42 protein-coding genes (2 of these 42 cut by a window edge) are annotated in these 57,671 nt (G+C 45.6%); 16 read left to right on the forward strand and 26 right to left on the reverse strand.

The window, feature by feature from the left end:
* Positions 1 to 1,495 carry the 3' end of a PQQ-dependent sugar dehydrogenase gene (locus tag OO016_RS09705; protein ID WP_266013071.1) on the forward strand. 2,765 nt of this gene lie to the left of the window's left edge, so only the last 1,495 of its 4,260 coding nucleotides appear in the window; its start codon lies off the left edge, out of view; it ends in the stop codon at positions 1,493 to 1,495.
* Positions 1,492 to 2,199, forward strand: coding sequence for a hypothetical protein (locus tag OO016_RS09710; protein WP_266013073.1), 708 nt, complete (start codon positions 1,492 to 1,494; stop codon positions 2,197 to 2,199). The genes OO016_RS09705 and OO016_RS09710 overlap by 4 nt, the downstream gene beginning before the upstream one ends.
* Before the next feature lie 58 nt (positions 2,200 to 2,257).
* Here OO016_RS09710 and OO016_RS09715 read toward each other — a convergent pair whose 3' ends face one another.
* The 9 genes from OO016_RS09715 to OO016_RS09755 form a co-directional block, all read right to left on the reverse strand.
* On the reverse strand, positions 2,258 to 3,370 hold the full coding sequence (locus tag OO016_RS09715) for an OmpA family protein (RefSeq protein WP_266013075.1): 1,113 nt from the start codon (positions 3,368 to 3,370) through the stop codon (positions 2,258 to 2,260).
* A 109-nt stretch (positions 3,371 to 3,479) separates the two neighbouring features.
* A complete protein-coding gene (locus OO016_RS09720) occupies positions 3,480 to 3,944 on the reverse strand; it encodes a hypothetical protein (protein ID WP_266013077.1) in 465 nt (154 codons plus the stop codon).
* A 3-nt stretch (positions 3,945 to 3,947) separates the two neighbouring features.
* Positions 3,948 to 5,090: an N-acetyl-alpha-D-glucosaminyl L-malate synthase BshA gene (gene bshA, locus OO016_RS09725; RefSeq protein WP_266013079.1), complete on the reverse strand. Its 1,143-nt coding sequence runs from the start codon at positions 5,088 to 5,090 to the stop codon at positions 3,948 to 3,950.
* 28 nt (positions 5,091 to 5,118) lie between these two features.
* Entirely contained in the window at positions 5,119 to 8,034 is a 2,916-nt protein-coding gene (locus OO016_RS09730; RefSeq protein WP_266013081.1) for a serine hydrolase domain-containing protein, read from the reverse strand.
* 95 nt (positions 8,035 to 8,129) lie between these two features.
* Positions 8,130 to 8,612: an ABC transporter ATPase gene (locus tag OO016_RS09735; protein WP_266013083.1), complete on the reverse strand. Its 483-nt coding sequence runs from the start codon at positions 8,610 to 8,612 to the stop codon at positions 8,130 to 8,132.
* Positions 8,613 to 8,639: 27 nt separating this feature from the next.
* Positions 8,640 to 9,431 carry a (Fe-S)-binding protein gene (locus OO016_RS09740; RefSeq protein WP_266013085.1) on the reverse strand — a complete coding sequence of 264 codons (792 nt, stop codon included), beginning with the start codon at positions 9,429 to 9,431 and terminating at the stop codon, positions 8,640 to 8,642.
* 11 nt (positions 9,432 to 9,442) lie between these two features.
* Positions 9,443 to 10,768: a 4Fe-4S dicluster domain-containing protein gene (locus OO016_RS09745; protein WP_266013087.1), complete on the reverse strand. Its 1,326-nt coding sequence runs from the start codon at positions 10,766 to 10,768 to the stop codon at positions 9,443 to 9,445.
* Positions 10,769 to 11,737: an MlaD family protein gene (locus OO016_RS09750; protein ID WP_266013089.1), complete on the reverse strand. Its 969-nt coding sequence runs from the start codon at positions 11,735 to 11,737 to the stop codon at positions 10,769 to 10,771.
* Between the two features lie 56 nt (positions 11,738 to 11,793).
* The gene (locus OO016_RS09755) at positions 11,794 to 13,155 is read right to left on the reverse strand and encodes an N-acetylmuramoyl-L-alanine amidase family protein (RefSeq protein WP_439649328.1); all 1,362 of its coding nucleotides are present in this window, start codon (positions 13,153 to 13,155) and stop codon (positions 11,794 to 11,796) included.
* A gap of 175 nt (positions 13,156 to 13,330) precedes the next feature.
* Between OO016_RS09755 and OO016_RS09760 the strand changes: the two genes are divergently transcribed.
* Together OO016_RS09760 and OO016_RS09765 are read left to right on the forward strand one after the other, a co-directional pair.
* Positions 13,331 to 16,000 (forward strand): putative LPS assembly protein LptD, encoded by a 2,670-nt coding sequence (locus OO016_RS09760; RefSeq protein ID WP_266013872.1) that lies wholly within the window; start codon positions 13,331 to 13,333, stop codon positions 15,998 to 16,000.
* Between the two features lie 26 nt (positions 16,001 to 16,026).
* Positions 16,027 to 16,407, forward strand: coding sequence for a Rid family detoxifying hydrolase (locus OO016_RS09765; RefSeq protein ID WP_266013092.1), 381 nt, complete (start codon positions 16,027 to 16,029; stop codon positions 16,405 to 16,407).
* Here OO016_RS09765 and OO016_RS09770 read toward each other — a convergent pair.
* The 4 genes from OO016_RS09770 to OO016_RS09785 form a co-directional block, all read right to left on the reverse strand.
* Complete coding sequence (locus OO016_RS09770; protein ID WP_266013094.1) at positions 16,400 to 17,254, reverse strand: N-acetylglucosamine kinase; 855 nt, start codon at positions 17,252 to 17,254, stop codon at positions 16,400 to 16,402. The genes OO016_RS09765 and OO016_RS09770 overlap by 8 nt on opposite strands.
* Positions 17,255 to 17,336: 82 nt before the next feature.
* Positions 17,337 to 18,338 carry a type I glyceraldehyde-3-phosphate dehydrogenase gene (gene gap, locus OO016_RS09775; protein WP_266013096.1) on the reverse strand — a complete coding sequence of 334 codons (1,002 nt, stop codon included), beginning with the start codon at positions 18,336 to 18,338 and terminating at the stop codon, positions 17,337 to 17,339.
* 23 nt (positions 18,339 to 18,361) lie between these two features.
* Positions 18,362 to 19,351 carry a 6-phosphofructokinase gene (gene pfkA, locus OO016_RS09780; RefSeq protein ID WP_266013098.1) on the reverse strand — a complete coding sequence of 330 codons (990 nt, stop codon included), beginning with the start codon at positions 19,349 to 19,351 and terminating at the stop codon, positions 18,362 to 18,364.
* A gap of 200 nt (positions 19,352 to 19,551) precedes the next feature.
* Positions 19,552 to 20,754, reverse strand: a complete 1,203-nt coding sequence (locus OO016_RS09785) for a 6-phosphofructokinase (protein WP_266013100.1) — start codon at positions 20,752 to 20,754, stop codon at positions 19,552 to 19,554.
* Between the two features lie 167 nt (positions 20,755 to 20,921).
* Between OO016_RS09785 and OO016_RS09790 the strand changes: the two genes are divergently transcribed.
* Complete coding sequence (locus tag OO016_RS09790) at positions 20,922 to 21,974, forward strand: class I fructose-bisphosphate aldolase (RefSeq protein WP_266013102.1); 1,053 nt, start codon at positions 20,922 to 20,924, stop codon at positions 21,972 to 21,974.
* Positions 21,975 to 22,018: 44 nt separating this feature from the next.
* On the opposite strand, the gene OO016_RS09795 is transcribed toward OO016_RS09790, so the two are convergent.
* A complete protein-coding gene (locus tag OO016_RS09795; protein WP_266013104.1) occupies positions 22,019 to 26,398 on the reverse strand; it encodes a translocation/assembly module TamB domain-containing protein in 4,380 nt (1,459 codons plus the stop codon).
* A gap of 138 nt (positions 26,399 to 26,536) precedes the next feature.
* Here OO016_RS09795 and tsaD point away from each other — a divergent pair, with 138 nt between their 5' ends.
* Genes tsaD through OO016_RS09825 form a run of 6 tightly spaced genes read left to right on the forward strand, consistent with a single transcriptional unit; the run spans position 26,537 to position 31,649 of the window.
* Positions 26,537 to 27,568, forward strand: a complete 1,032-nt coding sequence (gene tsaD / locus OO016_RS09800) for a tRNA (adenosine(37)-N6)-threonylcarbamoyltransferase complex transferase subunit TsaD (RefSeq protein ID WP_266013106.1) — start codon at positions 26,537 to 26,539, stop codon at positions 27,566 to 27,568.
* A gap of 58 nt (positions 27,569 to 27,626) precedes the next feature.
* Positions 27,627 to 27,974, forward strand: a complete 348-nt coding sequence (locus OO016_RS09805; RefSeq protein ID WP_266013108.1) for a TfoX/Sxy family protein — start codon at positions 27,627 to 27,629, stop codon at positions 27,972 to 27,974.
* 2 nt (positions 27,975 to 27,976) lie between these two features.
* Positions 27,977 to 28,684 (forward strand): 16S rRNA (uracil(1498)-N(3))-methyltransferase, encoded by a 708-nt coding sequence (locus tag OO016_RS09810; RefSeq protein WP_266013110.1) that lies wholly within the window; start codon positions 27,977 to 27,979, stop codon positions 28,682 to 28,684.
* A gap of 10 nt (positions 28,685 to 28,694) precedes the next feature.
* Positions 28,695 to 29,372, forward strand: a complete 678-nt coding sequence (locus OO016_RS09815; protein ID WP_266013112.1) for a DUF4159 domain-containing protein — start codon at positions 28,695 to 28,697, stop codon at positions 29,370 to 29,372.
* A gap of 2 nt (positions 29,373 to 29,374) precedes the next feature.
* Positions 29,375 to 30,475 carry an AI-2E family transporter gene (locus OO016_RS09820; protein ID WP_266013114.1) on the forward strand — a complete coding sequence of 367 codons (1,101 nt, stop codon included), beginning with the start codon at positions 29,375 to 29,377 and terminating at the stop codon, positions 30,473 to 30,475.
* Positions 30,476 to 30,533: 58 nt separating this feature from the next.
* Complete coding sequence (locus OO016_RS09825; protein ID WP_266013116.1) at positions 30,534 to 31,649, forward strand: THUMP-like domain-containing protein; 1,116 nt, start codon at positions 30,534 to 30,536, stop codon at positions 31,647 to 31,649.
* Between the two features lie 22 nt (positions 31,650 to 31,671).
* Here the strand turns inward: OO016_RS09825 and OO016_RS09830 are convergent, their stop codons facing one another.
* A complete protein-coding gene (locus tag OO016_RS09830) occupies positions 31,672 to 32,400 on the reverse strand; it encodes a M15 family metallopeptidase (protein ID WP_266013118.1) in 729 nt (242 codons plus the stop codon).
* Positions 32,401 to 32,516: 116 nt separating this feature from the next.
* Here OO016_RS09830 and OO016_RS09835 point away from each other — a divergent pair, with 116 nt between their 5' ends.
* A complete protein-coding gene (locus OO016_RS09835) occupies positions 32,517 to 33,578 on the forward strand; it encodes a glycoside hydrolase family 130 protein (protein ID WP_266013120.1) in 1,062 nt (353 codons plus the stop codon).
* 32 nt (positions 33,579 to 33,610) lie between these two features.
* On the opposite strand, the gene OO016_RS09840 is transcribed toward OO016_RS09835, so the two are convergent.
* Both OO016_RS09840 and OO016_RS09845 read right to left on the reverse strand, forming a co-directional pair.
* A complete protein-coding gene (locus OO016_RS09840; RefSeq protein ID WP_266013121.1) occupies positions 33,611 to 34,315 on the reverse strand; it encodes a gluconate 2-dehydrogenase subunit 3 family protein in 705 nt (234 codons plus the stop codon).
* 2 nt (positions 34,316 to 34,317) lie between these two features.
* Positions 34,318 to 36,036: a GMC family oxidoreductase gene (locus tag OO016_RS09845; protein WP_266013123.1), complete on the reverse strand. Its 1,719-nt coding sequence runs from the start codon at positions 36,034 to 36,036 to the stop codon at positions 34,318 to 34,320.
* A 252-nt stretch (positions 36,037 to 36,288) separates the two neighbouring features.
* On the opposite strand from OO016_RS09845, the gene OO016_RS09850 reads away from it, so the two are divergent.
* The 3 genes from OO016_RS09850 (at position 36,289) to OO016_RS09860 (ending at position 44,599) form a co-directional block, all read left to right on the forward strand.
* Positions 36,289 to 39,471 (forward strand): SusC/RagA family TonB-linked outer membrane protein, encoded by a 3,183-nt coding sequence (locus OO016_RS09850; protein ID WP_266013124.1) that lies wholly within the window; start codon positions 36,289 to 36,291, stop codon positions 39,469 to 39,471.
* Positions 39,472 to 39,475: 4 nt separating this feature from the next.
* On the forward strand, positions 39,476 to 41,176 hold the full coding sequence (locus tag OO016_RS09855) for a RagB/SusD family nutrient uptake outer membrane protein (RefSeq protein WP_266013126.1): 1,701 nt from the start codon (positions 39,476 to 39,478) through the stop codon (positions 41,174 to 41,176).
* A 102-nt stretch (positions 41,177 to 41,278) separates the two neighbouring features.
* Positions 41,279 to 44,599 (forward strand): VCBS repeat-containing protein, encoded by a 3,321-nt coding sequence (locus tag OO016_RS09860; RefSeq protein ID WP_266013128.1) that lies wholly within the window; start codon positions 41,279 to 41,281, stop codon positions 44,597 to 44,599.
* A gap of 4 nt (positions 44,600 to 44,603) precedes the next feature.
* Here OO016_RS09860 and OO016_RS09865 read toward each other — a convergent pair whose 3' ends face one another.
* From OO016_RS09865 to OO016_RS09880, 4 genes are all read right to left on the reverse strand, one after another.
* Positions 44,604 to 45,335, reverse strand: a complete 732-nt coding sequence (locus OO016_RS09865; RefSeq protein WP_266013130.1) for a carboxylesterase family protein — start codon at positions 45,333 to 45,335, stop codon at positions 44,604 to 44,606.
* Positions 45,336 to 45,400: 65 nt separating this feature from the next.
* Positions 45,401 to 45,946: a hypothetical protein gene (locus tag OO016_RS09870; RefSeq protein WP_266013132.1), complete on the reverse strand. Its 546-nt coding sequence runs from the start codon at positions 45,944 to 45,946 to the stop codon at positions 45,401 to 45,403.
* 88 nt (positions 45,947 to 46,034) lie between these two features.
* Positions 46,035 to 48,200: a carbohydrate binding family 9 domain-containing protein gene (locus tag OO016_RS09875; protein WP_266013134.1), complete on the reverse strand. Its 2,166-nt coding sequence runs from the start codon at positions 48,198 to 48,200 to the stop codon at positions 46,035 to 46,037.
* A gap of 48 nt (positions 48,201 to 48,248) precedes the next feature.
* Positions 48,249 to 49,199, reverse strand: a complete 951-nt coding sequence (locus OO016_RS09880; RefSeq protein WP_266013136.1) for a calcium/sodium antiporter — start codon at positions 49,197 to 49,199, stop codon at positions 48,249 to 48,251.
* A gap of 164 nt (positions 49,200 to 49,363) precedes the next feature.
* Between OO016_RS09880 and OO016_RS09885 the strand changes: the two genes are divergently transcribed.
* Positions 49,364 to 52,021 (forward strand): cation-translocating P-type ATPase, encoded by a 2,658-nt coding sequence (locus OO016_RS09885; RefSeq protein WP_266013138.1) that lies wholly within the window; start codon positions 49,364 to 49,366, stop codon positions 52,019 to 52,021.
* A gap of 71 nt (positions 52,022 to 52,092) precedes the next feature.
* Here OO016_RS09885 and OO016_RS09890 read toward each other — a convergent pair whose 3' ends face one another.
* The 5 genes from OO016_RS09890 to OO016_RS09910 form a co-directional block, all read right to left on the reverse strand.
* Positions 52,093 to 52,893, reverse strand: coding sequence for a 3-keto-disaccharide hydrolase (locus OO016_RS09890; protein WP_266013140.1), 801 nt, complete (start codon positions 52,891 to 52,893; stop codon positions 52,093 to 52,095).
* Positions 52,894 to 52,909: 16 nt separating this feature from the next.
* On the reverse strand, positions 52,910 to 54,385 hold the full coding sequence (locus tag OO016_RS09895; RefSeq protein WP_266013142.1) for a glycoside 3-dehydrogenase: 1,476 nt from the start codon (positions 54,383 to 54,385) through the stop codon (positions 52,910 to 52,912).
* 165 nt (positions 54,386 to 54,550) lie between these two features.
* A complete protein-coding gene (xylA, locus tag OO016_RS09900; RefSeq protein WP_266013145.1) occupies positions 54,551 to 55,858 on the reverse strand; it encodes a xylose isomerase in 1,308 nt (435 codons plus the stop codon).
* A 9-nt stretch (positions 55,859 to 55,867) separates the two neighbouring features.
* Positions 55,868 to 57,382: a xylulokinase gene (locus OO016_RS09905; RefSeq protein WP_266013147.1), complete on the reverse strand. Its 1,515-nt coding sequence runs from the start codon at positions 57,380 to 57,382 to the stop codon at positions 55,868 to 55,870.
* A gap of 9 nt (positions 57,383 to 57,391) precedes the next feature.
* Positions 57,392 to 57,671, reverse strand: partial view of a glycoside hydrolase family 3 C-terminal domain-containing protein gene (locus tag OO016_RS09910; RefSeq protein ID WP_266013149.1) — the final stretch only. It continues 1,901 nt past the right edge of the window; only the last 280 of its 2,181 coding nucleotides appear in the window; the start codon falls outside the window, past its right edge; the stop codon is at positions 57,392 to 57,394.

Here is a 57,671-nt window from a genome sequence, read left to right on the forward strand (position 1 = left end):
GTTAGACGACGATAATGACGGGGTTACCAATAACCTTGACCTCTGCCCGAATACTCCGAATGGGGAAACCGTTGACGCCAGTGGTTGTTCTCAAAGCCAACTGGATGATGACAATGATGGGGTAACCAATGATCTCGATCTCTGTCCGAATACTCCAAATGGGGAAACAGTCAATATCGATGGCTGTGCCCAAAGTCAGTTGGACGATGATAACGACGGAGTCAGCAATGATCTGGATTTATGCCCGAATACGCCAAACGGAGAAGCTGTAGATGCCAATGGATGCTCACAAACTCAGTTGGACGATGATAATGATGGGGTGAATAATGCTGTTGATCAATGTCCCAATACGCCTGCCGGGGCAACAGTAGACCAGTTTGGCTGCGAAGCCGGGCAGACAGATGGCGATAATGATGGTGTTCCCAACACCCTGGATCTTTGTCCAAACACCCCCAATGGTGAAACTGTTGACGCCAATGGTTGTAGTCAGGGTCAACTGGATGATGATAATGATGGGGTAACCAATGACCTGGACCTTTGTCCAAATACCCCAAATGGAGCGTCTGTCAATGCTGATGGCTGTGCTCAAAGCCAACTTGATGACGACAATGACGGGGTAACCAATGACCTGGACCTGTGCCCCAATACACCAAACGGAGAAGAAGTAGATGCCAATGGTTGCAGTCAGAGTCAAATTGATGACGACAACGATGGGGTCCCGAACACATCAGACCAATGTCCGAATACTCCAGAGGGAATACCGGTAGACAATAAAGGTTGTGCCGCGCTTCCTGTTGATAATTTTATTATCCAAACACAAGGGACAAGTTGTGAAAACCTAAGTGATGGTATAATAACTGTGGAGGCCAACTTAAACTTAAACTACCAGTTAAGTATCCTCTTCAATGGAATAGAAGATAATTACACATTTAATTCAATATTTCAAATTTCAGATCTTGCTGCAGGCACATATGAACTTTGTATTTCACTACCCGGAACTGCATTTGAGCGTTGTTTTACTGCTGTTATCATGGGAGCCGAACCATTAAGCGTATTTACGAATGTGGATGCTAATGGTCAGATACTCCGGGTTAGTATGGATGGAAGTAATCAATATACGGTCAATTTAAATGGTAACATTTGGCAAACTGGAGAATCAGTTCTTTTATTAAACCTGGAAGAGGGGCTAAATAGTCTTAAAATAAGTACCAATTTACCTTGTCAGGGAATATTTGAAGAAACGTTTCTGTCAGGAGAGTTCCTAAGAGTATCTCCAAATCCCTTTGAAGGGAATTTGAATTTGTTACTGGGTAATCCTACTTCAAACCTCAGGATATCTATATATTCAAGCAGCGGACAACTCGTTAAACGGTTTATATATGCAGAGGCAAACCGTGAAATTGGGTTATTCCTTGGCTATCTGAATAATGGCATGTATTACCTGGTGGCCGAAAGCGAGAACTTTACAAAATCTGTGAAATTGATTAAACGATGAATAATCATTTAAAGATCTTATTGGTTGCTCTTGTTATGATAGTGATAACAAGTTGTGGAAGGGATAAAGATCTGGAAGAACTTGTGCTCCTAGAGCCTACATCAGTAGAACTAACATTCCCGAACAATAATTCTGTATGTGTTACCGGTGAAATCATCTCGGAAAGCATTAGCAGGGTTACCTTTACCTGGAATCCTGCCGAAGTTGGTGAAACCTACCAGCTAACACTGACCAACCTTATCACCGAGATATCACAGCAATTCGAAACAGGAACCAACGAGATTTCACTTGAAATTGCGAGAGGGGTACCATTCAGCTGGTTTGTGTCTACTTTTCTGGGAGGATCTCCAACCGAGGCAATTAGTGAAACATTTTACTTTTATAATGCCGGAGAAGGCCTGAGCGGATACATCCCTTTCCCTGCCCTATTGTTAAGTCCCGAACCAGGGAGTGTTTTACCTCCCAATCAAAACACTTTATCGCTGTCCTGGAGTTCATCCGATCTTGATGATGATATTGTTGATTATGATATCTATTTTGGAGTACAGGATCCTCCTGCCCTGTATCAGGAACAACTGAGCGAGACTGTTTTGAATAATGTTCCGGTAAATAACGGAACAACTTATTATTGCAGGATCATTACAAGGGATTCTCAGGCCAATGAGTCTGCTTCTGATATCTACCAGTTTGAAATCTCAAACTAATGCCGGATCAGGTATTCCGCGGCTAACTTCTGTAAAGAAGGTGCTCTTCCTTATCCAGCTATTCTTTGGTCTGTAAAACAACCTTCGCCCTTCGGTTATGACTATGTTCTTCGCGCGTACAAAGCACCCCATCCGCACATCGATTAAGCAACCTTTCCTCCCCGTAGCCTACAGCGGTTAGCTTCTGCGAATTGATTCCCTTTGAGATCAGATAGTTAACGGCTGATTTGGCTCGCTGGTCGGACAGCCATTGATTGTAAGTTTTAGGGCCTCTGGAATCGGTATGGGCTTCAACCACGAAAATATAATCGGAGTTTTTCTTAATGATATCCGCTACTTCGTCGAGTGTTTCCTTTGACCGGGCATTCAATTCATAAGAATCAAAGGCAAAAAATACAGGACCCAGGGAATCCAGTTCCTGTTGTAGGGCTGATTTTTTCTCTTCGGCGGATAGCGGTTTTTCCACCGGTTCTTCAACGGCAACCACTTTCTCTTCTGTAACCGGGGCTCCTTCAGACTCTTCTTGAATCTTTTCAATCGGAGCGGGTGCTTCTTCGAATACCAGTTCCTCTTTAGGGGATGTTCCAAAACGGAAAACCACCCCTGCAGCGTGCTGCAACTGTTTGGTGGACCCGGATTCCAACCCCCATTTTCCACTGGTATTGAAATTCAATCCCCATTTTTCACTGAACCAGGTATTGAAGCCAAAACCACCGTTAAAGGTGGACCTGCCAAGACCGCCTATAGATGAATAGCCAGCACCGACATGCACATAAGGGTCAAACCATCCGGTATCCCCGAATAAGCCATTCAGGTCATAGGTAATCATACCATCGATAGCATAGTACTCCCGTAATTCCGAATTTATTTCCCCATCTATCAGTTTGCCAGGTTTATAGCGGTTGTAGGAGCCTATGGCATGTATTCCAAGGCCATTACTGAACAGTCGCCCCAGCTGCAAGCGGGAAGGATAAGGGACAATATTCCAGCTCCTTTTGATCTTGATAAAATCTTCGAAAAACGGTGTCGCAGAATCGTCCACAACATTGAAACCCACCCCCAGGATCCAGGATCCATTGGTAGATTGATTTAAACTTTCATCTTGAATTTGAGATATCGCTGCAATCGGCAGGGAGAAGATAATAACCGCTAGTAGGTATCGGGCTTTCATCACAATGTATTTAGGGTAATACAAAGTTACGACCGGCACAAATCAGATAGTAAATTACCCTTTAAAAGGCCTCAATAATCGACAAGACACACCTTTGATATTCAAAGGGTTAGTCCTCCCTGACAAAAGAAATTTCCTTCCCGGTAAGTGGCAATTTATACAGGCTGAACGGCATGGTAAGTGCCCCGTTTTTCTTTTTTTGCCCGGACTTCGATTCTTTTAGGGATAATACTAATTGGTCAGCTGTATTTTCCCTGATCAACAGGCTTGAGGTAGCCCCATTCAGCATTTTTCCCGGACAATAGAGAACCAAGAGTTCCTTGCTGAAATCCACCTGGGGAACAGGAATACCGGGCTTGCGTGTTTTGTTGACCTGGGCAAAAAACTGTTTTAAGCTTTTCATATCCCGGATAATCCGGAATTCAGCATGCTCAGATCCTCCATAGTTATCAGAAACCAAAAGTATAAGTTCTATTGATTGCCCGGGCGCTACTGGATCATTCGCCCTGCCTTTTTCCTGGCTTTTACAGGACAGGCCCATAAAGAGCAAGATGACAAGTAAGCCACGGATCATTAATCAATAGGTAGATTTGTAGTTTTCTTTATAAGCCCTTTCATACAAAGCCTCATATAATGGCAGTACATTCTTTATATCAAACTTCCTTGCCACCTTATGGGCGTTTTCCTTGAAAGTATTCAGCGTCTCCTCATCTTTTAAAATGGAAAGCGCATTTTTTACCATATCGGCTACATCACGCTCATCGCTGAGGTATCCAGAAACCCCGTGAACATTTACCTCAGGAATACCCCCTGTGTTGCTGGAAATCACTGGTGTTCGATTAATCATTGCCTCCAGGGCAGCCAATCCAAAACTTTCTGATTTTGATGGCAAAAGGAAAAGATCAGAGAAACAGAGGATACGATCAATCTCATTGCTGTTTCCCAGGAAGACCACCTTATCGGTTATCCCAAGCTGCTCCACCAACAGTTCCGCCCCTTCCTTCTCCGGGCCCTCCCCTACCATGATCAGCTTCGCCGGGATCTCTTTCTGGATCCCGAAAAACGTCTGTATAACATCAGGGATATGCTTCACCTTCCTGAAATTGGAAATATGGGTGATGATCTTCTCATGGTCTTCAGCCATCAACGACCGCTGGCAGTCAGTAAAGCTAGTACTGTACTTGGACTCGTCAATGAAATTGGGAACCACCTCAATCTCCTTGGTGATCTCAAAGAAATCCAGGGTCTTTTGCTTCAGGTTCTCCGAAACACTAGTCACAATATCCGATTTATTAATACTGAAAGTGACCGCAGGCTTGTAAAAAGGGTGGTTACCCACCAGGGTAATATCCGTACCATGCAGGGTTGTAATCATAGGGATATGAATACCATCCTCCTCCAGGATCTTCTTCGCCATATATCCGGCGTAGGCATGGGGAATAGCATAGTGTACATGCAATAATTCAATCCCGAAAGCCTTGACCGTATCCACCAACTTGCTGGAAAGCGCCAGCTCATAGGGCTGGTAATGGAACAAAGGATATTCCGGTACATGCACCTCGTGAAAATGGATGCGGTTGCTGAGCAGTTCCAACCGAACCGGCTGCTTGTAAGTAATGAAATGAACCTCATGCCCCCTTGAGGCCAGGGCAATCCCCAATTCTGTGGCCACTACGCCACTACCTCCAAAGGTTGGATAACAAACTATTGCAATTTTCATAAGCTAAAAGTACGCCTAATTATCGGTACTAATCTATAAGGGAATCATAAATCACCTGCTGTATGCGCGTACGCAACTCGGATTTCACCAGTAAACGATTAGTCGCAGAAGGATAGGTACGGTTGGATAAAAACACGTAAACCAGCTCTGCCTCAGGATCTGCCCAGGTGTAGGTTCCTGTAAACCCACTGTGTCCAAAACTCTTGGGTGATACACAGCCACAGGTGGGGCCATGAGGTTTCAATTGTGGTTTGTCAAAACCCACCCCCCTTCTTACTTCCTTATGGCAGAAATAACACTTGTTGAAGCGTTCTATAGTCCTTGAATTCAGGAATCGCTCTCCTCCGTAATAGCCTCCCTGCAGGTACATTTGCATGATCTTAGCCACGTCGTTGGCATTGCCGAACAGGCCTGCATGACCTCCTACCCCCCCCTGCATGGCGGCACCCATGTCATGCACATAGCCCTGCACCACCCGGTGGCGGTAATAATTGTCCACCTCCGATGGCACTATGATATCCCTGGGAAACTTTTTAAGGGGGTTGTAAGTGGTTTTAGAGGCTCCCAAACGCTTATAAAGGAAGTCCTCGGATAATTTGTCCAGGGAACTTCCATAAGTCTCCTCAATGTATTTCTTGAATACATAGTAAGCCACATCACTATAGCGATATCGGTTCGACTTCAGCTCCTGACGGCCTATACGGTTGTAAATCGAATCTTTATACGCATCAGTAAGGTACAATCCATCACTGACCTTGATAGTATAGCCCTCCATCGGTCTATTGCGGTAAAACTCGGACGAAGGTTGTCCCTTTTTGTTCAAAGTATCCAGGTAAAAGGCAATCCATGCCGGTAATCGCCCGTAGTGACTCAAGGCTTTCAACACTGTAACATCCCTCAGTTCAGATTCTGCGTATTCCGGTATTAGTTCCTGAAAAGTAGAGGATAACCCGATCTTCCCCTCCTCCTCCATTTTCATAATCAGCGGCAGGGTAGCCAGTATCTTGGTCAAAGAAGCCAGGTCGTACAGGTGATCACTGGTCAGGACATCCCCCTCATTGCCGGTAGGTGAACCGAAAGTCTTATTATAGATCACCTTCCCCCTTCGGGCAATCAATACCTGGGCACCGGGATACATCAGGGAATCAAGACCTTGTTGTACGAGGGTATCTACATCGGACAAAAACTCAGAAATCATCCCCACCCGTTCCGGAATGCTGTATCCCAGTCTGCCCAATGGTTTCAGATCAATTCCAGAATTGACCGGAAACTGCGGGTGGGCTGTTACTGGTAGCCGACCATTAACGGGAATCGCACCAAATAATGCCTCGGCCATTTTAGCCTGTACCATCTCACTGTTCTGGTAGCCCAGTATCACCCCATCAACGGGCTCATATGAAAGTACCTGCTGCAGCACATAAGGCCGGGCAAAAACCGCCAGAATTGCATTAGACTCGGGCATTGCCGCAATCTCATTCAGCCAGTACAATTCCTTTTTTGTGAAATCGTGGTTCTTCCAGGGCGAGGCGTTGCTTTTATGATAACCCATGATAACCAGGTTGAAATCAGCCAGCTGTTCCTTTAACGAAGCGATATCCTTTCCGCTTACTTCCGTTACCTCTGCATAAAGGTTTAAAGTCTCCAAAAAAGGCTGGTGGTCGTCATCCCCCAGTTTTACATAGGCGATCTTCTTATTCTCCAGATTCTTGATCCCGAGTAAGTTGAACTGGTTCTTCAGCAGGGTGATCGACTGTTCCACCGCAGCTTCATGGGCCAGCTCGCTATCCACCCCATTCAGCTCATCCACAAGTCCCTCCAAATCTACAGGGCTATAATTGTGCAAATTAGCCTTGTACTTGGCTTTAAGTATCTTTTTCACGGAACGGGCCAGTCTTTTCTCCGTTATTTTCCCCCGATTGTATGCTTTCAGAAGGGCAGCCTTTGCTCCGGGCAAATCTTCCGGCATTAAAAGGATATCATTGCCAGCCAGAAATGCTTTTAATTCCGTTTCTCCTGTATTATCCGATGTTTCTGTAACCCCTTTCATGTTCAGGGCATCAGTCAGTACGAGCCCTTCAAATTCCAGGTCGTTCTGTAGTACACCGCTAATGATCTTTTCTGATAAGGAACTAGGCCGGTCTTCTTCATTATCCAATGCAGGGACATTTAAATGCGCCACCATCACACTGCTTACCCCAGCTCCAATAAGTATGCGATAGGGGTTCAACTCAACAGTATCCAGCCGACTTTTTTCCAAATTGATCACAGGGAGTGCCTTGTGGGAATCTGTTTCCGTGTCCCCATGTCCCGGGAAGTGTTTTGCGGAACTCAGGATTCCCGCCCTTTGCATTCCCTTATGGAAAGCTACAGCCTTGGCCGACACATTGTCGCGGTCTTCCCCAAACGACCTGTTCCCAATAATGGGGTTTCTGGGATTACTGTTTATGTCCACCACCGGAGCAAAATTGATATGTACACCCATGCGTTTTGCGTGCCTGCCTATCTGATGGCCTATCTCTTCCACGGTTTTCCTGTCCTGAATAGCCCCCAGAGTCATGTTCCAGGGAAATGCATAGGTAGAATCCAGGCGCATGGCCAGGCCCCACTCCGCATCCATTCCTATCAACAATGGGATTTTGGATTGTTTCTGAAACTGGTTGGTTAGACTGGCCTGCCGTACAGGCCCTCCTTTGGAAAAGATAACGCCGCCAATCTGATGTTCGGCTATGGTCTGTGCAATCTTGTCAGTGCTGCTCCCTGGCTGGTCTGAAGCTACCAGAACCATAAAGAGTTGCCCAATACGCTCCTCCGGGGACATCTTCTGGTATTGTTCATTAACCCATTGCTCCTGAGCCAGACTATCCCTTGTCTGCAAAGGGTCTACCTGCGCCTGTGCAACAGCGATAAACAAAAAGAAAAAGCATTTGAGTAATCTTCCTGGCATAAAATTGGAAATCTGTAATGCTAACTTACCAATCATTCAAAATATTGCTCAAAATAAGTCGGTGATTTACACTGGAATACCGATACAGCCCAAAATTAAAAAAATCGGCTGTGCCAGCTTTCGGAAGCAGGTACTTCCCAGGCTTCCTGGTATTCCTGTTTATTGTTGACAAGGTTGTTGAATACGATGGTGTTTTGCGAGATCGCCTTATCCTTAGCCATCTTCTTAAAGTCCGTTAGTGGCTTGTATGCCACATACTCGCCCTGTTTGAAGGTAACGTTCATCTTATCCAGCAAATCCACCCCGTATTTCTTTTCCAGTCCCTGTATGAAGTGGACTGAGGCATCGATAGAGCAGCCTGAGGCAGCTGCCTGGGATTGATCCAGGCCTAAAACGATAAACCTGCGGTATTGTATCTCGTATCCGGCCCGCAGGGATTTCCCATGTACGGTCCATTGGGTTATAAACGCCTTCATATAGGCGTGTATTTCCTCCAACTCTTCTTCGGTAAACGACCTGTTGGACTGGTATATCCAAATCCTGGCAGAATCCGGTAATTCTTTAAAATCTACATACATCTCTATCGGGAAAGTTTTGTAGGTATTCTATAAGTCTTCAGCATCAGCAATCAGTTCGGCTACATCCTTGACCACTATACTTGCTTCCTTTTCCTTGTTCTTTATCCCATCCGTCATCATGGTATTGCAAAACGGACAGGCTGCTGCTATGATGTCTGGTTTAACCTCAAGGGCTTCTTCGGTACGGGCAATATTGACCTCCTTATCCCCTTTTTCGGCATCCTTGAACATCTGGGCTCCGCCGGCACCACAGCAAAGGCCCCTTTTACGGCAGTTTTTCATTTCCACCAGTTCGGCATCAAGTTTCTGTATCAACGCTCTCGGAGCTTCAAAGATATTGTTGGCCCTTCCCAGGTAACAGGGGTCGTGGAAAGTAATCCGCTTTCCCTTGAAAGTCCCGCCCTTCACCGAAAGCCTGCCTTCTTCAAAGAGTTGATTGATCAACTGTGTATGGTGAACTACTTCATAGTTGCCCCCAAGTCCGGGATATTCATTTTTAAGGGTATTGAAACAATGCGGACAGGTAGTAACAATCCTTTTTACTTCATAGGCGTTCATAACCTCGATGTTGGTTACCGCCTGCATCTGGAACAGGAACTCATTCCCGGCGCGTTTGGCCGGATCCCCGGTACAGCTTTCTTCGGTTCCCAACACAGCAAAATCAACACCAGCCTGGTTGAGTATCTTCACAAATGCCTTGGTGATCTTTTTGGCCCTGTCGTCAAAACTTCCGGCACATCCTACCCAAAAAAGGATTTCGGGCTGCTTTCCCTCGGCAAAGAGGGAAGCCATGGTGGGCACTTTTATTCTTTCACTCATAGCGTTTATTCTCAGGATTCATCGGCCCAGTTAAGCCTGTCCATCTGGTTAAATGGCCAGGGGGCCCCGTTATTTTCTACATTACTCATCATTACGTTGAGTTCTGTTGGAGCAGCAGATTGCTCCATAACCAGGTACTGTCGCATATCCATGATGATCGACAATGGGTCTATACTTACCGGACAGGCCTCAACACATGCGTTGCAGGAGGTACATGCCCAAAGTTCCTCCCGGCTGATATAATCGTCCAGGAGTTGCTTCCGGTCATCAACAAACTTGCCGCCATTGGCATCAATATTTTTTCCTACCTCTTCAAGGCGATCCCGCGTATCCATCATGATCTTCCTTGGGGAAAGTTTTTTGCCCGTTTGATTGGCAGGACATTCACTTGTACAACGGCCACATTCTGTACAGCTGTAAGCATTCAGGAGCTGGGTCCATTTCAGGTCCATCACGTCCGAAGCTCCAAATTTCTCCGGTGGAGGGGCATCAGCCGGAGGAGCGGCAAAAGGATCGGCATTGGGACCCATCATCAAACGCACTTCTTTGGTTACTGCTTCCAGGTTATTGAATTGCCCTTTGGGCTTCAGGTTGCCATAAAACGTATTGGGAAAGGCCAGAAGGATATGAAGATGCTTGGAATAATACAGGTAATTCAGGAATACCAGGATACCTACAATATGCAGCCACCAGGCGGCACGCTCGATCATTATTAAGCTGGCTGTTTCCATCCCTGCAAACCAGGGCATCATAAACTTACTTACGGGGAAGGCACCTGCCTGGGCATAACCTTCCACATTGAGCGACTGTAACTGTGCATCTGTCGCATTCATGGTCAGGAACAGGAACATCAGGACAAGCTCAATGTAAAGGATGAGATCAGCATCCCGTTTGGGCCATCCCTTCATTTCGGGTTTGATAAAGCGGTTTACCCGTATGATATTTCGTCGTATCCAGAAAACAATTACCGCAAGGATAACAAGCAGTGCGAGGATTTCAAAGGAAGCGATCAGGAAGTCGTAAACCGGACCCAGGCCGGCAAAAATACGATGGGTTCCCAGCAGTCCGTCAATAATGATCTCCAGCACCTCTATGTTAATGATAACAAACCCCACATAAACCAGAATGTGCATGATCCCGGATATAGGGCGGACCACCATTTTTGATTGACCCAGGGCAATTCGCGCCATGTTCTTCCAGCGCTGTGCATTGTCTTTTTCCAGCTGCGGCTCTTTACCCAGCTTAATATTGCGGATTAGTCGCAAAACATTGCGCCTGAAGAAAGCTATACCGGCAACAAGTATAATCGCAAAACTGATATTTGGAAGGTATTCCATCTACTGCTCCTTGGGCTTTTCGGCCGGGTCGTTTTCCGGCAGGGTATATTCTTTTTGTTTCTTGCCAAAGACGGATACGTTTACATATCGCTTTGGGTTTAATCGGAAATCCTGCAGCAACAGGTCCAGTTCCCTGCTTGCCTCTGCGAGGTTTTTGTACAGCTCTTCATCAGTCATAAGCTTGCCTAATGATCCTTCTCCATCCTTAATCTTTGCCAGCAATGAATCCATTTTACTCAGTGTTCCTTCCAGGTTTCTGACCGTTTGTGTCAGACCTGCATTGGCCAGTGAATCTGAAATCTTTGCAAAATTGGAAGTGATCTGGCTGATATTGGTGATGGAACTGTCCAGCTGGTTTTTGTTATCTGACAGAAGTGTGTTGAGCGTATTGGCGCTTTCCTTGAAGTCTTTTACCATCCCATTAAGGCCCTGAATACTCTCCCTGAGGCTTTGCTTGGTATTTTCATCCAGCACATCATTGAAACTCATTAGCAGGGAATCGGCATTAGAGACGGCTCCTTCTACTTTAAGTTGGAGTGGAGTGAGCTTTTGCTGAACAAGCTCCGTTATTCCCGGACGGGTCGACGTAACCAGGGTATCGCCGCTTTGCGCCACAGGCGCTCCATCAAAAACAGGAATGATCTGTATGCCCTTTCCCCCTATGATTCCGGTATCGAAAAGCTCGGCTTTACTGTTTTCGGAAAACTCAAAGGAATTGTTAACGGAAAAGGTAACCAGCAACCTGCCTGTACTATCATTAAAGCCAATGCTTTTGACACTTCCTACGGAAAATCCATTGATGGTTACCTGGGTTCCTGGTTGCAGTCCACCCACATGATCGTATACGGCGTAAAAGGTTTTGCTGCTATCAAAAATCGGGGACGATTTCAAATAAGTAAACCCCATAATAAACAGGAGGATACCGCCTATTACGATAATCCCTGTTTTAATTTCCCTGGATAGTTTCAAGAAATGCGTTTTTGGATACCAAACAAAATTAGAAATAATTTTCGAAGACCGGCAACTTATTCCCCGGTGTATTTCCGGGCTTCGTCCAGCGGAATCCTCACACCGTCCTTATAGGCTACTATAAAAGAGGAGGTATACCCTTTGGCATCGGCATTAGATTTAAACAAAGTCGCCTGTAAATAGGAGGAGGTATTTCCATAAAAATAGCGGTACAGATTTTTGTACGCTTCCTTTGACAAAGCACTTAATCCCCGGAAATCCTCGGAATTCAAGGGAAGATCCCTGGAACTGGCCATCAATTGTACCTTGTAGACAATATTGGCCTTTACCCCGGCTTTTTCAGCATTAGGTGCCGTTTCTGTTTCTTCTGGCTTATCGGCAGTTTCTGGTTTTAACTCCGGCTCCACTAATACCTCCTTCGGTTTCTCTTGCTTTACTTCTTCTTTCTTTTCCTGGGTATCAATGGGAACGGCCTGATTGAGTTCCTTAGCAGTATCACGGTCTTGCTTTTCAATCTCCACGTTGTCTGCCTTGACGGCAACTTCCTTTACCGTTTCAGTTGCTTCAGTCTTTTCCTCAACTACCACTGGTGGAGGTGTAATAACCGTTTGCTGAGAGGTTTGTGATTCATCAAAATTATACTGAAGTGCCTCCTTGTAGTTTAATATCGCTTCTGCAATGGCTTTGCCCATTTCGGACTGACCTTTCCTTGAGTCCAGGTAACTTCCTTCATTTTTGTTGGTCAAAAACCCGGATTCAATCAATACACTGGGCATAAAGGTCTGATGGAGTACAATAAACCCGGCCTGTTTAACCTTTCGATCATTCCGCTTGAGCTTTTTGGCGAATTTATCCTGCATCATTTTGGCCAGCATAATACTCTGGTCCAGGAATTCTTCCTGCATGATGGTAAGGCCAATTACTGATTCGGGAGAATTAATATCGTACTCTGCATAACGGGTTTCGTAATTGTCCTCGAGATAGATCACCGAGTTCTCTTTCTTGGCGATCTCAAAATTCTGTTTATTGGCATGCAGCCCCAGAACAAAGGTACCTGCACCATGGGCGTTGGAGGTATGAGAGTCGCAATGCACGGATACAAAAAGATCGGCCTTGGCCTTGTTGGCTATTTCACCCCGTACATAAAGATCCACGAAGGTGTCGTCCTTCCGCGTGTAGATGACCTCAACATTGGGGTCTTTTTCAAGGATCTTCCCCGCCTCCAGCACAATTCGGAGAGCAATATTTTTCTCCAGATAACCATTGCCCAGATTGCCGGGGTCATGCCCCCCGTGACCTGCATCCAGGACAACCGTAAATTTCTCCTTGTAAACAGGATCAGGTAAACTGATGCTGTTATCGCTGCTGTTCTGTAATCCTAATAAAAATGGAATGAAGATTAACCACTTCCCCAACATATTCATAGGCGCTGTTTCTCCTTTTTGCTCTGGTTAAATTTATGATAATGACCCCTTAGCGGAACAAAAAATATCTCTAACTTTGATCGCAAATATCGAGCCATACCTCACAAAAATAGGATTTATAGCCTTGCGATCAAACAAACGTCCTTATCTTTTTATTTGGCTTCTCATCATGGGTATTGCCGCGGTATGGGCCCAGGAAGACCGGACCAAATCGCTCCCGATCAAGGCAGTACAGGACACCCTTCCCGCTAAAAATCAGCCCATTCCACCAATGGTGCAGGACACGGTTAAGACAGATACCGTTGCCCTTGACAGCGTTCCTGCCAAGCCGGCTTTGCTGCTGGGCAAGATCAAATACAAGGCCAAAGACTACGTTCGCATCAACCAGAAAGAGCAGAAAATATACCTGTATAACGAGGCCGAAATCTATTACCAGGATACCGAGTTAAAGGCCGGAATCATCATAATGGATTACACCAAGAATGAAGTATATGCTGGAAGGCTGAAGGATTCCCTGGGGAATTACTCCCAACTCCCCTACTTTAAACAGGGAGAAAATGTGGTAATACCGGATTCCATTCGTTTCAATTTTGATACAGAAAGGGCACTTATCTTCAATTCCCGTACCGAGCAACAGGCCGGATTAGGACAGCTGGGAAGTGATGCCATGAAAGTCTACGCCGATGTTACCAAAAAGGAAAACGACTCGGTTTACTTCCTGCAGGAAGGAAAGCTTACGACTTCCAAAGATACCATTGATCCGGACTATTATATCCGGGTGCGGAAAGCCAAGTTTGTTCCCAAAAAGAAAGTTATTGCAGGCTTCAGCAACCTGTATATTGTGGATGTCCCAACACCCATAGCTTTGCCTTTTGCCTATTTTCCTTTAACAGTGGGGCGTACAGCAGGCATTATGATGCCAACCTTTGGGAATGACCCGGACCGGGGATATTTCTTCCAGAACGGAGGGTATTACCTGCCCATCAATGACTATGTGGACCTTACCCTTACCGGAGATCTTTATACCAACGGTAGTTATGGCTTTCGCGCCCAGTCTGTATACTCAAAACGATACAAATATCGGGGCAACATCAACTTTAGGTATGAAAATTTAGTAACCAGTCAGAAAGGCTTTGATGATTATAGCCGGGGAACCATATACAATATTCAGATTTCCCATTCCCAGGATGCCAAAGCGAACCCCAATTCCCGGATATCGGCATCAGTGAACCTGGGAAGCAGCCAGTATTACCGAAATTCACTCCTGCAGCAAAATTTACCAAATACACAGGTGAACAACCTGTCGTCTTCCATATCCTATTCCAAGACTTTCCCGGCCTACCCTTCGGTTAACCTCAGCCTTACTGCCACCCACAACCAGAACACCAATACGGAAGTGGTAGATGTTACCCTGCCCACCCTGCAGGCGGCAATGGAGCGGGTTTTTCCTTTTGCTAAAAGGGAAGGGATTAAAAAGGGGCTCATACAAAACATAAACTTTCAGTACGACCTGAATGGAAGGAACAGTATTCGAACGGATGCTGAAAATTTCGGCACGGCACGTATGTTCAACGATGCAAAAGTGGGTGTAAGGCATCGGATACCTATCAGCACCAACTTTAAAGTAGCCAAGTTTTTTAGTGTTACCATGGGAGGTACCTATGAGGATATCTGGGCATTAGAAACCTTTAACCAGCGGTTTGATCCGGAAACGCAAACGGTGGTTAGAGATACGATTAGCGGATTTGACCGCTACAACCAGTATAACATGAATGCCAGCCTCGGGACCACGCTTTACGGAACATTTACTTTCGGGGAGGACAAGAAGATACAGGCTATCCGGCACGTAATGCGACCAACCATAAGCTACGGATATGCGCCATCTTTTGAGCAATATTACGATGAGTATCTGAACGAGGCCACGGGCCAAAATGTGCAATTCAGCCGGTTTGAAGGCACCATTTACGGTGCTCCAAGACTGGGCAAATCCAATGCCCTTAGCCTTTCACTGGCAAACACCCTGGAAGCCAAAGTCAAAGACAAGGATTCCACAGCGACAGAACCCAAAAAGATACAGCTTATTAACAGCCTGAATCTGAGTACCAGTTATAATTTCGAAGCAGATTCCCTGAAATTGAGTCCGCTCAGTCTCACAGGGGGCACCAATCTTTTCAAGAAGAAAATGTCTGTAAACTTCGGAGCCAACCTGGATCCATATGCGATTGACAACAACGGAAGGCGAATAAATACCTTCAACATTAATAATGGCGGCGGCTTATTCCGGCTTACCTCTGCCAGGGCCAATATCAGTTACTCCATAAGCAGTGCAGATCTTGCGGGGGATGGCGATAAGGACGAGGATGAGGAAGATCCTTACTCAGGTGGCAATTATGTAGCCTCCAGTGGGGGAAGGTCTGATGACCTGTTTGGAAAAGCAGACCGTTTTAATGAAAGTAGTTTTGCGGATCGGGATGAGGACGATGTGGAAAACCCGGTTTACGGAACCAAGATTCCCTGGGATCTCCGTGTACAATACGCCATGTCATATTCCAACAGCAACAGGCAGAACGAGATAGCCAATCACTCCCTTATGTTTTCCGGCAACATCAGCCTCTCGCCGCGCTGGAGAGTGGGTGTTTCTTCCGGGTACGATTTAAAGAACAAAGGCTTCACCGTAACGCAGTTCCGGTTTGAAAGAGACCTGAAAAGTTTCAATATGCGTTTTAACTGGACCCCTTTTGGGCAGTACGAGCGCTGGTACTTCTTTATTGGTATAAAGAGCTCCATCTTGTCTGACCTGAAATGGGAAAACCGAAGTCAACCTCCGATCCGGCGTTAATTATCAATCCTTTTGAATCGAACAAAATGAAAAAAATTATCCAAACTCCCGATGCACCTACCCCCATAGGACCGTATAACCAGGCCGTACTTTCAGGCAATACCCTTTACATCTCTGGTCAGATCCCCATGGATCCGAAAAGCGGGGAACTGATATCCGGGGATATCCAGAAAGAAACCCGGCAGTGCATGAATAACCTGAAGGCTATACTCAATGCTGCGGAAATGGGTTTTGAGCAGGTAGTCAAAGCCTCTATCTTCGTAAAGGAGATGGGGCAATTTTCCCAGATCAATGAAGCTTACGGAGAATATTTTGACCCTGCAACCGCCCCGGCAAGAGAAACCGTGGAAGTAGCCAATCTTCCCAAGTATGTCAATGTAGAAATCTCAATGATTGCTGTCAGATAGTTTCCCTGTGGAACTCTACCAAACCTTCAATCGGTCTTTGCCTTATTACGCCTAACCTCAGGTCATTGCGATCCATTACAGCCGTTAATTCGTCCTTCAGGTAATAGGCAATACTGCCCACAAAATGAACAGGCACCTTGGTCGCCAGTTCAAACTGCATGATGTAATTATTGACATACTGCTGAAGTCCCTTGTCAATTACCCCTTTGCAATACGGATGATCCTTGTTCTCAATGATAAACCGGGCAAAAGTAGCCAGGTAGGTATTGGGGTTGGGCTGCTTGTACAGATTCTCCTTGATAGCATCGGCCTCCAGATTGTATTCCTTGGCAAACTTGATGGCGAGTGACTGGGGCATTTTGTTGAAATAGTAATCTCTGATCAGTTTACGACCAAAAAAGTTGCCACTGCCATCATCCATGAGAATATAACCCAGAGAGGTCACTTTTTGAAAGGTCTGCCTGCCGTCGTAATAACTGCAGTTTGATCCGGTTCCAAGGATACAGACAATTCCCTGATGGTCTATTTTGGTGGTGGCATAAACGGCAGCATAAGTATCTTCTTTTACTTCGATAACTGCTTTTGGGAAGTAAACCGTAAAGATATCCTTGAGAAATCTTTTCATGCGGTCTGTACCGCAACCCGCACCGTAAAAATGCAATCGTGATACCTTTTCCCTGTTTTGAGCCAGTTCAAAGTTATTGGCGAGTCGGTCTTCAATTACTTCCCGGGTCAATACTTCAGGACTCAGGCCCAGGGTCTGGGTGATAAATAGTTCCTTTCCCGACTTATCATCCAGAGCAATCCAATCAGATTTGGTTGCACCACTATCCACTATAAGAATCATAATCGCTTAGGTATTAAAGAGAAATTCCTTAAAAGTACCGGATGGTCATTTTAAGGAATTTCCATTTCGTTCATATCAGTTTTTACAGGCTAGCTACGTATTCCGCCAGATCAAGTAACTTATTAGAGTAGCCCGCTTCATTATCGTACCAGGAGATTACCTTGAAGAATTTAGAGTTGAGCTCAATTCCTGCACCAGCATCAAAAATACTAGTTCTGGCATCCCCAACGAAATCCTGAGAAACCACTGCTTCTTCAGTGTATCCCAGTATACCTTTCAGTTCTCCTTCAGAAGCATTTTTAAACGCCTTCTTGATTTCTTCGTAGGAAGTCTCCTTTTCAAGGCGAACGGTAAGGTCCACTACGGATACATCTGCAGTTGGAACCCTGAATGCCATACCAGTAAGTTTACCTACCAGGGAAGGAATAACTTTGGTAACCGCTTTTGCTGCTCCTGTTGAAGCCGGGATAATGTTGAGCATGGCACTCCTGCCACCACGGTAATCCTTGCGTGAAGGGCCGTCTACGGTGAGCTGGGTTGCTGTAGTGGCGTGCACTGTTGTCATGAGGCCTTCCTCAATGCCAAAGTTGTCATCGAGAACCTTCGCAAGGGGAGCAAGACAGTTTGTGGTACAGGATGCGTTAGAAACGATATTATCAGATGCTTTGATATCCTTGTGGTTAACTCCCATTACAAACATTGGAGCATCTTTGGAAGGTGCAGATATGAGGACTTTCTTGGCACCACCATCAAGGTGCTTTTGCGCCATATCCAGCGTAGTGAAAATACCAGTACATTCCGCTACGTAATCAGCACCTACCTCATCCCATTTCAGGTTGGTTGGATCTTTTTCTGCAGTAATTCTGATCTTTTTACCGTTAACAACGAGTTGTCCGCCATCAACCTCAACCGTTCCGTCGAAACGACCGTGAACAGAATCGTATTTTAATAAATAAGCCAGGTGTTCTACATCCAGCAGGTCGTTGATAGCAACCACCTCAATATTTTCTCTATGTACGGAAGCCCTGAATACCAGTCGGCCAATTCGTCCAAATCCGTTAATTCCGATTTTAATTTTTGCCATTTTCTGTGTTTTATTTGATTTACTTATATGGTCATTATATCTGAAACCCTTATGAGTTCCTTATCTATCTTGGTATGCCCCTTAATCGCTTCGCTAACAGGGGTTAGTATGATATCGTTATCCCGGATACCTGCCATAAAGCCAGTTTTTCCTTCTAACAAGGCCTCCACGGCCTTTACGCCCATCCTGCTTGCCAGGACCCGGTCAAAACAGGTTGGAGCACCGCCGCGCTGCATGTGGCCAAGAACACAAACCCTTACGTCGTAAACAGGCAGGTGCTGTTCCACATACTCCTTTAATTCATAAACATTTTTCCCCGTGGTACGGTCTCCTTCCGCAACCACAACAATACTTGAAGATTTACCTCTTGCCTTACTTCGCTTAAGAGAATCTAAAAGTCGGTCTAACCCCAGATCTTCCTCAGGGATCAGGATTTCCTCTGCTCCGGCACCCACACCGGCATTCAGTGCAATATGCCCAACATCCCTGCCCATCACTTCCACAAAAAAGAGTCTGTGGTGAGAACTGGCTGTATCCCGGATTTTATCGATGGCCTCAACAACTGTATTCAATGCGGTATCAAAGCCCAGTGTGTAACGGGTGCCAAAAATATCGTTATCAATAGTTCCGGGAATACCTATGTAGGGTATGTTATGTTCTGCATGGAAGATTTCCGCTCCGGATAAGCTACCGTCACCCCCTATTACCACCAGGGCATCTACTCCTGCAGATTGCAGTTGGTCAAAAGCTTTCTGCCTGCCTTCAGGGGTCCTGAATTCCGGGCATCTCGCTGATTTCAGGAAAGTTCCTCCTTTGTTGATGATATTGTTGACGCTCCGGGCATTGAGCGGGATAAAATCTCCGTCAATCATTCCTTCATATCCGCGGTATATACCCAAACAATCTATTTCCATGTAGGCACAGGTACGCACCACGGCTCTAATGGCTGCGTTCATCCCGGGGGAATCCCCTCCCGAAGTGAAAACGCCTATCTTTTTTATACTTGAACTCATGAGTAAAATTAGAAGAGCAAATCTAGGAAACTTAAGGCAAAAAACGAATTGGAAACCCTTTTATTTAAGCCCTTTCGCCTTCGAAATCGATTTCGCTGCCGCTTCCTTTTCCGGGTCTTTGAAATCGGCCGGTGAATCTGCCTGTTCAAACCATATTTTACAAAGCTAACCCTAAGGCCTGCACTTCATTTTTCTGATCATCAATCATTAGTCATAATAAACAGCGGGAGCATCTCGAAATTCTTGTAGTATGGATGCAGTTTCTCTTTGTTATAGTATTTGTCTACGTTGACAAATTTCTTGGTATCCGTAACCACCTCAATGGGAACGTGATCATAACGACCATTCTTCAGAACAACCATCCGTCCGTCAATGCCATTCAGGATCAGATCCAGGGCCAGGTTTCCATAGGCGGTAGGCACAACGGAATCTATAAAATCCGGGTCGCCACACCTGACCAGGTAGCCCAGCTTTTGATTGATCACATTAACCCGGTTGCCGTGATTGTATTTTGCAGAAACGTTCTTTAAGGCGGCAGATACCTCGTCCCCTATCCCACCAAGCTTGGCGTGACCGAAGGCATCTTTCTCCGCCCCTTCAAACATCATTTCCCCACCTTCAAAAGTGGCTCCCTCGGACACCAGCACAATGGAGTATTTGCTGGGGTTCAGGTTTCGGTCTTCGGTTAGTAATTCTGCCAGCAATTCGATATTGAAGGGAACTTCAGGGATTACACAACGATGTGCAGCTCCGGCCAGGGTTGGCAACATGGCTGTAAAACCAGCATAGCGCCCAAAAACTTCAAGCACCAGGAATCGTTCATGTGATCCCGCTGCCGTACGCAAACTGTTGGTAAGGCTTATTGTTCGTGTAACGCATGTACTGAAGCCTATACAGTAATCCGTACCGGGAACATCATTGTCCATCGTTTTGGGAATAGCCATCACTTTTAGGCCGTTCTTAAACAGGTGTACCCCGTAACTTAGCGTATCATCTCCTCCAATTGGAATCAGGTAATCCACACCAAGCCACTCCAGGTTCTTCATCACTTCCTTGGTAAGATCATTGACGTCCTTGTTATAGGTGTTCCTCAGATGTTCAGGAATGCGGTCTTTGGCCACATGACTGGGCCTGGTCCGAGAGGTGTGCAGAAAAGTTCCACCCGTCCGCGCAGCCTTGTTGACCACAGCCTGGGAGAGTTCCATGAAATTGCTGCTGTTATCGTATTTCTTGTCGCGCACTATATCAATAAGGCCAGCCCATCCTCTCCGGAAGCCTATTACACGGTATCCTTCCCGTATTGCACGAAAGGTAACAGCACGTATCGCCGGATTTAGACCGGGTACATCACCGCCCCCTGTTAAAATACCTATTGTTCCTTTGATTTTGTTTACGTTAGCCATAGTCAGATTGTTTTAGTGACACAAAAAAACCTTGCCGAACAAGGTATGTTAATGTATGAAATAATCGCGAAAAAACCAGCCGATTTCAATAAAAAAAAGCGGTGGAACATGTAAAAAAAACGGGGATTTCCACGTATATTTATATGTTCATTGAAAACCGCAATATTATGTCCACCAACATTGAAAAAATCTTAGGAAACGACGCTGAATTTCTCCTTGGTCACAGTTGTAAAACCATCTCAAAAGATCAGTTGCACTTACCGGGACCAGACTTTGTAGATCGGGTGATGACACCGTCCGACCGGAATCCCGTTGTGATGCGAAATATGCAGACATTATTCAATTCCGGAAGGCTTGGGGGATCTGGCTATGTTTCCATTCTACCAGTTGATCAGGGCATCGAACATACTGCCGGGGCTTCTTTTGCTCCCAATCCCATTTATTTTGATCCTGAAAAGATCGTTGAACTCGCCATAGAAGGTGGTTGCAATGCCGTGGCATCCACTCTGGGTGTCCTGGGGTCCGTTTCCCGTAAATATGCGCATAAGATCCCTTTTCTGCTCAAGTTAAACCACAACGAGCTGCTCACTTACCCGAACAAGTTCGACCAGATCATGTTTGCCAGCATAGACCAGGCATTTGAAATGGGATGTATCGCTGTAGGGGCCACTATCTATTTTGGATCCCCGGAGAGCAACCGGCAGATACAGGAGATCACGGAAGCCTTCGAATACGCCCACGAACTGGGTATGGTTACCGTACTCTGGGCCTACCTGCGAAATTCAGGCTTCAAGAAAGACGGAAAGGATTATCACGTATCCGCCGATATTACCGGACAGGCCAACCATCTGGCTTCTACAATCCAGGCCGACATTGTTAAACAAAAACAGGCCGAAAACAATGGCGGTTTTACAGCCATCAATTTTGCCAAAACACATGACAAAGTATATTCTGAACTCTCTTCAGACCACCCCATAGACCTTACCCGTTATCAGGTAGTAAACTGTCTGATGGGCAGGGCAGGACTAATTAATTCAGGGGGAGCTTCAGGAGATAATGATCTGGCCCAGGCCATAAAAACAGCCGTTATTAATAAGCGTGCCGGGGGAATGGGATTGATTTCAGGAAGGAAAGCCTTCCAGAAACCCATGAAAGACGGTGTAGCCCTTCTAAACGCTATTCAGGACGTATACCTCGATGCTAACGTAACCATAGCATAGTTAATTTCAATTCTAAGGAAAAAGCCTCCGTTCGGGAGGCTTTTTTATTTGGATTTCGGAACGCGGTTCTTAGACACAAAGCGTATGAGACTGTCCTTACCCATGACCTGTTCCGGAACAACCTCGGGCTCCTTTTCTTCTTCAGGAGGCTTTTTGGAGCCAAAAACGCGTTTCATAAGCTCCTTGAAGCTATTGAAGTCGACCTCATAAGAAAGACCAACCCCCTGGGTATAACCCACCTGATCTGCCAGAAACTGGCGAATCTCATTCTCCCGGTTAAATATCTTGGCCCTGAGCGTACCTTCTTCATTGAGGAGTACCTGAACCTCCACATCCCCCGCCACTACGGTTTCACTGACACCGCCAACCGGAACCCCAAACCTTCCGTTGAGCAAAACCCGGTCACTGATCTGGGTGGAAACGGTTACCCCAAGCCGGTTTTCCGTCTGGATATTGTTGGGGTCCTGGTACCCCTGTTCATATGAAACCCCCAGGTTCAGCTTGTCATTGTCTCCTCCCAGTACCTGATTCAGGAGTCCCGAAGCAGTCTGTATCAGGTTTCCTGTAACCGCCTGACTATTAATACCGGTTCCTTCGTTGACAAAGGTACCCTGAGCCAGAAGGAAAAACGCATTCCGCTCTTCCACAGTGGGATCCTGAAGCCTGTATTCCAGTTCTGATTTTATTATAGAGCTTGTTCCGGGAAATTCAATATTAAAGGCTATGGTAGGACGTTCAAGTTCATCTGTCAGCTGGACCACTACATCCGTGGGGATGCGGCGGGTGTACCCCGCATTGTCAAGCAAGGGCGACGGGTTGGCGTTCAGGGAATATACGGCTTCCATATTCAACTGGGCTTCCAGGGGTTCTCCCTCCCAAACAATACTACCTCCCGGTTGAACGGTAAAAGTCTTGTCTATGACACCCCCAAACCTGTAATTGTACTCTCCTGTAACCACCACAAAGTCTCCAAACATATTGAACTTGCCATTGGTGTTAATTTCAATAAGCAGGAGGCCTTCCCCAGTTCCTTTCAGGGAACTGCCGGTTTTCTGGTCGATTACAATTTCCACCTCCGCGTCCGGGGTCACGTTCAGGTCAAAGCGCATCTCCAGTCCTTCGTAATCTCTTAGTGAACGCTCGTACTCCAGGGATTGTGACCTGTCTTTCTCAATGAAATTGATGAAGGTATAATCTCCAACAGAAGCCACATCGCTAATCGGGATCTTCAGGGAACTTCCCTTGGCAGTAGAGCCATCAAATGTAATAGTAAGTGCCTTTGTAGGCCCATAGATACGTCCCTGACCATTAACGAAGCCCGTACCGTAATACAAAACTTCTTCTTCAAACTCGGTATTCAGGATTAGAAAGCGCTCATTATTGGTGTTAATATCCAGGTCCAGGCGCCAATCCTGGAAAAAATCATGGGAAATAGTACCATCCAGGGTGGCCCGGGTATTCATGGCCACATCCCTGAGGTTCACATTTTGAAAATCAAAGGATTGTTTATCAAGTCGTATTGCCGCCCCATCGTCAAACTGATAATCTACCTGTAAATAGGGTATTGCAATGCCCGCATCATCCAGGGTTAACAGGCCATCCATATCCGGGTTGCGGATATCTCCCTTAACTTCAGTGGTTCCGCTTAGTTTACCTCTTATGTTTTCTATTATCCCTTCACCAAGCGGACTGAAAGGAGCAAGGTCAAAGTCGCTGAAAGACGCAACAAATTCTGCCCTCGGTACCGGATCTTCATTGATCACCTTTCCATCCAGTTTGAATTTTTCCATAACACCATCCGTGATCTGGCTGAAAACATCAAACTCGGACAGGTCCCTGTTTCCTACTATGCCCACATTCAGGAATCCCAGAGGCATACCGTTAATGCCAAAGTCAGTCACATCCAGATTACATATGGGGAGATAGACGTTGTCTTTCTGCAGTACATTCAACGTTCCGTTTACCTCACCGGAAAATTCAAGACTATCTACCGCCGGGGTTATCTTATTTAGTGAAACCAGTTTAAACTGCAGCTCCAGGTCCTTGTAAGTAGAGTCAGCCAACTGGCCACGCAGGCGAATCTGTTCCCTGTTGTTATTGTTCATTACCATTTCCTCTATGGTAATACTGTCAAGTGAGCTGTTAAAAATAACCTTGTTCTTGGCGTTGCCTTCCCGGTTGATCACCCAGGTGTTACCTTTAAAGCTGATGTCGGATTTTTTAAGTCCTATAACCGATTTTTGATCCTCATTAAAGGTGTGGTAGAAATTGAGGTTATAACTGTCGTTGTATTCGCTTCCCCCTTTAAACTCCGTGCGGAAAAACAAGGTATCATTAAGTGTGGTATTGATCAGGTTGAAATCCTTGAGGTTATAGTATACCGTTGAGATGTCGTCTACAGAAACAAAGGTGTTGAATAGGGGGTTCTTATTGTCAATGCGCACTTCTATATTTTCCAGCTCATTTCGGAAGGCTCCAATATTGGGTGAACGGAAGGTGAGTTTAAAATCCCCTTCATCGGCTACGATATCTCCCCGGATAAAGGTATTGGGACCAAATTGGATTTCAGGAAAAAACACCTCAACGATCTTGTTGTAGATCTTGAAATTAAAGGAAACTTCCTGGTTTGGTGCAATCTCATAGGGCTTGTAGTTGGTATAGATGCTACCGATGGAATTCTGAACCAGCCTGCCCAGCTCACGGGTCTTGAAATTGCCCCTCATATAACCCGTGATAATATCAGGTGAATTGATCTCAATAGTCCGCAATGTATCGGATTCAAAGCTGGAAAGTACCTGGAAATCCTCAAAGAAATAGGTGTCATTAGCATTCTGATAACTGGTACGTGTGAAATTGATCTCACCAGCAACGTCGTCCAGATTGCTCCCAACAACGTTCATGTTGACTATCCCCTTAAAGATGGAAACGCTGTCCTGGATAATGTTCATCTTCCTCAGATCTGCATAATCAACAGCAGCCGTGAAGTTAAACTGGTTCTGAGCACTGCTGAAATCTGCCAGACCCTTAAAGGTGAAGTCAACGTTGGGGTCGTTGCTCTCTACAAATCCGTCGAAAAGCTGGTCCTGCAAAAGACCTGAAACCTGAATATTATTGTAGTTGTAGTTATTGTAGTCAATACTGTAGACTTGTCCGTTAACCTCCGTATTCAGTGATTCCCTGGCAAACCCCTTTCCTTTCACATTAAAGTCCAGGGTGGTAAGTCCAAAGTTGGGACTTCCCACAAACTCCCCAAGATTGAAGTCGATCAGGGAAATAAAACCATTATACTCTGCATTCTCTATCTCATCGATTTCCGTAAGATCCAGATCGGCATAAACACTTCCCAGACCACTGTTCAGGTTCAGCTGGGCATTTACAGAATTGGAAGTAACTACACTATTTCCGCGTATGGTAAATCGACCCAAAACCTTGGTAGGTTCCGGTACGTTTTTCCCTAAAATATTTGGCATGAGCGCCCGTAGTTGGTAATAACTTGTGGTAATGTTGCGGATATTGGCATCCATACGGAAGGGCGCGCTGGAATCGAAGAGGTTATTAAAGGTGAAATTGCCCCGCACACCTGTGGCATCACTGCTCAGAAAAAGCCTGTTTACATTTAGCTCATTCAGGGTTCCATTTAAATTGGCTGCAAACTCAACGGATTTGCCTTTGCCGAACTGCGGATAGAGTTCATTGACCTCATCCAGGCTGATAACCGACTCAGAAAAGGCAGCTGTAATATTTACTTTATTCACAAAATCAGCCAGGTCTTCCCGCTTATAATCAAATACAAGGTCTCCCGACAACTCCGAACCCGGTGTTTTAAGGTTCAGACTGTCAAAGCGCATGCTTTCACGGGTATACCTAAAGTTGGTCGACAGTTTTTCAAGCTCAACCCCGAATCGGCTCTTAAAGGAAAGCTCCTGAATATCGGTAGATACATCCGGGCCTAGGATCAGAAAGTCCTCCGCGGCAATATTGAGTTCCCTGAAATCGAGAATGGAGCTATTTTCCCTGTTTTCGTCAATAAGCTGAAAACGGCTGTCAGTAATTTCCACATCGGAAGAAGAAAGCAGAAAAGGCGGTGTTCCCGGTGCACGGGGCTTGCCGTCATCCAGCTTTGCTACAAAAATATCAAGATTGCTCTCTTCCGCATCTCTGTAGGTATGGTGTTTGAAATTCAGACCCTTCATCTCAATATCGCCAAATTCAAGAGTACCATTGACAAGGTTGCGAATACTGAGTACAGAGGTAGTTAATTCCTCGATAAAGAAAAGCGTATCCTTTTGATAATCTTCTACATAGACATTATTAAGTGAAGTGTTCCAGCTAATTAGTGATACGCGAAGGCGTTCAATGTTGATATTGGTGCCAAAATCCTCGTTCAGTGTGTCTGTGGCGTATCGGGCGAGGCGGGTCTGCACTGCCGGGAGAGAAAAAATAAGCGTCCCTATCACACAGAGCAACAGTAGGGCCAAAAGCGTACGGACAAGTATTTTTCTCAGTTTCTTGATAGGTCTTTATGTTTTACCTTTGTACGACCAATTTTTGTTCCAAAAAGCGTGCAAAATAAAAAAGTTTACATCCTGGCTATTGAATCTTCCTGCGACGATACTTCGGCTGCCGTTTTGTGCAACGATGAAGTGCTGAGCAACGTTATTGCCACGCAGAAAATTCACGAGGAATACGGAGGGGTGATCCCGGAACTTGCTTCACGGGCACACCAGCAACATATCGTCCCCGTTGTACACCAGGCCCTGGCTAAAGCAAATATCGACAAAAAACAGCTATCTGCCATAGCATTTACAAGGGGACCGGGACTTCTTGGATCACTGCTTGTGGGAACTTCCTTTGCCAAGTCACTTTCACTTGCATTGGGGGTCCCCCTGATAGAGGTGAACCACATGGAAGCCCACATCCTTTCTCACTATATACGAGAAGAAGGGGTTAAAAAGCCTGAATTTCCTTTTCTGGCCATGACCATAAGCGGCGGACATACACAAATTGTGCTTGTAAAGGACTATTTTCAAATGGAAGTACTGGGAGAAACCCTGGATGATGCAGTTGGGGAAGCCTTTGATAAAAGTGCCAAACTCCTGGGGCTTACCTATCCGGGAGGGCCCCTCATTGACCGCTTTGGGCAAAAGGGCAATCCAAAAGCCTTTCCATTTCCGAAACCCCGGGTAGACGGGCTCAATTTCAGCTTCAGTGGCCTTAAGACCAGCATACTGTATTTTGTTCAAAGGGAAACAGCAAAAAATCCGGATTTCGTTCAGGAAAACCTGAATGATATTTGTGCTAGCATCCAGTTTACAATCACAGAAATCCTTATGGATAAACTGAAGAAGGCTGTAAAGCAAACGAAGATCAAACAGATCGCGATTGGCGGAGGGGTATCAGCCAATTCCGGAATTCGCAAGGCACTGGCCAGGGCAGAAGAAGTTATGGGATGGACAACCTTCATTCCCCAATTCGAGTATTGTACGGACAATGCTGCTATGATCGGCATTGTAGGGTATTACAAATTTCTTCAGGAAGATTTTACGGATCCCTCCGTTACCGCTCTTGCCCGCTATAAACTGGGTACTTCCTGAACCTGTCAAAACGAAATTTTCAGAGGAATTTTTACCAGCGAAATGCTTACCTTAGGGCATGGCCTACAATGAAACTCTTGCACAGCGGATCCGGGCATCACTGGGGATATTTCCTGATGAAATAATCACCAACATTGAGGAGAATAAAATGTTTGGCGGACTGGCTTTTCTCTATAAAGGCAAGATGACCGTGGGAATATTACAGGACGACCTGATGGTCAGGGTGAAAAGTGAATTCATGGAAGATACATTGAATACCAAAGATGTAAGGCCCATGGCCTTCACAGGCAAAGCCATGAAAGAATTTGTTTTTGTTGGCACTAAGGGCTATGAAACAGAACTGCAGCTGCAGCACTGGCTCGAGCACGGTTTGGCGCACGCACAGGAAAAATTAAACGAAGGATAACAATGCAACTCTTTTACAACCCTTCCTTAGATGGCAGTGTAACTCAATTTGTCTTTGACGAGGAAGAAAGCAGGCATATCGTTAAGGTATTGCGTAAAAAGCCAGGGGATCGGCTTCAGATCACCAATGGCAAAGGGTATCTGTTTACTGCAGAAATCCTTAGCGCTGATATGAAGCAATGCAGGGCAACCATAGTGGAGACCAAAAAAAAGCACCAGAAAATGCATCAGCTTCACATGGTAGTGGCGCCTACCAAAAGCATGGATCGCTTTGAATGGTTCCTCGAAAAGGTAACGGAAATTGGTGTAAATGAAATTACGCCTATTATTTGCGAACACTCGGAACGCAAGGTGCTGAAAATGCCGCGCCTTCAAAAAATTGTACAGGGAGCCATGAAGCAATCCCTGCGAACCTACCTTCCCAGGATCAATGAGCCAGTTCGCTTCGAAGATTTTATCAAAAAAGAACATCAGGGCCTTATGTTTATAGCCCATTGCTATGAAGAAGAAAAAATGGAACTGATCCGGCGCGTGGCTCCCGATAAAGACATCACAATACTCATCGGGCCAGAAGGTGATTTTTCAGAGCGCGAGGTTGATCTGGCTTACGCCAACGGCTTCTATCCGGTATCCCTTGGAGATGCCCGACTCAGAACCGAAACTGCAGCAATTGTAGCCTGCACCACAGTAGCCATTATAAATAGTCGCTAACCCTCCTATAATGCTTACCTTTGAAGCTATGGGCAAACTCGGTTTAAAGATACTTCTTACATCGCTTTTTGTTTTTGTTAGCAGCCAGAAAGGTCTGGCTCAGGAAATCGCCATTTTGAAATACGGCGGAGGGGGCGACTGGTATTCCAATCCCACGGCACTTCCTAACCTCATCGCTTTTTGCAACCAGAATATAGATACCGCTATTAAAGAAAAACCCCAAACGGTTGCTGCTGGCGACGAGGCCATTTTCCAGTATCCGTTCCTGCACATGACCGGACATGGCAATGTGTATTTTTCTGATGAAGAAGCAAATAACCTGCGCATGTACCTGATCTCAGGTGGATTTTTGCATATTGATGACAACTACGGGATGGAACCCTATTTAAGGGAAGCCCTGAAAAAAGTCTTTCCAAATACGGAATTGGAGGAGTTAGCAGGAAACCATCCAATTTTTGAGCAATCGTATTCCTTCCCGGATGGGCTCCCCAAGATACATGAGCACGATGGGAAACGGCCTCAGGCCCTTGGCATCTTTCACGAAGATCGCCTGGTCCTGCTTTTTACCCTGGAATCGGACCTGGGAGATGGATGGGAAGATGCAGAAGTACATAATGATCCCGAGGAAATGCGTACCAAAGCACTTCAAATGGGGGCCAACATTGTTCAATATGCTTTTAAAAACTAAATATGACCTCTAATGAAATTTCAAAAGGCATTCTAAGAGCCACTGGTATTCTTGCCGGTATTGTACTGCTGCTATATTTCCTCTATGAAATCCGATCTGTAATTGCCTATGTAGCCATTGCTGTAGTGGTTGCGCTGATCGGACGGCCGCTTACTCTGTTTTTAAGGAGGAGGTTGAAGTTTCCCAATACCCTGGCGGTTGTATTCACCATGCTGTTGATGGTAGGCGTATTAGCGGGCATTATTGCCCTGTTTGTTCCCCTGATCACGGAGCAAAGTCGGAATTTATCACTCCTGAATATTGAGGAGCTGGAGGATAGCCTTAACCGGTTATATCAGGAAGTAATCCTTTATTTAGGAGCTACCCCTGAAGACGTAAATCAGATTATACGGGAATCCCAATTGAGCAAAAACGTAATGGAGGGGCTGGACCTGGCATTTATCCCCAACATACTAAATTCGTTTTTAGGCATTTTAAGTTCGGTGAGTCTGGGTCTTTTTTCGGTACTTTTTATATCCTTTTTCTTTCTCAAGGACAGCAAACTTTTCCAGAGAGGATTGCTAGTATTTATTCCCCAGCGAAATGAAACTAAAACCGTTACTTCCATCGACAAGATCAATGGATTGCTCTCCCGTTATTTTATCGGTTTGCTGATTCAAATCCTTATCCTGTTCACCATTTACGTAATAGTTTTGCTACTGGTGGGTATAGAAAATGCCATAGTAATAGCCTTTCTCTGTGCACTTTTCAACATCATTCCCTACGTGGGTCCGATCATAGGAGGAGCACTCATGATTTTCCTCACCATGACCACTAATATTGACGCCGATTTCAGCACCGTTATTTTACCAAAAACGGGCTATGTTTTAATCGGAATTGTTGTTGGGCAACTGGTCGATAATTTCTTTTCCCAGCCCTTCATTTTTTCCAGCAGCGTCAAATCGCACCCCCTCGAAATCTTCCTGGTCATAATTGTAGCAGGACTGCTTTTCGGAGTTGTCGGAATGATCATTGCCGTACCCGGATACACCGCTATAAAGGTCATTTTAAAGGAATTTCTCTCCGAAAATGAGATGGTAAAGCGTCTTACCAAAAACTTATAGCAAAACTTTGAATAAAAATATTTTAAATACTGGTGTACAGGAATTTATATTAAAATATTTGAATGCTGACATCCTGTCAGTTATACTAAAAAAGAGCCCTTTTCCCAATGTGAGCTCCAGGGAACTGGCCCAGCAAATCACGGCACGCAAAAAGAGCGAAAAAAAACTCTCCTCCTGGTTCAATACTCCTGCCATTTATTATCCGGATCCCATCTCAGTTGAACAATCTTCCTCGGAAATTACAGCTGCTTACAAAGCCAGACTTGTGAACGGAAATACGCTCGCAGATCTTACTGGCGGCATGGGGGTGGACAGCTATTATTTTAGCAGGAAAATGAACCGCGTTTCTTACTGCGAAATCAACCCTGATCTGGCCGAAATAACCGCACATAATTTTAAAGTTTTGGGAGCTGACAATATTGAGGTATACCCACAGAGTGGCATCCGTTTTTTGGAAGAAAGTAAAATGGAGCTCAACTGGATCTACCTCGATCCGGCACGAAGGGACAAACAAAAAAAAAGGGTGTTTCGATTACAGGACTGCGAACCCGATTTAAGCAAACACCTTCCCCTCCTCCTGGAGCAGGCAGAAAAGGTTTTGCTGAAAACTGCACCCTTGCTTGATATTCAAGAAGGATTGAGGCTAATCAGTCATGTAAGGCAGATACATGTGGTAAGCGTAAGGAACGAAGTGAAGGAACTGCTTTGGGTACTGGATAAGAGATGGGAAAAGGAAGCAGAAATCGTAACCGCCAATATCAAAAAGGAGGAAGAGCAGGTTTTTACTTTCTTTGCCTCTCAGGAAAAGGAAGCCAGCAGCCAGTTTTCACATCCCCTGAAATTCCTTTATGAACCCAATGCTGCCATCCTGAAGGCCGGCGCCTTTAAACTGATTGGCGAACATTATGGGTTGTTGAAATTGCACCCAAACAGCCATTTGTATACCTCATCAGACCTCATCCAATTTCCGGGGAGGAGATTTCGTATCGAATCCGTTCATCATTATTCCAAAAAACTGCCGTTTAAAAAGGCCAATATCGCCACGCGTAACTTCCCAATTAAGGCAAATGAGCTAAGTAAAAAGCATAGAATAGCCTCCGGAGGAGTAGATTATTTGTTTTTTACTACAGACCCTGAAGGCAAACGCATTGTTCTGGCCTGCAAGAAGACATAAACCCCCGGGGAATTCCAAAGTCCTATTCACATGGCCAGCGAAAATCTGCCACCGGGTCACGGGAGGCAGCCCCGTAATTGTAGTGCCACCACTCTGTGCGAATAGAATTAAAACCATGCCTTTCCATCGTCTCTTTTAAGATCTTTCGGTTGGCAAGAACCTGTTCGGGGAGGTCAAAATTATCATAGTAGGCCCGCTTCCCGAAAAAATCAAAATCCGTACCCATATCCAATTGCCTTCCATCCAGGCTTACCAGGCTAATGTCCACTGCCCCACCCCGGTTATGTACGGATCCTTTGACAGGATTCGCTACGTATTGCGGATTGGGCACGATTTCCCACATTTTATATTGGACAGAATTGGGCCGATAACAATCGAAAAACAAAATCCGATACCCAATTTCCATTAGATCCTGGTTGGCCGCCATGAGTGCCTTTGCGGTTTTAACTCGGGTATAACATTCGGCGCAATCATAAACCTGGGCTTTTAGAAAGTTGTTGGTGGTTGCATACCGCATATCATAGGCAAAATCGGCACTGTAATCGGCAAGGCGGACAAAAGTGGTATCGGGCAGGGAGTTCAAATCAGGAAATTCTTTAATTAAATCTTCTTCACTCAAATTTGCACTATCCACAGATACCACTGGGATCTGAGGTTCTGCAGAATTAACCGATTTTCCCCTGTTTTCCTTACAAGCCAAAATCAGCAAGAGTAGTAAAACGCTAAAAAGTTTTTTGTTTGGGAACACCATAGCTTGTCAATTTCTCTCCATTTGAAAGATAAAAAATAAGGAAATGGAATAATAAAAAAATACCTAATTTACCCTTTGTGAAAGCTCGCGGATATATTCACTATTCTATACTGATATTGACATCTTTCGTCCACTTCTGTGCAGTGGGCCAGGACACCTGGATGCTCGGATTTGAAAAACCTGTTCAAAATCCCATTATGCAGGCCGATTCTAGTTTCACCTTTAAATGTCCCATCACCAACAAGCTGGTACGATGGCAAAAGGCCGACGTTTTTAATCCAGGTGCAATTGTGAGAAACGACACCGTGTTTCTTCTATTTCGGGCTGAGGATAACCCCAATGCGATCCTGGGTGGACGCACCTCGAGGATAGGCCTGGCCTACAGTATCAATGGAATCGACTTTGTGAAAGGTCCTGAACCCGTGCTCTTTCCGGATCAGGATGAATTCCGGAAGTGGGATTTTCCCGGAGGTGTGGAAGATCCCAGAATAGTAGAACTGGAAGACGGGACCTACATGATGCTGTATACAAGCTGGAACCAGGATGTAGCCCGTTTATCTTCCGCAACCTCTAGGGACTTAATAAACTGGAAAAAACATGGGCCTGTATTCAGAGAGGCACATAAAGGCAGGTTCCTGAATACCTGGAGTAAATCCGGATCGGTCGTGACAGAGTTAAAAAACGGACGGCTCTTAGCAAAAAAATTCAATGGTAACTACCTGATGTACTGGGGCGAACTATTTGTCAACCTGGCTATCTCGCCTGACGGAATTTCCTGGATACCTCTGCTGGATGAAAAAGGAGATTTATTGAAAGTATTTCAGCCCACCCTCAACGATTTTGATAGTCACCTAACCGAGCCGGGGCCACCGGCCCTTTACACGGAAGATGGCATACTCCTGTTGTACAACGGCAAAAACCTCAACGGAGAAGGAGCCAGTGACAAAGTCCCGGAAGGCACTTACTGCGGAGGACAGGTCCTATTCAATAAGGAAAATCCAACACAGGTACTCGCTCGATTGGAAGAACCCTTTATATGTCCGGACCTTCCCCATGAAATAACCGGGCAATACCAGGCTGGAACCACTTTTATTCAGGGACTGGTTTATTTTAAAGATAAATGGTACCTATATTACGGTACAGCAGATTCTATGGTTGGCCTGGCCATCAAAGAATAGGCAATCCAGTCGGATCCCCACCACTACTTAGGTCAGGTTAATAGGTTTCCATCTTCATCCCATTCGGCAATGATACCGCGTTTACTCTGGTCAATGCATTTGGCTAGCCATTCCTCATCATAGGATACACCATGCTGATCCAGAACCTCCTGCGGCACCCCGTCCCAGATATTAGGCATATTGCCTTTATATCCCAGCTCTTCTATCCCCACCTTCGAGGTGTAATAACCGGTAAGGGTCAGGTTGCGCATAAGGGAAAAAAACTGAATCTCCATTGGTTGTTTCTGAATGGGTGTGTACGGGTCATAGAATGCAATGCCATCCAGAATCTCTTTTTGTTGATCTTCGGCTGCTGATTTGAATTCCAACTCGTATTCCGTATTGGATTTATGATCCAGCCACATCAGGCCTCCGCGGAGAAGCGTTTGCACTTCAGGAATATCCTTGGCCATAAACTCTATGAATTCCGGAACTTCGGCCTCAACAATTCCACCGTAGGGCTCCAGTGGAGGCAATATCAGGTTGCAGAGAACAGTAACGGTAGCCAGTTCATGCTCGTTTAAGAATTGTTCCGCGTTGAGCTTCTCGATTAATTCTTTTTCCCTGGGTGTGCGACCAAAATGGTTCTCCCCGGTAGTGGACACCGTCTCCTCAGGGGCAGGGGCGCACCCATGCACTACAAGGCTTCCCGCCAGGGAGCCCAGGATGATGGATTTTAAACTCTCTCTCCTATCCATAATCAGATATTTTGTTGTTTGAGTTGATCTACTATGTATTCAGAAGCACGCCATGAAAGCGCCATTATGGTCCAGGTACAATTCTTGTCGGCCTGGGAAACAAAAGGCCCTGCATCCGTGATGAAGACGTTGTCCACATCGTGCAGTTGCTGAAAGCGGTTAACTACAGATTTTTTAGGGTCATCCCCCATGCGGGTTGTACCAACCTCATGGATGATCTGTCCGGGTGTTAGTAAGCCGTAATCCTGGTCCTCTCCGGGTGTCTCTCCCAGCACTTCACCACCCATATTATGGATGAGTTCCTCAAAGGTTTGCTGCATATGCCGGGCCTGCTTGCGCTCATAGTCGGACCATTTGTAATGGAAGCGCAAAACAGGGATCCCAAATTCATCCACCGTGGTGGGGTCTATTTCACAGTAATTATCCTCCCGGGCAATGGCTTCGCCGCGACCTCCAAAACCAATGACCGAACCGTAGTATTTTTTTACATCTTCCCTCAGGCTGTTTCCATAGCCACCCGTCGGTAGTCCGAAGAATTTGTTGAAATCATTGGGGTTAAATCCAAATCCGTAATTGGGCATCCCCATACCTCCCCACACTTCAATATGATAACCCCTGGGGAAATCCAGGTTTTTGTTATCCAGCCACCAGGGAGAATACACATGCATCCCTCCTACCCCATCTTCGTTGTACATTTTCCGGTTCATCAGGTCCGGGATAAATCCGGCCCTACTGCTTCCGGTAGAATCGTGCAGGTATTTACCCACCAGATTGCTGCTATTGCCCAGGCCATTGGGGTGCTGTTTGCTTTTTGAGTTTAACAGGATTCGCGCCGAACTGCAGGCCGAAGCTGCGAGTATCACCACTTTTGCCTTCAATTTATATTCCTTGCGGTCTTCCCTGTTTATATAAGAAACACCGGTAGCTTTTCCTTCTTCATCGGTAGTTACCTCTCGCACCATACTGTTAACATACAGGTCTACCTGTCCGCCATTTTTCTGGGCGGGGAAAATCAGGCAGGAACCCGAGGAGAAATCCGCATAAACCGAGCATGCCCGGGAACATTGCCCACAGTAGAAGCAAACCCCCCGGTCTTCATTGATCTTTTTGGTAAGCATGGACATCCGTGAAGGATATACCGGTATTCCCGTTTTACGCGCACCTTTTATATAGAACAATTCGTGCAACCTGGGTTTGGGAGGCGGGAGAAAAAATCCATCAGGATCGTTAGGAAGGCCTTCATTGGTACCGAAGATCCCAACCAGTTTATCCAGCTTGTCGTAATAAGGTTTAACATCCTCATAGCCAATGGGCCAGTTTTCACCTAAACCATCCACATCCCTGTGCTTAAAATCCTTGGGGCCAAAACGCAGGGAGATGCGCCCCCAGTGGTTGGTTCGCCCGCCCAGCATTTGCGAACGGAACCAGTCGAATTTGGTTCCATCCTTATGTGTATAAGGTTGTCCCTCTATCTCCCAGCCCCCGTAAGCCATATCAAATTCACCAAAGACCCGGGTAGTGCCCGCACCCCTGCGGGGCGATTCATAGGGCCATTTGAGCTGGGTCTGTTGTTCGGGGTTCTTCGGGTCAAAATAAGGTCCGGCTTCCACAACAGCCACTTTGAGGCCCGCATCAGCTAAAATTTTGGTAGACATACCACCCCCGGCTCCTGACCCCACGATTATGGCGTCATAAGTTTTGGTAGATTCTTTGATTTGCATGGATAATGGTGTTGGAATATGCTTAGAATTACCTAATTAACGCATTGGCAATAACACCTCCAAATTTTTAACAATCATGAACAATTTCTTGATTTTTTTTTTTGACAATGCATTGTCTTTGCGGCAATTTTATTATTATTACCAAAATTTTTTGAATTCTTTAACAATTAGATCGCAAACGTTTTCGTGCTTTCAGGATTGTAACAGAATGAAAATGAACCGTTTAACTAACTATTAACAAACTTTATCATTATGACACTATTGAACGAAGGTCATTTGTTAAGGTTAGGAAGTCTGAAAAAAAGACATGCTTTACAGCGACTTCTTACCTTTTCGTTGCTTTTTGTATGGGTCGGGTTTGGCGTGTGCGCTGCAACTCCCAGCCTGGAAGACAGTTTGGATCCCGTTACCGTACTGCAAAGTACAGTGACCGGTACTGTAACCGATAATACCGGTGCACCCCTGCCAGGTGCTTCCATTGTGCAGAAGGGTACAACTAATGGAACCCAGACAGATTTTGATGGAAACTATTCTATTGATGTTCCTGGCGATGCTATCCTGGTGGTTAGCTACATTGGTTTTGGTACTCAGGAAATCGCTGTTGGCGGAAGGACATCCATTAATGTTCAACTGGAGGAAGCAGCAAGTGCCCTTTCCGAAGTTGTGGTTTTGGGTTATGCTACCCAGACAAGAGGTGACGTAACAGGTTCTGTTGCTTCGGTAGACATTGCAGAAGCTACCAAGGCGCCCCTGGTTAACGCCGCTGAAGCGCTGGAAGGACGTGTTACCGGGGTTACCGTAACCAACGCAGGTACTCCTGGTGGAACGCCTAAAATTGTAATTCGTGGTTTTGGTACCAGTAACAACACAAACCCTTTGTACATTATAGATGGTGTTCAGACAGATAACGGGAATATCCTTAACAGTATTAACCCAGGAGACATTGAACAAATCAACGTACTGAAAGATGGTGCGGCCGCTATATATGGTGCAAGGGCATCCAACGGGGTTGTTATTATTACCACAAAAAGCGGTAGCTACGGTCAGACAGAACCATCCGTTAGTCTTAATATGTACGCCGGTGTATCCAGGGCCACAAACCTGCCGGACATGTTAAATGCACAGCAACATGGTGAATACGTCTTCCAGGCCCTGCGTAATGATGGTGCCACGGTGTCCCATCCGCAATATGGAAGCGGAGCTAATCCTGTAGTACCAACTACGCTGCAGGGATTTACCAGAATAGAAGCTCCTGGCTCATCTGTTAGGGTACCTCGTTCAGCTACAGTGCAACAGCCAAACGGAACAAACTGGTTTGAAGAAATCACCAGGGATGCACCAACGCAAAACATTGATCTTTCGGTTACGAATGGTACTGAAACTGGACGATACTTCTTATCAGCAAACTACCTGAACCGTCAGGGTGTTCTGGAGTTTACCGGATTTAAGCAGGGGACTACCCGATTAAATTCAGAATTCAAGATTGGTGATAGAATTACTATTGGGGAACACCTCAATGCTTCTTTCTCCAACCAGAATGAAGGAACGACTGAAGCCATCAACATGGCCTACCGATCTTCCCCCCTGATCCCTGTTTTTGATGACGAAGGGGATTTTGCCGGTACAGGACCTGCATCTACTGGTTTGAGTAATGTTCGAAACGCTTACGCATTGTTAGCAAGAGGAGCAGATAATTATAATAAGATCTTCCGTGTTTTCGGGGACTTATACCTGCGTGCTGAATTGTACGAGGGACTTAGCTTTAAGACTACTATCTCAGGAAATATTGAAAACTTCCACCAAAGAAGGTTCCAGAAATTAGATCCTGAATTCAGTGAGCCATTGAGCACAAACACCTTGTTTGAGCAGGATATCAACAACTGGACCTGGACCTGGAACAATGTATTGAATTACAGCAACGTTTTTGGAGACCACACCATTAACGCCCTGGTGGGTATTGAAGCTGTGGAAGAAAGCAGCAAGGGGAAAGAGATATTCAGGAGTGGTTTCTTATTTGAAACCCCGGATTTCTACCTGTTGAGTAATGGTGCTACTAATCCTGTTGTTGGTTTCGCTTACGACGGCGGAAATACCTTGTTCTCCATATTTGGGACAGCGAACTACAACTATAAGGGTAAATATTTTGCCACAGTAACCCTAAGGAACGATAAATCATCAAGGTTCCTGGGAGACAACCAAAGCCAGACCTTCCCATCATTCAGTGCAGGCTGGTTGATGAGTGACGAGGATTTCTTCCCTGCAGACAGTTTTATCAGTCGTTTGAAGCTTAAGGCTTCCTACGGGGAACTGGGTAACCAGACCTTGCCTGCGTCTAACCCAACCCTCAATATCTCCACCCTGAGTGAATCTTTGGGTAATTATGCTATCGGAGGAGGTTCTGTCGCTACAGGTGCCATCCTGAGCCAGGTTGGGAATCCTAACCTGAAGTGGGAAACCTCTGTAAGTACCAACTTCGGATTTGAAATGGGGATGTTCAATAACGACCTTACCGTTTCCTTCGAATACTTCGATATTGATACGAAAGACCTGATTACACGAGATTTCAGCCTGATCAGTAGTACAGCTATTGATGCTCAGGCACCACTTGTAAACCTTGGGGACATCCAGAATACCGGTTTTGATTTAGCTATCGGCTACAGCCACGAAACGGATTACGGTCTTAATTACTCCATTAATGCAAACATTTCGCATTACAAGAATGAAGTAAAAACCCTGGGTAGTGCCTTTCAGGCTGGTAGAACAGACTTAAGAATGGGAGCAGTGACCCGTACGGAAGTAGGTCGTTCTATTTCTGAATTCTTTGGTCGCCAGGTAACCGGTTTTGACAGTAATGGTCGTTTTACCTATGCCGATGTCAATGATGATGGAATTGTCAACGACGATGACCGTACCTATATTGGTTCTCCTCACCCGGATTTCACCTATGGTGTTAATTTGGCTGCAAGCTATAAAGGCTTTGACTTATCTGCCTTCTTCTCCGGTTCACAGGGTAACGATGCATTCAACTACCAGAAGATCTTTACAGACTTCCCTACCTTCTTTGGATCTAACCAGAGTACAAGGGTGCTGGATGCCTGGACGCCTGAAAACACCAATGCAACGGTACCGGCATTGTCTCAGACTGTAACCAATGCAGAGACAGGTTCAAACTCTTATTATGTAGAAGACGCATCCTTTTTAAGACTGAAGAATCTACAGATAGGATATACATTTAATGATGACATTGCCAGTAAAGTAGGCCTGGATATGTTGAGGGTATATGTACAGGGTACTAACCTGTTTACCATCACCGATTATAACGGTTTGGATCCGGAAGTAATTTCCTTTGATAACTTATCTTTGGGTATCGATGGTCCTAATCCGGTTTTCCCAGTGGCACAGATACTTTCAGTAGGTATTAACACAAAATTCTAAAAAAATGAAAAAGAGATTATTTATTTATTTAACCTTATTCGCTGTAATTTTTGCATGTAGCGATGACTTTACCGATGTACCTGCCATCGGGGCATTGAGTGATCAAACACTTCAGAACGAGCAGGGTGTAGATTTGCTCCTCATAGGGGCCTATTCAACACTTGACGGTAGAAATCAGAACACCACAGATGATTGGTTTGGAACTGGTGACAACTGGTGGTTCGATGCGCTTACCGATGATGCTCACAAAGGAAGTACAGACGGTGACCAGCCCGATTTATTTTTATTAGAAACTTATGAGATTACTTCTGCTAATCTCTACCCCTTAGGGATGTGGTATGCCAGGTTTGCTGGGGTAAACCGCGCTAATGCCGTTATAGATCTTTTAGATAAACTTGTAGAAGGAGGAGGTGATGACCTACCCGCCAAAAGGGCCGAGGCACGTTTTCTCAGGGGGCATTTCAATTTTGAACTACAGAGGATGTTTGGCAATGTACCCTATATTTCTGAACAAAACTTCAGGGATTTAGATTTTAACCAGCCCAATCCAGGCCCAATCTGGGATAAAATTGAGGAAGATTTCCAGTATGCTGTTGATAACCTGCCCGATTCCCAGGCCGATGTAGGTCGTCCTAATTCATACACCGCCAAAGCATATCTCGCCAAGACCATTTTGTACCAGGGCGATCATGCCAGAGCCTTGCCAATTTTCACAGATGTGATCAACAATGGACCTTATGACCTGATATCAGAATTTGCTGATAATTTCCGCCTCGCGGGTGATAATAGTCAAGAATCTTTATTTTCGATACAGTTTCTGGCAGAATCCGGGATTTCCTATAATGGTAACCTAGGGGGCACTTTGAATTTCCCTAACGCTCTGGGCTTTTGCTGTGGATTCTATCAGCCTACCCAGGACCTGGTAAATACCTTTCAGACCAGCGGTGGGTTACCACTGTTGGATACCTATAATGATACGGATGTAACCAACGATCAAACTCTATTAAGTACTGATCCATTTACACCTCATACCGGTCCACTGGATCCCAGGCTGGATTATACAGTTGGAAGAAGGGGAATAGACTATAACGGCTACGGTATTATGCCAGGACAGGATTGGATACGTGCCACAGACGCTGATATTTCCGGTCCTTATCTGCCTAAGAAAAATATATACCAGGCAGGTGAAACAGCCAACGTTGGTGGAGGTGTCTGGGGGCAGCAAGCTGCCGGTATCAACTACCACGTTATACGATTTGCCGATGTGCTGTTAATGGCCGCTGAATGTGAGGTAGAAGTTGGATCATTGGAGATCGCTCGTGGTTATGTAAACCGGGTGCGTGCACGGGCTGCAGGTTCTACCACGATAGAGGGTGCCGATGCGACCTATGAAATTGCAGAGTATCCTGGTCCCTGGACAGTTCAGGCCGATGCAAGAGAAGCTGTACGATTTGAGCGCAGGCTGGAACTTTCTATGGAAGGACACCGTTACTTTGACCTCGTCAGATGGAGTGGTAGGTGGAGTGGAAGCCCGAATAATTATGCTATTGATGTCATCACTGAGTATGTAGCCAACGAGACCAGGACCATTGATAATTTTGCACCAAAAGTGGGTACCTTATCTACCAATAATTATGTAATGCCTATTCCAATTAATGCGATTGACTTGAGTGGTAATATCTTAGATCAAAATACGGGTTATTAAACGGAATCCACTGAATAATTATAAGGGGTGCTAAACGCACCCCTTTTTTTTGATGCACAATCCATGAATTACTATATTTATACCTGCACATATTGTTTGTAGATGATTATGAAGAAATGCCTATTGCTCGCCCTCGCAGGCGTTATTTTTTGGTCCTGCGGTAAAGATTCCAAAAACAATTCAACCCTTTTTAAGGAACTGGATACAGCCGATACAGGAATCTCCTTTGCTAATACAGTTATTGAAAACGATTCCCTGAATTACTTTACCTATGGATATATTTATATGGGAGGAGGCGTTGCCGCCGGGGATTTCAACAACGACGGCCTGGCCGACCTCTATTTTACCGGCAACCAGGTCCCCAACGCCCTTTACCTTAATAAAGGAAACCTGCAGTTTGAAGAAATTACAGAACAGGCAGGTGTAAGCGGAGACCAGCGCTGGTATACGGGTATAACCCTGGCAGACGTAAACAGTGACGGCTATCTGGACATCTACTGCTCTGTAGCAGGTAAATTTGGCCCCTTTGAAAACCAACTCTTTATAAACAACGGAGATCTCACCTTTACGGAAAAAGCGGAGGAATATGGTCTGGCAGAAGCCGGAAACAGCATACAGTCTACCTTCTTTGACTACGACAGGGACGGAGACCTGGATGTATACATTGCCAACTACCCTCCCACACCTTTCAATGCACCTAATGGCCATTACAGGATCAAGCAACAGTTACACAAGCCCAATGAAACGGACAAGCTCATGCGAAATGACGGGGGCCATTTCATCGATGTAACTAAAGAAGCCGGCCTCAATACCTTCGGGCTCTCACTGAGTGCTACCATTGGAGACCTTAATGAGGATGGCTGGCCAGATATTTATGTTTCCAATGACTTCAGCAGCCCGGATTATTGCTACATCAACAACAAAAACGGCACCTTTTCTGAAAAGGTGCGTACAATCACCAAAAACACTTCGTTTTACGGGATGGGGGTTGATATTGCCGATTTTAACAACGACGGGTTGCTGGATATCTTCCAGGCCGATATGACAGCCAATGACAACCGTCGTTCCAAGGCAAATATGGCCAGTATGAACCCGGACCTTTTCTGGAGCACCGTGAATTCTGGTTTTCACTACCAGTATATGCAGAACAGCCTGCAATTGAACAATGGGAACCTGATCGATTCCCTGCCAGATTTCAGCAATGTTGCCCGCCTGGCCGGGGTATCCTCCACAGACTGGAGCTGGGGACCCCTGTTCGCCGATCTGGACAACGATGGCTGGAAAGACCTGTTTATTTCCAACGGTACCCGACGGGAAATCAACAACCGGGATTATTTCCTGGCCTGGGAAGCCGAAGGCAGGCCTTTGGATAATTTACTGCAGCGGAGCCTGAATATACCTTCCGAACCTATAGATAATTTTGTATATCGTAACACAGGCGATCTGCGTTTTGAACGGGTAAACGAATCCTGGGGAATTGTAAAGGAAGGTTTTTCCAATGGAGGGGTTTATGCCGACCTGGATAACGACGGGGACCTGGAAATAGTGATCAATAACTTTGACGATACCGCAAGCCTTTTCGAAAACAAAGGAAATGGAAATCATTTTGTGCAGCTTAGCCTGAATGGTCCTGAAAAAAACCCGAATGGGCTAGGAGCACGTGTATATCTCCACGCAAACGGGCAGACACAAATGCAGGAACTGACTTTGAGCCGTGGATTCCAGTCGGCCGTGGCACCCAGGCTGCATTTTGGCTTAGGTAGCAGTACCTCAGTGGATACTCTTGAAATAATCTGGCCCGATGGGAAAAGGGAAATCCGCACCAATCTGGAGGCGGATCAATTGGTGACCCTCAATTATACGGAAGCCAGTCTTGTTGCCGTACATTCTGAACCGGAAGACACCCAATTTGATTCTTCTGATGACTCACTTCTGGGAATGGAATTCCAGCATCAGGAAAACTATTACGATGATTTTATAAACGAAATACTATTACCCCACAAAATGTCCATGTTTGGCCCCTATATGGCTAAAGGCGACCTTAATGGTGACAATTGGGAAGATCTCGTGATCGGTGGTGCTTCCGGGCAGGCTACCCAGATATTTATGGGTACAGCAGATGGATTTGAGAAAAAAGAAACCTCTGAACTGTCAAAATATGCCGATCGGGAGGATATGGGTATTGCTATCTTCGATATTGATGGGGATGGGCAGAACGACCTTTACATTTCCAGTGGGGGAAATGAATTTGAACCGGATTCAGAAATGCTAAAGGACCGGATATATCTCAATGATGGAGGAAGTTTCAGGGAGGTAACCGAAGGAATAGCAGACTTCAGGGCATCGGCTTCCGTTGTAGTCCCGTTTGACTTTGACAAAGACGGAGATATGGATATTTTGGTTGGAAGTCGTGTGATTCCAGGGAATTATCCCAGTCCGGCGAGCAGTTATCTTCTGGAAAACAGAAGTACGCCAGGAAAGCCGGTGCTAGTGGATGTAACCGCCGAAAAAGCTTCCCAGCTTATAGGTATTGGCTTGCTTACACGTGCATTGCCCACAGATTACAACGGGGATGGCTGGACAGACCTGTTGCTCGGTGGGGAATGGATGCCGCTGGTATTATTGCAAAACCAGGAAGGGTCATTTAAAGATGTTTCAGAATCCGTTGGCCTTGGCGATACCCGAGGTTGGTGGTTTGGACTTGGTGAAGGCGATTTTGACGGTGACGGCGATATGGACTACCTGGCCGGAAACCTTGGGCTTAACTACAAATACAAGGCCAGCGAAACAGAAACCTTTGATGTATACTACGACGACTTTGATGGTTCGGGTACCAAGGATATTGTGTTGAGTTATTATAATTACGGGGAAAAATTCCCGGTTCGCGGACGTGAATGCTCTTCCCAGCAAATGCCGGCGATTAAGAAAAAGTTTGAGGACTACGCCTCTTTTTCCACAGCTACCCTGGCAGATGTGTATACACAACAGGCACTGGATGAATCCCTGCACTATCAGGTGAAATCCTTTGCCAGCGTATACCTGGAAAACACCCCGGAAGGATTCAAAATAAAGCAGTTACCGGTAGAAGCCCAAATATCCAGTATCAATGCCATTGTTGTAGATGATGTTGATGGTGATGGCCTGCTGGATGCGGTTGTGGCTGGAAACCTGTATTCCTCTGAAGTGGAGACACCCAGAAATGACGCGAGTAATGGCTTATTCCTTAAAGGTGATGGAAAAGGCGGGTTTAAATCCGTTGTGGCGAGAAAGAGCGGTTTATACGTCCCTGGTGATGTAAAGAACATGCTTCAGATCAACAGACCCGATGGCAGGTACTACCTGGCTGGAAAAAACAACGATACACTGCAGGTGATACGTGTTGAGGAAGCCAGACCTAAGGCCGTTGCCCTGAATAAGCGCTGATTGTTCACTCTGTTTTACTTTGTTTCATAAACCAGGTATACAATTCCTCTGTGGTGTAGGCCTGTTCCCAGGAATTATGGCCTACTCCCTCGTAAACCGTGAACTTTACCGGGTATCTCATTTGCTTTAGCTTTTCTACCATCTCTTCAGATTCCGAAAATGGTATAGACTTGTCTTCCGTTCCGTGAAATACCCAGATGGGCATGTTTTTGTTTATCCAGGACGCATAAGGAATGGGGGTCATCCCGCAAACTACTGCCATGGCCGCAAAAGTATGCGGGTACTGCACGGCGATTTCCCAGGCTGCACTCCCTCCCCTGCTCAGGCCGGTCAGATAGAGCCGGTCTGTATCTACACGGTTGTTCTGCACCACGGAATCCAGGAGTTGCATAACGGCTCTTACGTTCCACCACTTGCGCTTGTAGGGATTTTGAGGTGCCAGGATCAGGAATGGGAATTGCTTCCCTTCCGCAATAAGTTTGGGAGGGCCATTTTTCTTTATGATTCCGAGGGTATCCCCGGACTCCCCTCCTCCATGCAGAAAAAGCAGCAGGCCAAAATCTTCCTCTTTTTTCTCCTCGTATTCTTTAGGGTAATACAGATAATATTGCAGGTTTTCCCTGACCAGGGTTTCCTCTTCTCCTTCTATCAGTTGCGATTGAGCCTTACAACTAGTAAAGAACAGACTAAATACAGCACAGAGAAAAATTAAGGTCCGCTTGAAAAGATGGTTCATTAGAATTATGATATTTAAAATGCCGGAGGATAATCAACTTCTTGCTGAAACAAACTCCCTATACATCAGGACCTGGTAACTTTCCTGAATAATAAGGCAGACAACAGCATCATTAAAGCAAAAAATGCCGTAATCATAAAGACACCGAAAATACCAGGTGACCAGGAAGTAGTTGGAGGAGGCCAGATGAATAGTCCAATTGCGGGCACCGTTATTTGTACAACTGTTGCTATAAACATGGTTTGCGCCATTCCCCGGGCTTTTAAGCCGGAAAGCCCCGCACCTGTAAGGATTACCGCTGGAACAATCCAAAATAACGTATTTACGGCTTGTGCTTCATTACCAATGATCCCCACAGCACTATTGACCCAAAAAAGCAGGAAAAGCGCAGCAGTTCCAATACCAATTGCTATCCGGTAAGTTCTCTGCTTAGATTGCCGAATGATCAGTTCGTACACCAGGCCCATACTCAACAATGCGCCACCCATGACCAAAAAATCAAAAAGGCTCCAGTTCACCTCGTTGGTGTACTGCATTGCCACAAAAGGCAGCATCAGAAACAGGGCTACTGAAAGCGCCCAAACCAGTATTCGTTTCGCAGGGATTACCATAGCTTTAGTATTTGTTACAGGTTTTAAACACTTCTAATTTAAGTATTTATAAAACAAACTAAGTGCTTTTCTAAAAGAAGGGCCCCTCCTATAACCTGAAATTATAGCGTACCTTCAGCAAAATCTGCTCGTTTTGCGAGGTCCACCTATCGTTGAGGTCATTCAGGGTATTGTGGTTAAAAACGAGGAACACATCACCCAGGGGTGAAAAAATCCAGTGTACCCTGGCGTTTAAACCAAGAATACGGCTGTCTGTATCATACTGGATATAACTATTCAGCTGCAGGTCAGAATTTACGTTGAATCGGACCCGCATCCCTGCCAGGTTCTGGTCAAAATCCCCGAATGGCAATCGTGCCACATTCCTTACCCCGCTGAACTCAAATGCAAGCAATGAGGTAGGAATCCAATTTAGCCTCAGCTGGAATTCATCCAGGGTTCCCCCATAGAAGGAACCAAACCACCAGGTGGCCTGCCCGTTTAGTCTTCTTTTGGCAGCAAATTCAGCCTCAAGCCGGTATCTCATAAAGTTATATTTCCCTACAGGTATGGTAACACCATCTGCAATTTCAAAGGGCTCCACAATATTTTCACCCGCCGGACGCACATTAGCTTCAATACGATCTCCACTCTCCAGCCTCCAGTTTATTGGGGCAGTAAAAACACTGTAAGATTGCCAGTCGCCCTGAATATTTTTGATGTACGTAAGAAAAAACTGGTGGAACATCTGCCTAACCCAGGGCCATTTCGGCCTTGGGGCGTAAATGGCCCCAACACGGGTATTGGTAACACCTTTTCGCGGTACAAAGCCCAGTGAGGGATCAAATTGTTCCCCTATCCTGGAATAGGTGAGGGAAAGATCCCATTTGTCGTTAGGGTAATCTATTTTAAATCCAAAGGCAGACCTGTCCTCAGTTAGGTCTTCCCGGTCTGTATACAGGCCCCATGCACCGGCAATAAAGTTCTTGTCGCCCGCAAATCGCGTAGTTTGATAGGTAAAATCAAATCCGGACATCCAGCTACCGTCTCGGCCAAGCGGATCCCCGAAGGAGGAAATCATCCCTATGGAGCTTTCGCCGAGGATGTTATGCCTTACCCGCATCACACCAATATTCGCGGCATCGTAGTTTACCCCTTCAGAAACAAATGAATTGGTTCTTATCCCCAGTCCACCAATGGCCGTCCTACCAATCCTCCCGTTTATCTTGCCTCCGGCAATAATGGGCACCAGGTTTCCCTGAAAGAGGCCTATTCGCCTGCTAAAAAAGGGCAGCACCGTGCTGTTCCCGGTACCAAATCCAAACTCAAAAATGTCCGATCCTTCAAGGAAAAAGGTCCGTTTTTCGGGAAAAAACAACGGAAAACGTGTCAGGTTGGTCTGTCGGGTATCTACTTCGGTCTCAGCAAAATCAGTATTAACAGTAAGGGTGGCAAGCAGGTTGGGTCCCAGGCGTTGACTGGCATCCAGGCTGGTTTCAAAGTCTGAAACGGTTGCAGCTCCGGCCCCGTTCTTATTCAGGGAGCCTACCAGGGATGGTCTAACATTTAGCCCGAGGCCGTAATTGAACCTGGGGAGATTTGTCAGGAGTCCTGCCCTGCTGGTCTGCCCAAAGAATTGGTCGCGCTGCACATTGGCCCATCGGATGGTTTCCTGGTTTCTTTGTATCCTACGCTCTACATTAAATCCCCACTGATCGATATTCTTGTTGAAATAAATACTTTGGATGGGTAGTATTATTTCCACAGTCCATCCGGTATCATATACAGCTACCCGTGCATTCCAGATCGCATCCCAGTCCTCATTCTCGGATTCCCCCCGGTTGGATACCAGGGCATCATAACGAGCGCCATGGGCATTTACGGCTAAAATGTAGCCCGATTGTCCGTCAAGGAAAGTATCCAGGACTATTTTTACGTGGTCTTCCTCCCGGATGTTGGCATCCCGAAGTTTGGAAAAGCGAACAATATCTTCGGGCCTTTGGTCCTGGCAATCTACTCCTATGACTATGAAGCGTTCATCGGCCAAAACCCTTACCACGGTCCTCGCAGAGGGCTGGCCCCTTTCTTCGGGCACCGTAGTCAGAAAATTGTCCAGGATAGGCGCTGTTTCCCAATCAGTTTCACTCAGCACCCCGTCGATTTGAATAGGTTCACGTATTTGTCCGGCAACAAGGGATGGGCGACTTGTTTCCTGTCCCCTGCCGGTACTGATAAAAATGATGAATGCCCCGAATAATAACTTAAGCCTGTTCATGGATAATTATGAAAGTTAGGACATTTTCCGATTTTATATACATATTTTCTAATTAAGGAAGTTCTTTCCAAAGGCATATGCCAGGTATAATATTACAAGGACAATACCTTCGTGTTTTTGCACGCCTTTTTTTCGAATAAGGAACCAGATAAAAATCACACTGCAGATAAATAAGACGGGGAGGTCAAAAACCAGGATAGAATCATCTATCCTGATTTCTGAAATAAGCGATCCCAGACCCAGGGGCACAAGGAGGTCGAAAATATTACTCCCTACTATGTTGCCCACAGAAAGGCTGGACTGTCCCTTGGACAAGGCATTGAGGGAAATTGCGAGCTCGGGAAGGCTGGTACCCAGTCCAATGATTACGGCACCAATGAAAGATTGCCCTACTCCCCACCTTTCGGCAATAACAATAGCCTGTTCAATAGCCACATGGGAACTCAGGATAACAATCCCAAGGCTTCCAACAAGCAGAGTAATTTGGAACCAGATTCCAAAGCCGGACTTCTCTTTCACAGAGGTATCCTCTTTCCGAATCTTGCGCTCACGTTGTAAAAGTGTGTAGATATATAACAGGAAGGCAATGAGCAGCAAGGCACCATCATTCCAGGTGATCATCCCATCAAAAGAAACAAGCGCCAGCAGAATCAATGATCCGATAAGCTCTGCCCCCATCTGCCTTGCCTGCAGCTTGCCTACATTGACAAAATAGAAGAGCGCAATAACCCCAACTATGATACTGATCTGGCAAATGGAACTCCCAATGGCATTACCGGTAACCACTCCGGAGACATCCGTGCCCCCGAGATTGTAAATAGCCCCCTCCACAGCCACCGCCAATTCAGGCAGGTCCGTTCCAAAAGCCAGTATGGTGAGTCCGATAAACAACTCCGATATCCGAAAACGCCGGGCAATTTTTACAGCGTACTTCACCGTAAAATCCGTACCCAGCCATAGTCCGAAAATACCTAGGATCAAAAAGGCAAATTCACTCATGAATATTACACTTTAATATCAAAATTAAGAGTACTGAACTGTAGCAACAATGACTGATATCATTGAAGAACAGTTAGCTATAAGGTACCTTGCCTGTAAATTTCAAACCTGTGTGGTTTATCTGCCCGTGTAAAAGGAAATTCTAATATATACTTGAGTGCCTTATGATCAGCAAGGCTTTCTCCATAGAGGTTACCCGCGTGCTCCAGCTACTGGAGAGCAATGATCGTGTGGGTTTAAGCAACAGGCAGGTAGAGCAAAGAATAGCAGAATTCGGCAAAAATCACATTCCGGAAAAAGGCCCGAAAAAGAAAGTGGCTATTCTGGCAGACCAGTTTAAAGATCCCATAATCTATATCCTTATTGTAGCTTTCTTCCTGGCATTACTTCTGGGAGACTGGGCAGAATCCGTTGCCATAGTTGTGGTAATCCTGATCACTGTAGGCATAGGCTATTTTATGGAATTACAGGCTGTTCGTGCCCTGGAAAAACTCCGGAAGATGGGACAGGTCCTTTGCCGGGTAATCCGCAATGGAAAGCTGCAACAAATCCAGGCTTCCGGCCTGGTGCCAGGTGATCTCCTGCTGGTTCACCCCGGGGATATTATACCCGCAGATGCGCGACTTGTAAGCGTAAAACGGCTAAAGGTAAAGGAAGCTGCCCTTACCGGTGAAAGCCAGGATATCGAAAAACATATTGAAGCCCTTGATATGGATACCATATTGCATGAAAGGGCCAATATGATCTTCAGGGGCACCTTTGTGGTCACCGGATCTGCAAGGGCAGTGGTGGTAGCTACCGGCAAACATACCGAACTGGGTAAGATACAGGTGCTGAGCGAGGAAGCAGAAAAAGAACAAACTCCCATAGAGAAAAAGTTAGCCCAGTTGAGCAGGTGGCTTATCGGTTTTACGCTATTGTTGACAGTCCTGGTGATACTTAGCGGCATGCTGAGCGGGATGGACCTCGTTTTTATGATACAGACCGGGCTTGCCCTGGCGGTAGCTGCCATTCCGGAGGGACTCCCTATTGTAGCTACCATTGCCCTGGCCAGGGGAATGCTTCAGCTTTCGAAAAAACAGGTGATTATAAAAAAGCTCGAAGCCGTGCATACCCTGGGGGCTACCAATATTATCTGTACTGATAAAACAGGAACCTTAACAGAAGATAAACTCGCCGTCCACACCCTGGTGTTTAATGGAAATCAGCAATACGAGGTAAAAAAAGACCTGGATTCTTTAAGGTTACTCGCCTCCAGGCGACGGGAGGTAAAGCAATTGGTAACCACCGGAATCCTTTGCAATGAAAGCCCTGCAAAGCCAGAAAACAGGTTTGGTGAAAGCATAGATGTTGCCCTGCTGGATTTTGCCGATCTGATGCGGTACAATCCGGAAAAAGTGCGAGCAGAACAATCCCAAATCAGGTCCATGCCTTTCGATACCGAGCGGAAATACATGGCATCCATTAACCGGAATCACCATACAGGTTTTACACTTCATGTAAAGGGGGCCTTTGAAGTGGTTGCGAACCTTTGCACTACTATTGTTACAAACGGGCAACTTATCCCTTTTGAAGAAAAAGAGGAATGGCACCGGCTTGTGGATGACATGGCCTCACAGGGATTGCGAACCCTGGCCCTAGCGTATCGCCGGATGGATAAGGTTCCGGAAAAAGAGCTGCCGCTCAAAGAGCTTACATTCATTGGCGTAATTGGCTTTATTGATCCGGCCCGTACAGATGTTAAGGATACCATTTCACTCTATAAAAATGCAGGCATACAGGTAGTAATGATGACCGGCGACCATCCGGGCACTGCGCGTAAGATCGCAGAGGAAATAGGATTGCTTTCAGATACAGATGGACATGAGCATGTTGTTCACAGCGGTGATATCAGCCGTCTGATGCAGGGGGATCAACGGCAGCGGGCCCAACTATTGAATGCATGTGTTTTTGCCAGGGTAACTCCAAGGGAGAAACTGGAACTGGTTAAATTCTTCCAGGAACACAACAATACTATTGGTATGCTGGGAGATGGGGTCAATGATGTACCAGCACTCCGGAAGGCCGACATAGGTATTGCCATGGGCGTCAGGGGAACCGAAGTGGCCCGGGAAGCTGCAGACATTATCCTGAAAAACGACAAGTTTACAGCAATGGAACTGGCCATACGACAGGGAAGGCTGATCTTTGAACATATCCGTCAGTTTGTGGTCTACCTGCTATCCTGTAACCTGGCCGAAATTGTGTCCGTGGGGATTGCAGCTATTCTGGCACTCCCGGCTCCGCTCTTGCCCCTTCAAATCTTATTCCTAAACCTGATAACAGATGTTTTCCCGGCTCTAGCCCTTGGTCTTGGCAAAGGTGAGGACGATCTCATGCAGCAGCCTCCCAGAAAACCAACGGAACCCATTATGACACGGGAACTATGGATAACCACGGTGATTTGTGGCATGAGTATTACTCTGTCCGTATTGGGAATTACGGCCTACTCCTATCTCAAATTGCAATTATCCCCTGAAATCATCAACAATATGGCGTTCTATACCCTTGTAGTCGGGCAATTGCTGAATATATTCAATATGCCGCTCAGGAAATCATCATTCTTTTTTAATGAAGTAACTAAGAACGCCTGGGTATGGGGTGCACTTGTCCTATGTGTGCTGATCGTAGCTATTTCCAACCTTATCCCTTCAGTGGCTATGGTGCTTTCTCTGGTTCCCTTATCACTGTGGCAGTGGGTTATAATTACCCTTTTTGGTTTTGCTTCCTTATTATTGACACAGATTACACTGCAGGTTTTCAGGAAGCGGTTCAGGTCTTGAGCATAAAAAGAACAAAAAAGAAAAGCACGGCCACAAGCCGTGCTTTTTACAATTACCTATATCTTAAGCTATTAGAGCTCTTTGATCTTAATATTCCTGAACCAAACATCATCTCCATGGTCCTGAAGGCCAATATATCCTTCAGAAGCTACGTCAGCCCAATTCTCATTGAGGCCGGGGAATTTACTTCCGGCAACCAATTCGTTCCATTCAGGGGTCCATAAATGGTATTCTACCACCTTTTCACCGTTCTGTTTGTGCCAAACGGAGCCTTTGTACACCATAATCTCCACCTCGTTCCACTCCCCAACTGGCTTTGCATTCTGAGGATCGGCAGGAATAAGGTCGTAGAGGGAACCGGCCTGACGGTTACCATTGGTACCCATCTGGGCATCCGGATGTTTTTCATTATCCAGTACCTGCATTTCCGGGGCAGTCTTCCAGATATAGTCGAGATCTTCCGATTCCTGACCCAGGTAGAATATTCCGGAATTACCTCCTTCAGAGATCTTCCACTCCAATTTGAGATGGAAATTTCCAAATTTCTGGTCATACAGGATATCCCCACGGTCCTTTCCACCAGCTTCACCCCTTCCGGAACCCGGGCAGTGGATCATTCCGTCAGCGATCACCCAGCCTTCAGGAAAGGTGTCTTTACCGTAACTCCTCCAGCCGGTGGAAGTTTTACCGTCGAACAACAATTTCCAGCCATCAGCTTTTTCAGCCTCAGTAAGTGTATTAGGGGCTCCCATATCCTGAGCTACCTCCATTTCTGGTTCGGCTTCTGCTTCCGATGCCTTTTCCTTTTTGGCCGTGTTGCAGGATATTAAAAGTCCCATAAAAAGTAGTGATAGAATCTTTACTCTTATCATTATACATTAATTTGAATTAATAGCTCCAACCTTCTCTGTAGGTCTTCTTAATATAGTTCTCAGCGGCTTGTTTGGCATTTAAAGTAGCGTATTTGGTATCAAAACGCGGATCACCATCTACTACTGTGAAGCTATCCGAGGTAACAACCCTGATCTCATCGGTATCGCTGATATTCGTGATCTTCATGTTTTCAGCATCCCACTCAAGCCTTCTGCGCAATCCTTGCAGACGAACCGCCAGGTTTCCTGCTACAACCGTTTCGTTTAACGGTCCGGCATATTCAAAGTTGGAACTGCATTCGACACGACTTTCTTTATTTTCCTTACAAGCACGTACCCAGTCCATTTCATGTCCGCCATTCATGGCATCCGGAATCCTTCGCAACTCGTTAGTAACCGGCGGTGGATTATCTTCTCTTCCAATGATGTACGGGTTCATGGCATAGGTCCCACATATGAGCGTTCCCTTGGTGCCATAGAAAATCGCACCACCACCATTATCCCCCAGGTATGTTCCGGGCTTTACGCCTTCGGGTCGCTCTGGTGTAAGTCCACCGTCATACCAGGTAAACTCAACAGCCGGCATTTTTATCTTGCCTTTCTTTTTGCGCTTACCGAAGTAATAGGTAACTTTTTCTGAGATAGGTGCGCTTTCCGTATTCACCTGAGAAGAAGAGGCTTCAAAAGCATATGGGAAGCCCAGTTCAAGTGCTTTGTAAACAGGGTCCATGATATGGCAGGCCATATCACCCAGGGCTCCGGTACCGAAATCCCACCATGCTCTCCAGTTCCAAGGAGTATAGGAAGGGTGGTAAGGGCGCCATTCTGCCGGCCCTATAAAAAGATCCCAGTCCAGGGTTGGAGGCAGGGACGGTGTTTCAGCCGGCCTTTCCAATCCTTGTGGCCAAATAGGACGATTAGTCCAGGCATCAACCTTGGTCACCTCACCAATTTCGCCATTCCAGATCCACTCACATACCTTTCTCATGTCATCGCTGGAGTTCCCCTGGTTACCCATTTGAGTTGCCACGCCAGTTTCTTTGGCGATCTCCCTTAGTTTACGGGATTCGTAAACCGAATGGGTCAGTGGCTTCTGCACATACACATGCTTGCCTGCCCTCATAGAGTCTGCCGCAGTAACATAATGCGTATGGTCCGGAGTTGATATCATGATGGCGTCAATATCCTTATCCATCTCATCCAGCATCTTGCGGTAATCCTTGTATAGTTTTGCATTGGGATAATCATCGAAACAACGCTTGGCGTAAGTCCAATCCACATCGGCCAGAGCAACTATGTTCTGGGTGTTCATATTTCTCAGATTTCGCCTGCCCATTCCCCCAACTCCAATACCGGCAATGTTGAGCTTATCGCTTGGAGCGGTATAGCCAAATCCGGAAACTACATTACTGGGTAAAATGGTAAAGGCTGCCACCGCGGCACCCGACTTCTTTATAAAGTCCCTTCGTTCATTTCTAGTTTTCTTATGCATACTATTAATGTTGGTTTTTGGTTAAAAAATTTAGAATAACCCAAAAATATGGAACCTTGGGTTCATTTTTATATTTTTTGAAGGTATTTTTTAGGAAAAATGTGAAAAAAAGGCTTAAAATACATCCTGAAAAACTTGTTTGGATATATTCTTAAGTTCCAAGGGCTATATGTACTGATTAATAATGTTTTCAAACAATTCCTGCTTCCCGCTTGTAAGTGATAACTCTCCAGTTTCCTTAGCTATTTCGTAAAGCGCCTTCAAATCCAGTCTCCCTTCTTCAAATTCCTTTCCTTTACCAGAATCAAAAGAAGAATACCTATCCCTTCTCAAGTTTTTATAGGGTGAAGAAGAAATTATTCTGTCCGCCGTAATTAAGGCACGAGCAAAGGTATCCGCACCGCCGATATGAGCTAAGAATATGTCTTCCGGATCTGTTGAATTTCTTCTGAGCTTTGCATCAAAGTTAACGCCACCGCCCTGCAATCCTCCGGCTTTAAGGAAGACCAGCATAGCTTCTGTTGTTTCCTGGATGTTATTCGGAAATTGATCTGTATCCCATCCATTCTGGTAATCTCCCCGATTCGCATCAATACTTCCAAGCATGCCGTGGCTTGCCGAAACCTCTAATTCATGCTGAAAAGTGTGTTGTGCCAGCGTGGCATGGTTCACCTCAATATTCAACTTGAAATCTGCATCCAGGCCGTATTCTTTTAAGAATCCTATTGCGGTTGCAGCATCAAAATCGTACTGGTGTTTCATCGGTTCCATTGGTTTGGGCTCGATAAAGAATGTGCCTTTAAAACCCTGAGCCCTGGCATAGTCTCTCGCCATGGACAAAAGCTGCGCCATATGGTCTAATTCGCGCTTCATATCCGTGTTTAGCAAAGACATATAACCTTCACGCCCTCCCCAGAACACATAGTTTTCACCCCCTAGGGCAATGGTTGCATCCAGGGCTAATTTTATTTGCGCCCCTGCCCTGGCAACTACATTGAATTCAGGGTTGGTGGCTGCGCCATTCATATACCGGGGATTGGAAAAGCAATTGGCGGTTCCCCATAATAACTTCTTTTTATGGGCCCCTTGTTTTTCTTTGACATAATCCACAATTGTGGCAAGCCTTTTTTCGGACTCCGCGAATGTAGGTGCCTCCTGCACTAAATCGTAATCGTGGAAACAGTAGTAATCAAATCCTATCTTGGAAAGAAACTCAAAAGCCGCATCGGCTTTGTCTTTTGCAGCCTGGATAGGATCTGAGGACTGGTCCCATCTGTACTTTTGAGTCCCTGGCCCAAAGGGATCAGACCCCTGACCGCAGAAGGTATGCCAGTAAGCCACAGCAAACTTGAAGTGGTCCCTCAGGGTTTTGCCCGCCACTACCCGTTCCGGGTCATAATATTTAAATGCCAAAGGATTATCGGATTCTTTTCCTTCGAATTGAATTTGATCAATATCCTTAAAATATTCCATATCAGAATCTTATTTATTATTGAGAATCATTGCTAACGCTTCCTCCCAGCGCTTGTAAGCATTGAGGTAGGGTTTTCTTTCTTTAACAGGATCATAGGACTTAACATAATCGTTCTGCATTACTAACTCCTCCATTTTTTCAAAATCCCTTTCCTTTATAAAGCCAGCCCTGGCTGCGCCTATGGAGCCCGTAGTATTATAAATTTTAATCTTATAATCTATGAGCGTGGCTATAGTGCTGGAGAATATTTCCGATCTGAACAGATTGTCGTTTCCGGCCCGAATCACTTCAATTGGGGTATTGTCATTTTTTAATATTTCCATACCGTATACAAATGAAAAAGCAATTCCCTCCAATGCAGCTCGGCATAAATGCGAGCGGGTATGCCGATTAAGGTCCAAATTAAGGAAATGGGCATTTACATCCCGGTTATCTAACATGCGTTCTGAACCGTTTCCAAATGGGATGATTATAAGACCGTCCGAGCCTATGGAAACCTGGGAAGCCAGCTCATTCATCTCCCCATAAGACCGCACTCCCAAATTGCTCTTTAACCAGCGGTACATAATTCCACAACCATTGATGCACAGCAACTTTCCAATATTGGTGTGCTGTCGGGAATAATTCACATGTACAAAGCTGTTTATACGTGATATTTCTTTTGACTCAGGAAGATCTGTGACAGCATAGATAACACCAGATGTTCCTCCTGAAACAGCTACCTCTCCTGGCTTTAGAATATTTAATGACAATGCATTGTTTGGCTGATCACCGGCTCTGTAAACCACTGGGATGCCTTTTGGAAGTCCGGTTTCCTGAGATGCCTGCTTATGCGTTTTTCCCTGATTTGTGAAATTTTCCACTATATCAGGGATTAAGGATTTATCCAATTCCAAATAGTCAAATAACCAGTCAGCAACCTTGTTTTTCCTGAAATCCCATAGGATGGCCTCGGATAAACCATTTATTGTTGTGTTAATTTTACCTGTTAGCTTAAAGGCTATATAATCTCCAGGAAGCATAAACTTATAGGTACGTTTATAGATATCAGGCTCATTTTCCATGACCCATTTCAACTTCGAAACCGTAAAATTACCTGGAGAATTAAGCAGATGTGTTCTACATTGCTCTTCACCGATTTCATAAAAAGCCTGCTCACCGATTTCAACTGCCCTGCTATCACACCAGATAATTGATTTTCTCAGGGGAGTTCCCTCCCTGTCTACAATTACAAGGCCATGCATTTGATAGGCAATTCCGATTCCTGTAATTTGATCTGCATTAATCCCGGATTCCTGTATTACCCTTCGGGTAGCCAGACACAGATTTGTCCACCATTCCTCAGGTCCCTGCTCTGCCCATCCCGCTTCAGGAGATGAAATATCCATTTCATTTTCGGGCTCATGAATGGTTATGATGCTCTCACCGGATTCTGCGTGCACTAATGAGACCTTAACAGAAGAACTGCCTATATCATAGCCAATATAATAATTGCTTAACGCTGGTGATATGTCCTCATGCAAGGCCAAACTTTATTTAAGGGTTAAGGTTGTTTTTACCGGAGCGGAGGCACCAAGGGTTAAAGCTCTTTGGGTAGGCAGGCTGCCGGAGATCGTCAGGGTAAAATCACCTTTTTCAAGTATAGGTTCGCCTTCTTCATTGATTAGTTCAAGCATTTCCGGAATAATTTTGAAAACTATTTCCCTGCCTTCACCGGGTTTCAGCGATAAAGACCGAATCCCCTTCAAAGAAAACAGGGGTGCACTAACACTGCTTTTGTTATCGGTAACATATAATTGCACGATTTCCCTG

Source organism: Lentiprolixibacter aurantiacus (assembly GCF_026241225.1).
In the GTDB taxonomy this organism is placed as follows: Bacteria; Bacteroidota; Bacteroidia; order Flavobacteriales; family Flavobacteriaceae; genus Lentiprolixibacter; species Lentiprolixibacter aurantiacus.

What these genes read in the sequence shown, in the direction of transcription:
- OO016_RS09710 (WP_266013073.1), top strand. Translation starts at nt 1,492, where the DNA reads ATGAATAATCATTTAAAGATCTTATTGGTTGCTCTTGTTATGATAGTG.
- OO016_RS09715 (WP_266013075.1), bottom strand. Translation starts at nt 3,370, where the DNA reads ATGAAAGCCCGATACCTACTAGCGGTTATTATCTTCTCCCTGCCGATT.
- OO016_RS09720 (WP_266013077.1), bottom strand. Translation starts at nt 3,944, where the DNA reads ATGATCCGTGGCTTACTTGTCATCTTGCTCTTTATGGGCCTGTCCTGT.
- bshA (WP_266013079.1), bottom strand. Translation starts at nt 5,090, where the DNA reads ATGAAAATTGCAATAGTTTGTTATCCAACCTTTGGAGGTAGTGGCGTA.
- OO016_RS09730 (WP_266013081.1), bottom strand. Translation starts at nt 8,034, where the DNA reads ATGCCAGGAAGATTACTCAAATGCTTTTTCTTTTTGTTTATCGCTGTT.
- OO016_RS09735 (WP_266013083.1), bottom strand. Translation starts at nt 8,612, where the DNA reads ATGTATGTAGATTTTAAAGAATTACCGGATTCTGCCAGGATTTGGATA.
- OO016_RS09740 (WP_266013085.1), bottom strand. Translation starts at nt 9,431, where the DNA reads ATGAGTGAAAGAATAAAAGTGCCCACCATGGCTTCCCTCTTTGCCGAG.
- OO016_RS09745 (WP_266013087.1), bottom strand. Translation starts at nt 10,768, where the DNA reads ATGGAATACCTTCCAAATATCAGTTTTGCGATTATACTTGTTGCCGGT.
- OO016_RS09755 (WP_439649328.1), bottom strand. Translation starts at nt 13,155, where the DNA reads ATGTTGGGGAAGTGGTTAATCTTCATTCCATTTTTATTAGGATTACAG.
- OO016_RS09760 (WP_266013872.1), top strand. Translation starts at nt 13,331, where the DNA reads ATGGGTATTGCCGCGGTATGGGCCCAGGAAGACCGGACCAAATCGCTC.
- OO016_RS09765 (WP_266013092.1), top strand. Translation starts at nt 16,027, where the DNA reads ATGAAAAAAATTATCCAAACTCCCGATGCACCTACCCCCATAGGACCG.
- OO016_RS09770 (WP_266013094.1), bottom strand. Translation starts at nt 17,254, where the DNA reads ATGATTCTTATAGTGGATAGTGGTGCAACCAAATCTGATTGGATTGCT.
- gap (WP_266013096.1), bottom strand. Translation starts at nt 18,338, where the DNA reads ATGGCAAAAATTAAAATCGGAATTAACGGATTTGGACGAATTGGCCGA.
- pfkA (WP_266013098.1), bottom strand. Translation starts at nt 19,351, where the DNA reads ATGAGTTCAAGTATAAAAAAGATAGGCGTTTTCACTTCGGGAGGGGAT.
- OO016_RS09785 (WP_266013100.1), bottom strand. Translation starts at nt 20,754, where the DNA reads ATGGCTAACGTAAACAAAATCAAAGGAACAATAGGTATTTTAACAGGG.
- OO016_RS09790 (WP_266013102.1), top strand. Translation starts at nt 20,922, where the DNA reads ATGTCCACCAACATTGAAAAAATCTTAGGAAACGACGCTGAATTTCTC.
- OO016_RS09805 (WP_266013108.1), top strand. Translation starts at nt 27,627, where the DNA reads ATGGCCTACAATGAAACTCTTGCACAGCGGATCCGGGCATCACTGGGG.
- OO016_RS09810 (WP_266013110.1), top strand. Translation starts at nt 27,977, where the DNA reads ATGCAACTCTTTTACAACCCTTCCTTAGATGGCAGTGTAACTCAATTT.
- OO016_RS09815 (WP_266013112.1), top strand. Translation starts at nt 28,695, where the DNA reads ATGCTTACCTTTGAAGCTATGGGCAAACTCGGTTTAAAGATACTTCTT.
- OO016_RS09820 (WP_266013114.1), top strand. Translation starts at nt 29,375, where the DNA reads ATGACCTCTAATGAAATTTCAAAAGGCATTCTAAGAGCCACTGGTATT.
- OO016_RS09830 (WP_266013118.1), bottom strand. Translation starts at nt 32,400, where the DNA reads ATGGTGTTCCCAAACAAAAAACTTTTTAGCGTTTTACTACTCTTGCTG.
- OO016_RS09840 (WP_266013121.1), bottom strand. Translation starts at nt 34,315, where the DNA reads ATGGATAGGAGAGAGAGTTTAAAATCCATCATCCTGGGCTCCCTGGCG.
- OO016_RS09845 (WP_266013123.1), bottom strand. Translation starts at nt 36,036, where the DNA reads ATGCAAATCAAAGAATCTACCAAAACTTATGACGCCATAATCGTGGGG.
- OO016_RS09850 (WP_266013124.1), top strand. Translation starts at nt 36,289, where the DNA reads ATGACACTATTGAACGAAGGTCATTTGTTAAGGTTAGGAAGTCTGAAA.
- OO016_RS09855 (WP_266013126.1), top strand. Translation starts at nt 39,476, where the DNA reads ATGAAAAAGAGATTATTTATTTATTTAACCTTATTCGCTGTAATTTTT.
- OO016_RS09860 (WP_266013128.1), top strand. Translation starts at nt 41,279, where the DNA reads ATGATTATGAAGAAATGCCTATTGCTCGCCCTCGCAGGCGTTATTTTT.
- OO016_RS09865 (WP_266013130.1), bottom strand. Translation starts at nt 45,335, where the DNA reads ATGAACCATCTTTTCAAGCGGACCTTAATTTTTCTCTGTGCTGTATTT.
- OO016_RS09870 (WP_266013132.1), bottom strand. Translation starts at nt 45,946, where the DNA reads ATGGTAATCCCTGCGAAACGAATACTGGTTTGGGCGCTTTCAGTAGCC.
- OO016_RS09875 (WP_266013134.1), bottom strand. Translation starts at nt 48,200, where the DNA reads ATGAACAGGCTTAAGTTATTATTCGGGGCATTCATCATTTTTATCAGT.
- OO016_RS09880 (WP_266013136.1), bottom strand. Translation starts at nt 49,199, where the DNA reads ATGAGTGAATTTGCCTTTTTGATCCTAGGTATTTTCGGACTATGGCTG.
- OO016_RS09885 (WP_266013138.1), top strand. Translation starts at nt 49,364, where the DNA reads ATGATCAGCAAGGCTTTCTCCATAGAGGTTACCCGCGTGCTCCAGCTA.
- OO016_RS09890 (WP_266013140.1), bottom strand. Translation starts at nt 52,893, where the DNA reads ATGATAAGAGTAAAGATTCTATCACTACTTTTTATGGGACTTTTAATA.
- OO016_RS09895 (WP_266013142.1), bottom strand. Translation starts at nt 54,385, where the DNA reads ATGCATAAGAAAACTAGAAATGAACGAAGGGACTTTATAAAGAAGTCG.
- xylA (WP_266013145.1), bottom strand. Translation starts at nt 55,858, where the DNA reads ATGGAATATTTTAAGGATATTGATCAAATTCAATTCGAAGGAAAAGAA.